Annotated in this window: 54 protein-coding genes and 2 tRNA genes (1 of these 56 only partly in view); 28 read left to right on the top strand and 28 right to left on the bottom strand. The window is 67.0% G+C overall.

Annotated features, from left to right (window positions below; translation table 11 throughout):
• Positions 1-568, top strand: partial view of a homogentisate 1,2-dioxygenase gene (gene hmgA / locus ACM0PY_RS09795; protein WP_032957134.1) — the 3' portion only. Its footprint begins 731 nt before the window's first position; 568 of the gene's 1,299 nt are visible here — the last part of the coding sequence; its start codon lies beyond the left edge, outside the window; it ends in the stop codon at positions 566-568.
• Positions 569-652: 84 nt separating this feature from the next.
• Here the strand turns inward: hmgA and ACM0PY_RS09790 are convergent, their stop codons facing one another.
• Positions 653-1,192: a hypothetical protein gene (locus ACM0PY_RS09790; RefSeq protein ID WP_180883803.1), complete on the bottom strand. Its 540-nt coding sequence runs from the start codon at positions 1,190-1,192 to the stop codon at positions 653-655.
• Between the two features lie 125 nt (positions 1,193-1,317).
• On the opposite strand from ACM0PY_RS09790, the gene ACM0PY_RS09785 reads away from it, so the two are divergent.
• Together ACM0PY_RS09785 and ACM0PY_RS09780 are read left to right on the top strand one after the other, a co-directional pair.
• On the top strand, positions 1,318-1,974 hold the full coding sequence (locus ACM0PY_RS09785) for a hypothetical protein (protein ID WP_053497705.1): 657 nt from the start codon (positions 1,318-1,320) through the stop codon (positions 1,972-1,974).
• 72 nt (positions 1,975-2,046) lie between these two features.
• Positions 2,047-3,012, top strand: coding sequence for a sodium:calcium antiporter (locus ACM0PY_RS09780; RefSeq protein WP_180883805.1), 966 nt, complete (start codon positions 2,047-2,049; stop codon positions 3,010-3,012).
• A 47-nt stretch (positions 3,013-3,059) separates the two neighbouring features.
• Here the strand turns inward: ACM0PY_RS09780 and ACM0PY_RS09775 are convergent, their stop codons facing one another.
• The 8 genes from ACM0PY_RS09775 to ACM0PY_RS09740 form a co-directional block, all read right to left on the bottom strand.
• Positions 3,060-3,449, bottom strand: a complete 390-nt coding sequence (locus ACM0PY_RS09775; RefSeq protein ID WP_005419868.1) for a Na+/H+ antiporter subunit G — start codon at positions 3,447-3,449, stop codon at positions 3,060-3,062.
• Entirely contained in the window at positions 3,446-3,730 is a 285-nt protein-coding gene (locus ACM0PY_RS09770; RefSeq protein ID WP_005411334.1) for a K+/H+ antiporter subunit F, read from the bottom strand. Before ACM0PY_RS09770 ends, ACM0PY_RS09775 begins: the two co-directional genes overlap by 4 nt.
• The gene (locus ACM0PY_RS09765; RefSeq protein WP_111202306.1) at positions 3,727-4,233 is read right to left on the bottom strand and encodes a Na+/H+ antiporter subunit E; all 507 of its coding nucleotides are present in this window, start codon (positions 4,231-4,233) and stop codon (positions 3,727-3,729) included. Before ACM0PY_RS09765 ends, ACM0PY_RS09770 begins: the two co-directional genes overlap by 4 nt.
• On the bottom strand, positions 4,230-5,765 hold the full coding sequence (locus ACM0PY_RS09760) for a monovalent cation/H+ antiporter subunit D (RefSeq protein WP_180883807.1): 1,536 nt from the start codon (positions 5,763-5,765) through the stop codon (positions 4,230-4,232). The genes ACM0PY_RS09765 and ACM0PY_RS09760 overlap by 4 nt, the downstream gene beginning before the upstream one ends.
• Positions 5,762-6,154, bottom strand: coding sequence for a Na+/H+ antiporter subunit C (locus ACM0PY_RS09755; protein ID WP_049438879.1), 393 nt, complete (start codon positions 6,152-6,154; stop codon positions 5,762-5,764). The genes ACM0PY_RS09760 and ACM0PY_RS09755 overlap by 4 nt, the downstream gene beginning before the upstream one ends.
• Positions 6,154-8,982, bottom strand: a complete 2,829-nt coding sequence (locus tag ACM0PY_RS09750) for a monovalent cation/H+ antiporter subunit A (RefSeq protein ID WP_180883809.1) — start codon at positions 8,980-8,982, stop codon at positions 6,154-6,156. The genes ACM0PY_RS09755 and ACM0PY_RS09750 overlap by 1 nt, the downstream gene beginning before the upstream one ends.
• A gap of 331 nt (positions 8,983-9,313) precedes the next feature.
• Positions 9,314-9,799 carry an Mpo1 family 2-hydroxy fatty acid dioxygenase gene (locus ACM0PY_RS09745; RefSeq protein ID WP_053497697.1) on the bottom strand — a complete coding sequence of 162 codons (486 nt, stop codon included), beginning with the start codon at positions 9,797-9,799 and terminating at the stop codon, positions 9,314-9,316.
• 199 nt (positions 9,800-9,998) lie between these two features.
• A complete protein-coding gene (locus ACM0PY_RS09740; protein ID WP_061478205.1) occupies positions 9,999-10,925 on the bottom strand; it encodes a phosphoribosylaminoimidazolesuccinocarboxamide synthase in 927 nt (308 codons plus the stop codon).
• A gap of 144 nt (positions 10,926-11,069) precedes the next feature.
• On the opposite strand from ACM0PY_RS09740, the gene ACM0PY_RS09735 reads away from it, so the two are divergent.
• The 5 genes from ACM0PY_RS09735 (at position 11,070) to yegS (ending at position 14,391) form a co-directional block, all read left to right on the top strand.
• Positions 11,070-11,399, top strand: coding sequence for a J domain-containing protein (locus ACM0PY_RS09735; protein WP_065186520.1), 330 nt, complete (start codon positions 11,070-11,072; stop codon positions 11,397-11,399).
• 30 nt (positions 11,400-11,429) lie between these two features.
• Complete coding sequence (rpe, locus tag ACM0PY_RS09730) at positions 11,430-12,107, top strand: ribulose-phosphate 3-epimerase (protein ID WP_134971114.1); 678 nt, start codon at positions 11,430-11,432, stop codon at positions 12,105-12,107.
• A gap of 12 nt (positions 12,108-12,119) precedes the next feature.
• Positions 12,120-12,602, top strand: a complete 483-nt coding sequence (locus ACM0PY_RS09725) for a GNAT family N-acetyltransferase (RefSeq protein ID WP_134971136.1) — start codon at positions 12,120-12,122, stop codon at positions 12,600-12,602.
• Positions 12,603-12,891: 289 nt separating this feature from the next.
• Positions 12,892-13,383, top strand: a complete 492-nt coding sequence (locus ACM0PY_RS09720; RefSeq protein ID WP_134971116.1) for a hypothetical protein — start codon at positions 12,892-12,894, stop codon at positions 13,381-13,383.
• Positions 13,384-13,458: 75 nt separating this feature from the next.
• A complete protein-coding gene (gene yegS / locus ACM0PY_RS09715; protein WP_134971118.1) occupies positions 13,459-14,391 on the top strand; it encodes a lipid kinase YegS in 933 nt (310 codons plus the stop codon).
• Positions 14,392-14,399: 8 nt separating this feature from the next.
• Here the strand turns inward: yegS and ACM0PY_RS09710 are convergent, their stop codons facing one another.
• Positions 14,400-14,927: an ankyrin repeat domain-containing protein gene (locus tag ACM0PY_RS09710; protein ID WP_134971120.1), complete on the bottom strand. Its 528-nt coding sequence runs from the start codon at positions 14,925-14,927 to the stop codon at positions 14,400-14,402.
• On the opposite strand from ACM0PY_RS09710, the gene ACM0PY_RS09705 reads away from it, so the two are divergent.
• From ACM0PY_RS09705 to ACM0PY_RS09675, 7 genes are all read left to right on the top strand, one after another.
• On the top strand, positions 14,911-15,456 hold the full coding sequence (locus ACM0PY_RS09705; protein WP_235646744.1) for an XVIPCD domain-containing protein: 546 nt from the start codon (positions 14,911-14,913) through the stop codon (positions 15,454-15,456). The two genes, ACM0PY_RS09710 and ACM0PY_RS09705, sit on opposite strands and share 17 nt — an antisense overlap.
• 158 nt (positions 15,457-15,614) lie before the next feature.
• Positions 15,615-17,090 (top strand): anthranilate synthase component I, encoded by a 1,476-nt coding sequence (trpE, locus tag ACM0PY_RS09700; RefSeq protein ID WP_065178876.1) that lies wholly within the window; start codon positions 15,615-15,617, stop codon positions 17,088-17,090.
• 67 nt (positions 17,091-17,157) lie between these two features.
• Positions 17,158-17,937 (top strand): SIMPL domain-containing protein, encoded by a 780-nt coding sequence (locus tag ACM0PY_RS09695; RefSeq protein ID WP_134971122.1) that lies wholly within the window; start codon positions 17,158-17,160, stop codon positions 17,935-17,937.
• 2 nt (positions 17,938-17,939) lie between these two features.
• Positions 17,940-18,527, top strand: coding sequence for an anthranilate synthase component II (locus tag ACM0PY_RS09690; RefSeq protein WP_005419831.1), 588 nt, complete (start codon positions 17,940-17,942; stop codon positions 18,525-18,527).
• Between the two features lie 16 nt (positions 18,528-18,543).
• Positions 18,544-19,575: an anthranilate phosphoribosyltransferase gene (gene trpD / locus ACM0PY_RS09685; RefSeq protein WP_049443905.1), complete on the top strand. Its 1,032-nt coding sequence runs from the start codon at positions 18,544-18,546 to the stop codon at positions 19,573-19,575.
• Positions 19,576-19,649: 74 nt separating this feature from the next.
• The gene (gene trpC, locus ACM0PY_RS09680) at positions 19,650-20,444 is read left to right on the top strand and encodes an indole-3-glycerol phosphate synthase TrpC (protein ID WP_005419828.1); all 795 of its coding nucleotides are present in this window, start codon (positions 19,650-19,652) and stop codon (positions 20,442-20,444) included.
• Entirely contained in the window at positions 20,441-21,157 is a 717-nt protein-coding gene (locus ACM0PY_RS09675) for a haloacid dehalogenase-like hydrolase (protein ID WP_005419826.1), read from the top strand. The genes trpC and ACM0PY_RS09675 overlap by 4 nt, the downstream gene beginning before the upstream one ends.
• 97 nt (positions 21,158-21,254) lie before the next feature.
• Here ACM0PY_RS09675 and ACM0PY_RS09670 read toward each other — a convergent pair whose 3' ends face one another.
• Positions 21,255-22,016, bottom strand: coding sequence for a sulfite exporter TauE/SafE family protein (locus ACM0PY_RS09670; protein WP_180883811.1), 762 nt, complete (start codon positions 22,014-22,016; stop codon positions 21,255-21,257).
• 134 nt (positions 22,017-22,150) lie between these two features.
• The gene (gene crp, locus ACM0PY_RS09665) at positions 22,151-22,840 is read right to left on the bottom strand and encodes a cAMP-activated global transcriptional regulator CRP (RefSeq protein WP_010482649.1); all 690 of its coding nucleotides are present in this window, start codon (positions 22,838-22,840) and stop codon (positions 22,151-22,153) included.
• 149 nt (positions 22,841-22,989) lie between these two features.
• On the opposite strand from crp, the gene speD reads away from it, so the two are divergent.
• Positions 22,990-23,784: an adenosylmethionine decarboxylase gene (speD, locus tag ACM0PY_RS09660; RefSeq protein WP_005411315.1), complete on the top strand. Its 795-nt coding sequence runs from the start codon at positions 22,990-22,992 to the stop codon at positions 23,782-23,784.
• A 168-nt stretch (positions 23,785-23,952) separates the two neighbouring features.
• Positions 23,953-24,273, top strand: coding sequence for a DMT family transporter (locus ACM0PY_RS09655; RefSeq protein WP_005419816.1), 321 nt, complete (start codon positions 23,953-23,955; stop codon positions 24,271-24,273).
• An 82-nt stretch (positions 24,274-24,355) separates the two neighbouring features.
• Here the strand turns inward: ACM0PY_RS09655 and coq7 are convergent, their stop codons facing one another.
• Positions 24,356-25,000, bottom strand: a complete 645-nt coding sequence (gene coq7 / locus ACM0PY_RS09650; protein ID WP_072168912.1) for a 2-polyprenyl-3-methyl-6-methoxy-1,4-benzoquinone monooxygenase — start codon at positions 24,998-25,000, stop codon at positions 24,356-24,358.
• A 196-nt stretch (positions 25,001-25,196) separates the two neighbouring features.
• On the opposite strand from coq7, the gene rplM reads away from it, so the two are divergent.
• A complete protein-coding gene (gene rplM, locus ACM0PY_RS09645; RefSeq protein ID WP_005414692.1) occupies positions 25,197-25,625 on the top strand; it encodes a 50S ribosomal protein L13 in 429 nt (142 codons plus the stop codon).
• A gap of 2 nt (positions 25,626-25,627) precedes the next feature.
• On the top strand, positions 25,628-26,020 hold the full coding sequence (rpsI, locus tag ACM0PY_RS09640; RefSeq protein WP_005411311.1) for a 30S ribosomal protein S9: 393 nt from the start codon (positions 25,628-25,630) through the stop codon (positions 26,018-26,020).
• Between the two features lie 327 nt (positions 26,021-26,347).
• On the opposite strand, the gene ACM0PY_RS09635 is transcribed toward rpsI, so the two are convergent.
• Together ACM0PY_RS09635 and ACM0PY_RS09630 are read right to left on the bottom strand one after the other, a co-directional pair.
• Positions 26,348-26,422, bottom strand: a tRNA-Gln gene (locus ACM0PY_RS09635).
• Positions 26,423-26,477: 55 nt separating this feature from the next.
• A tRNA-Met gene (locus ACM0PY_RS09630) sits at positions 26,478-26,554 on the bottom strand.
• Positions 26,555-26,675: 121 nt separating this feature from the next.
• On the opposite strand from ACM0PY_RS09630, the gene ACM0PY_RS09625 reads away from it, so the two are divergent.
• From ACM0PY_RS09625 to bfr, 3 genes are all read left to right on the top strand, one after another.
• Complete coding sequence (locus tag ACM0PY_RS09625) at positions 26,676-27,299, top strand: RNA pyrophosphohydrolase (RefSeq protein WP_005419809.1); 624 nt, start codon at positions 26,676-26,678, stop codon at positions 27,297-27,299.
• A gap of 203 nt (positions 27,300-27,502) precedes the next feature.
• Entirely contained in the window at positions 27,503-27,712 is a 210-nt protein-coding gene (locus tag ACM0PY_RS09620; RefSeq protein ID WP_005411309.1) for a (2Fe-2S)-binding protein, read from the top strand.
• Between the two features lie 142 nt (positions 27,713-27,854).
• A complete protein-coding gene (gene bfr / locus ACM0PY_RS09615) occupies positions 27,855-28,325 on the top strand; it encodes a bacterioferritin (protein ID WP_005419804.1) in 471 nt (156 codons plus the stop codon).
• Between the two features lies 1 nt (position 28,326).
• Here bfr and ACM0PY_RS09610 read toward each other — a convergent pair whose 3' ends face one another.
• The 3 genes from ACM0PY_RS09610 to ACM0PY_RS09600 are packed head-to-tail and all read right to left on the bottom strand — an operon-like array spanning position 28,327 to position 33,114.
• On the bottom strand, positions 28,327-30,561 hold the full coding sequence (locus ACM0PY_RS09610) for an ATP-binding protein (protein ID WP_134971130.1): 2,235 nt from the start codon (positions 30,559-30,561) through the stop codon (positions 28,327-28,329).
• Position 30,562: 1 nt separating this feature from the next.
• Positions 30,563-32,452, bottom strand: a complete 1,890-nt coding sequence (locus ACM0PY_RS09605) for an EAL domain-containing protein (RefSeq protein WP_111201849.1) — start codon at positions 32,450-32,452, stop codon at positions 30,563-30,565.
• A gap of 44 nt (positions 32,453-32,496) precedes the next feature.
• The gene (locus ACM0PY_RS09600; protein WP_005419792.1) at positions 32,497-33,114 is read right to left on the bottom strand and encodes a DUF4126 domain-containing protein; all 618 of its coding nucleotides are present in this window, start codon (positions 33,112-33,114) and stop codon (positions 32,497-32,499) included.
• A 179-nt stretch (positions 33,115-33,293) separates the two neighbouring features.
• On the opposite strand from ACM0PY_RS09600, the gene ACM0PY_RS09595 reads away from it, so the two are divergent.
• From ACM0PY_RS09595 to ampE, 5 genes are all read left to right on the top strand, one after another.
• On the top strand, positions 33,294-34,037 hold the full coding sequence (locus tag ACM0PY_RS09595; RefSeq protein WP_005419791.1) for a DUF6776 family protein: 744 nt from the start codon (positions 33,294-33,296) through the stop codon (positions 34,035-34,037).
• Positions 34,038-34,041: 4 nt separating this feature from the next.
• The gene (locus ACM0PY_RS09590) at positions 34,042-34,506 is read left to right on the top strand and encodes a bactofilin family protein (RefSeq protein ID WP_053497672.1); all 465 of its coding nucleotides are present in this window, start codon (positions 34,042-34,044) and stop codon (positions 34,504-34,506) included.
• Positions 34,507-34,537: 31 nt separating this feature from the next.
• On the top strand, positions 34,538-34,930 hold the full coding sequence (gene erpA / locus ACM0PY_RS09585; protein ID WP_005419789.1) for an iron-sulfur cluster insertion protein ErpA: 393 nt from the start codon (positions 34,538-34,540) through the stop codon (positions 34,928-34,930).
• A 119-nt stretch (positions 34,931-35,049) separates the two neighbouring features.
• Positions 35,050-35,955, top strand: a complete 906-nt coding sequence (nudC, locus tag ACM0PY_RS09580) for an NAD(+) diphosphatase (RefSeq protein WP_111201850.1) — start codon at positions 35,050-35,052, stop codon at positions 35,953-35,955.
• Between the two features lie 146 nt (positions 35,956-36,101).
• Complete coding sequence (gene ampE / locus ACM0PY_RS09575; protein WP_088497349.1) at positions 36,102-36,989, top strand: regulatory signaling modulator protein AmpE; 888 nt, start codon at positions 36,102-36,104, stop codon at positions 36,987-36,989.
• Positions 36,990-37,571: 582 nt separating this feature from the next.
• On the opposite strand, the gene ACM0PY_RS09570 is transcribed toward ampE, so the two are convergent.
• The 10 genes from ACM0PY_RS09570 to ACM0PY_RS09525 form a co-directional block, all read right to left on the bottom strand.
• Entirely contained in the window at positions 37,572-37,997 is a 426-nt protein-coding gene (locus ACM0PY_RS09570) for a DUF2752 domain-containing protein (RefSeq protein WP_005419786.1), read from the bottom strand.
• Between the two features lie 43 nt (positions 37,998-38,040).
• Complete coding sequence (locus ACM0PY_RS09565; protein WP_005419785.1) at positions 38,041-38,319, bottom strand: CD225/dispanin family protein; 279 nt, start codon at positions 38,317-38,319, stop codon at positions 38,041-38,043.
• A gap of 34 nt (positions 38,320-38,353) precedes the next feature.
• Entirely contained in the window at positions 38,354-38,641 is a 288-nt protein-coding gene (locus tag ACM0PY_RS09560; protein ID WP_005419784.1) for a CD225/dispanin family protein, read from the bottom strand.
• A gap of 229 nt (positions 38,642-38,870) precedes the next feature.
• Positions 38,871-40,760 carry an MFS transporter gene (locus ACM0PY_RS09555; RefSeq protein ID WP_414609486.1) on the bottom strand — a complete coding sequence of 630 codons (1,890 nt, stop codon included), beginning with the start codon at positions 40,758-40,760 and terminating at the stop codon, positions 38,871-38,873.
• 98 nt (positions 40,761-40,858) lie between these two features.
• A complete protein-coding gene (locus ACM0PY_RS09550; protein ID WP_111200489.1) occupies positions 40,859-41,653 on the bottom strand; it encodes an SDR family NAD(P)-dependent oxidoreductase in 795 nt (264 codons plus the stop codon).
• 139 nt (positions 41,654-41,792) lie between these two features.
• Complete coding sequence (gene yccS, locus ACM0PY_RS09545; RefSeq protein ID WP_134972477.1) at positions 41,793-43,970, bottom strand: YccS family putative transporter; 2,178 nt, start codon at positions 43,968-43,970, stop codon at positions 41,793-41,795.
• 95 nt (positions 43,971-44,065) lie between these two features.
• Positions 44,066-46,135: a TonB-dependent siderophore receptor gene (locus ACM0PY_RS09540; protein WP_134972478.1), complete on the bottom strand. Its 2,070-nt coding sequence runs from the start codon at positions 46,133-46,135 to the stop codon at positions 44,066-44,068.
• Between the two features lie 286 nt (positions 46,136-46,421).
• Positions 46,422-49,544: an efflux RND transporter permease subunit gene (locus ACM0PY_RS09535; protein ID WP_180883815.1), complete on the bottom strand. Its 3,123-nt coding sequence runs from the start codon at positions 49,542-49,544 to the stop codon at positions 46,422-46,424.
• Between the two features lie 31 nt (positions 49,545-49,575).
• Complete coding sequence (locus tag ACM0PY_RS09530; RefSeq protein WP_072168924.1) at positions 49,576-52,809, bottom strand: efflux RND transporter permease subunit; 3,234 nt, start codon at positions 52,807-52,809, stop codon at positions 49,576-49,578.
• A gap of 74 nt (positions 52,810-52,883) precedes the next feature.
• A complete protein-coding gene (locus ACM0PY_RS09525; RefSeq protein ID WP_069140039.1) occupies positions 52,884-54,128 on the bottom strand; it encodes an efflux RND transporter periplasmic adaptor subunit in 1,245 nt (414 codons plus the stop codon).
• A gap of 186 nt (positions 54,129-54,314) precedes the next feature.
• On the opposite strand from ACM0PY_RS09525, the gene ACM0PY_RS09520 reads away from it, so the two are divergent.
• Positions 54,315-55,634 carry a M20 family metallopeptidase gene (locus tag ACM0PY_RS09520; protein ID WP_006473586.1) on the top strand — a complete coding sequence of 440 codons (1,320 nt, stop codon included), beginning with the start codon at positions 54,315-54,317 and terminating at the stop codon, positions 55,632-55,634.
• Positions 55,635-55,839 lie beyond the last annotated feature (205 nt).

Genomic DNA, 55,839 nt, shown 5'->3' with positions numbered 1-55,839 from the left:
CGCCAAATTCGAGGGCCGCCTGTGGCGTGCGCCGATCGACCATTCGCCGCTGGACGTGGTGGCCTGGCACGGCAACTACGCGCCGTACCGCTACGACCTGCGCCGCTTCAACACCATTGGCTCGATCAGCTACGACCACCCGGATCCGTCGATCTTCCTGGTGCTGCATTCGCCCAGCGACACGCCGGGAACCAGCAACATGGATTTTGCGATCTTCCCGCCGCGCTGGCTGGTGGCGCAGAACACGTTCCGCCCGCCGTGGTTCCACCGCAACATCGCCAGCGAGTTCATGGGCCTGGTGCATGGCGCGTACGACGCCAAGGCCGAAGGCTTCGTGCCGGGCGGCGCATCGCTGCACAACTGCATGAGCGGCCACGGCCCGGACGCACCGACCTTCGACAAGGCGTCCAATGCCGATCTGTCCAAGGCGGACGTGATCAAGGACACGATGGCCTTCATGTTCGAGACCCGCGCGGTGATCCGCCCGACCGCACAGGCCCTGGCCGCCGGCCACCGTCAGGGCGACTACCAGCAGTGCTGGAACGGCCTGCGCAACAACTACCGCTGACCCGAAAAAGGGGACGGAGGGGATTAAGTCGTTTCATGCACACGTGTGCTGATTGCGACTTAATCCCCTCCGTCCCCTTTTTCTTCAGGCCACCTCGGCGAACGCGTCGCAGTGCTCCAACGGCAGCGCTTCCAGCAGGCGTTGGCGTACACGCTGGCAATAGCCTTCCGAAGTCAGCCCGGGCAGCATCCGCATCGCCGAGTGCAGCACCTGCAGTACTTCACTTTCGGCGCGTGCCTGCTGCAGGTCGCGGAACAGCGCCGCCGCCTGCGGGTGGCGCTGCATTTCCAGGATGCCCAGCACATAGATGCGCGCAGCCACCAGCGAGCGGCGGCGTTCGACCGCTGTGGCCGCGGCTGCGGCAGGTGTTGCGGGCTGCGGCGCTACCGTGGCTGCCGGCGGCGGTGGCGGGGCTGCGGCACCGGTACCGGTACCGGTGCTCAGGTAGCCGGCCTGCACCAGCTGGATGACCATCGCGGGCGCATCCTGGCCGAGCAGGCCGGTAAGGTCGGTGATGCTGCGTTGGCCGTCGCACAGGATCAGCAACCGGCGCTGGCGCATGTCCAGCGGCGCGCGATGGGCCTGCAGCGCGGTTCGGGCGAGTTCGGTCTTGCGCGGTTGCATGGAAGGGACAGCCAGGTCGGTGCACGCCGAGCCTGAACGAGGGCGATGAAACCGCGATGACAATGCAGCATCTGCACGCGCGCTGCGCTAGCGTGCAGCTACCTTCGTGCCAGGGAACCGCACCGATGAAGCACCTCCCGATTGCTGGTCTATTGCTCCTTTCGCTCGCCGCCTGCAGTGGCGGCCCCGACAAGCAGGGCGCCGCCGGCAGCGGCAGCGACACCCCGGCGGAAACCGCCTCGGCGACCGGTCCGGCCCAGTCGACGGATCCTGATCTGGCGGCCCGCCCGGCGAACGACCTCCGCAAGGACAGTCCCGCCCGCCTGGACGGCTTCGCGGGTGCGAAGCTGGGCACCGGCATCGCCGAAGTCCGCAGTGGTTTTGGCACGCCACTGCAGGGGCTGGGCACCGATGCCGCCGGCAAGCCGCTGCCCGCCGACGACGGCAACGACGGCTGCTACTTCCTGCGCCCGCAGGATGCCGAGGACCCGCGGCTGATGATCGAAGGCCGCAAGCTGGTGCGCTACGACGTGCGCAGCGCCGCCATCACTGCACCGGGCGGCGGCAAGGTCGGCATGACCCTGGGCGAGCTGCAGGTGCTGTATCCCGAGCGCGCTGACGTCGGTCCCGACAAGTACGACGAGAAGGCCCAGCACCTGCGCGTGCGGCCGGCGCAGGAGGGCGGGGCAGTGATCGACTTCGCGCTCGGTGCCGATGGCCGGGTGGGGGCCTGGCGGGTCGGGCAGACCCCGCAGGTCGACTATGCGGAAGGCTGTGGCTGATCCTTGATCCACCGCCCAGCCATGCGCTCGGGCCAAGCGTAGAATCGCGCCACCACTGCTGGGGAGTGCTCGATGATCGCCATTGCCATTGCCTGGTTCCTGCTCGGCCTGCTGCTGCTGGCACTGGGCGGGGACTCCATCGTCAAGGCCGTCTCTGGCCTGGCCCAGCGCTTCGGGGCCAGCCCGTTCACTGCCGGGCTGCTGCTGCTCGGCGTGACCACCTCGTTGCCGGAACTGGCGGTCAACGCACGTGCGCTGGCGGTCGGCCAACCGGAGCTGGCACTGGGCAATGCCGTGGGCAGCAGCATCGTCAATCTGGGCTTGACCCTGGCGGTGGCCGCCGTCGCCGCCCCCCTGCTGCTGCGCGCGCGCCTGCAGGCGGTGCTGTGGTGGTCGCTGCTGGCGGCCGGCGTGTTGCTGATCCTGTTCGGCCTGGATGGTCGCCTGGTGCGCTGGGAAGGCGGCGTGCTGGTGGCGGGCTTCATCGTCATGCAGGTGCTGCTGCTGCGCCGCAGCTGCGTCGAGAGCGCCGAGGTGCAGGCAGCCATCGCCGAATCCGCGCTGAGCCGCACCAGCCTGCCGTTGAACGTGCTGCGCGTGCTGATCGCCGCACTGACCCTGTACTGGGGCGCGCGCCTGGTGGTGGGTGCTGCGGCCGACTTCGGTGTCGCACTGGGCTGGACGCCGTTGCTGGTCGGCCTGTTGCCGGTGGCGATCGGCACCGCACTGCCCGAGGTGGCCACCGCCATTGCCGCCTCGCGTCGCGGGCATGGTGACATGGTGCTCGGCCACGTACTGGGTTCCAGCGTGGTCAACCTGCTGCTGGTGATCGGTGCGATGGCGGTGTTGCAGCCGTTGGCCTTGCCGGCCTCGTTCGTGCGCCTGGAACTGCCGGCGCTGTTGGCGTTTGCGCTGGTGCTGTACCCGATGCTGCGCGGCGACCTGAAGATCAGTCGTGGCGAAGGCGGGATCCTGCTGGTCGCGTTCGTAGGCTGGTTCGTGCTGGAGCTGCTGCTGGTCGGCGCACCGGCGCTGTAGAGCCGAGCCCATGCTCGGCTGCTGTTCGTGCCGACCAGCGGTCGGCACTACCGGTTCTGCGTGGTTTCTTCTTCCCGCACCGGTTCCGGCGGCGGCAGCTGCTCCTCGGCGGCCGGCTCGTTGCCCGGCAGGCTGGGGCGGGTTTCCATCAGCAGCGACAACGCGGCCTTGGCCATCATGTGCGCGCTGATCGGTGCGGTGATGAACAGGAACACGGTGATCAACAGCTCGCGTGGCTGCGGGTCCTGGCCGAGGAAGATGTGGTAGCACACCGAGCACACCAGCACGCACCCCACGCCCAGTGTGCTGGCCTTGGTCGGTGCGTGCAGGCGCTTGAAGAAGGTGGACAGCTTCACCAGGCCCAGTGCGCCGACCAGGATGAAGAAGCAGCCGAACAGCAGCAGGATCGACAGGACGATCTGGATCGCGGTGATCATTCGACGATGTCCCGGCGCAGCACGAACTTGCTCAGCACCACGGTGCTGCCGAAGCCGAGCATGGCGATGATCAGCGCCGCCTCGAAGTAGATCGGTGAGTTGAGGTACATGCCGAACAGCATCAGCTCAGCGATCGCGGTCACCGACAGCGTGTCCAGCGCGAGGATGCGGTCGGGCACGGTCGGCCCGCGCAACAGCCGCCAGGTGGCCAGCAGCATCGCCAGGCCGACCACGTGCATGCACACCACCAGGGTGGTCTGGATGACTTCAAAACCGGTCATGGGAAGATCTCCATCAACGGCGCCTCGTAACGGCGCTTGATCGTATCGATCAGGTCCTGCGGGTCCTCCAGGTGCAGCACGTGCACCAGCAGGTACTTGCGGTCGTCGCTGAGCGCGGCCGAGACCGTGCCCGGGGTCAGCGTGATCATGCTGGTCAGCGCAGCGATGCCATGGATGTTGGCGATGTCCAGCGGCAGCCAGATGAAACCGGGGCGGATGTTCTTCTCCGGCCCCAGTACCTGCAGGGCGACACGGATGTTGGACATCAGGATGTCCCACAGGGTCACGCACAGCAGTTTCGGCAACGGGCGCAGGGTACCGATGCGGGCGAACTCGCGGTCCAGGCGTGCGGCGAACAGCGGCACCACCACGCCCAGCAGCAGGCCCAGCACGATCTGGCCAAGGGTGAAGCTGTCGGACATCAGCAGCCAGAACGCCACCACCATGATGCTCAGCATCGGCGACGGAATCAGGCGACGGAACAGGGAGCGCTGGGCGGTCATGGCTGGCGGATCTCCGGTGCAGTCGCACGCAGCTGCTGCACGTACTCGCTGGGGTGCAGCAGCTGCGCGGCGGTGGCGTCGGTGTAGCGCATCAGCGGTGCTGCGGCCAGGGTCATGCCGATGCCGTAGGCCAGCAGGATGCAGGCCGCGTACAGCTCGACCCGGCGCAGCCGCGCCTTGCGCGGTACCGGCGCTTCCGGATCGACCGGCGGCACGCGCCAGAACAGGCGGATGCCTCCCCGGGTCAGGCCCATGATCACCAGCAGGCTGCTGACCAGAACGGCGGTCCAGACCGGGCCGGTGTACTGCGCCGGCATGCCGGCCAGCAGCGCAGCCTTGGCCAGGAAGCCGGACAGCGGCGGCAGGCCGGCCACCGACACCGCGCCGATCAGGAACAACACGGCGGGCGTCTCCTTGCCCGGCATCGGCGCGACCACTTCCTTGCGGTCGCTGGCGCTACCGCGACGGCGGCGGATCAGATCGGCAACCAGGAACAGCGCGGCAGCGACGAAGCTGCTGTGCGGCAGGTAGTACAGGCCAGCCGAGAGCACCTGGGGCGTGCCCACCGAGAAGGCGATGAACAGCGTGGCCGCCGACACGATCACCAGGTAGGAGATCAGCACGCGCAGGCGGGTGGCGGCCAGTGCGCCGAGGCCGCCCAGCACCAGCGTTGCGACGCCGGCCCACAGCAGCCAGTCGCGGCCATAGCCGGCCATCGCGCCGGCATCGTCGCCGAACCACAGCATCTGGATGCGCAGCACCGAGTACAGGCCGACCTTGGTCATGATCGCGAACAGCGCCGCCACCGCCGCCGGTGCGCGCGAATAGGCTTCCGGCAGCCACAGGTACAGCGGCATCAGCGCGGCCTTGGCGCAGAACACCAGCAGCAACAGGCCCATGGTCGCCTTCACCAGGGTCAGCTGTGCCGGCGGTACCTCGGCGATGCGCTGCGACAGCTCGGCCATGTTCAATGAGCCCAGCGAGGCATACAGCAGGCCCAGCGCGACCAGGAACAGGGTCGAGGCGGTGACGTTGAACACCACGTAGTGCAGGCCGATTCGCATGCGCAGGCCGCGGCCACCACTGAGCAGCAGGCCGTAGGAGGCGATCAGCATCACTTCGAAGAACACGAACAGGTTGAAGATGTCGCCGGTCAGGAACGCACCGTTGAGACCGACCAGCTGGAACTGGAACAGCGCAAGGAAGTGCGGCGCGCGGCGGTCCCAGCCCGAGCAGGCGTGCAGCAGGCAGGGAATGGCCAGCAGCAGGGTGGTCAGCAGCATCCACGCCGACAGCCGGTCGGCTACCAGCGCGATGCCCAGCCGCGACGGCCAGTCACCCAGCAGATAGACGTTGATGTCACCGCTGGCCGTGGTGGCAAACAGCAGCCCGACCGCCAGCGCCAGCGCCGACAGCGCGGTCCAGGCCACCGCCCGCTGCACCCTGGGGCCATAGCGGCGGTGTTCGACGAACAGCGACAGCGCCGCACCCAGCAGCGGAATCAGGATCGGCAGGATCACCAGATGGTTCATGCGCGGTCCTCGCCCTGGTGCGGCGGCACACTTCCATCCTGCAGGTCGTCATCCGGCTCGTGGGCATCCACGTGGTCGCTGTGGTTGTCGCTGCGGCTGCGCATGGCCAGCACAATGCTCACCGCGGTCATCGCAAAGGCGATCACGATCGCGGTCAGCACCAGTGCCTGTGGCAGCGGGTCGGTGTAGTTGCCCAGGTGGCTGTCCACGCCTTCCTGCAGCACCGGCGCCTTGCCCAGCACCACGCGGCCGCCGGCGAAGATCAGCAGGTTGGTGGCGTAGGACAGGAAGGTCATGCCGAGGATCACATCGAAGCTGCGCGCACGCAGCAGCAGGTAGATGCCGATGGCGGTCAGCACGCCGATCGCGGTAGCCAGGGCCAGTTCCATCAGTGCATCTCCCCGGTGCGTGCCGAGCGGCGTTGCAGGTCGATCTCACCCTTGCGGGCAGTGCGGGTACGCGACGGCTTGATCGTGCCCATCATCGACAGCATCAGCATGGCGCCGCCGAACACCACCAGATAGACGCCGATGTCAAAACCGATCGCGCTGGCCAGCGGTACGTCGCCGATCAGCGGCAGGTGCAGGTCGAGATGGCCGCTGGTCAGGAACGGCACGCCGAACAGCATCGACGCGCTGCCGCTGAGCAGGGCGATCAGCAGGCCCATGCCGATGCAGCGGATGTAGTCGAAGCCGAAGCGAGACTCCACCGATGCAGTGCCCTGGATCACGTACTGGATCAGCAGCGGCACTGCCAATACCAGGCCGGCGATGAAGCCGCCACCCGGTGCGTTGTGCCCGCGCAGGAACAGGAAGATCGACACGGTCAGGGTCAGCGGGAACATGATCTGCGCCAGATCGGCCGGCACCGGCAGCTTGATCGGCGGGCCGGGCATGATCTGCTCCGGCGCCATCCGCGTACGCCGCAGCAGCGCATGCACCACCAGCGCGGCGATGCCGAACACGGTGATCTCGCCGAAGGTATCGAAGCCGCGGAAGTCGACCAGGATCACGTTGACCACGTTCTGGCCGTAGGCCTCGGGCAACGCGCGGGCGAGCAGCTCGCCGGCCATGGTGTTCGGCGGCAGGGTCATCGCCGAATAGGCCAGCGCGCCAAGCCCGGCACCGGCGATGATCGCGATCACCGCGTCGCGGCGCTTGCGCCAGCGCGGCCGCTCCGGGCCGGACTGCGCAGGCAGGTAGTTCATGCCCAGCAGCATCAGCACCAGCGTCACCATCTCCACCAGCAGCTGGGTGAGGGCCAGGTCGGGCGCGGACAGGAACACGAAGGTCAGCGCCACCATCAGGCCGACGCCGCCGACCAGCAGCACCGCCAGCAGGCGCTGCTTGTAGATGCGCAGGGTGGCGACCGCGCAGGCCATCATCACCAGCCACAGGGCCCAGCCCAGCAGCGGAATCGGCTGCGGCGCGGTCCAGTTCGGCGAGGCTGGGTTGGCCACGAACGGCGCAGCGGCAACCACGATCGCCACCAGCACCAGGCCCAGCAGCATGCGCTGCAGGCTGCCATTGGCGATGCCGCTGGTCAGGCGCATGGCCAGCGCGGACACGGCGTCCAGCTGGGCGTGGAACACATTGCGGCCCGTGCTGACATTGGTCACGGCATGCAGGTTGATCAGCCTGCGCAGGCCGAAGTACAGCGCCACGCCACCGACCACGCCGATCGCGCTCATCGCTAGCGGCAGGTTGAAGCCGTGCCACACCGCCAGGCTGTATTCGGGCATGGCGGTGCCGAGGATCGAGGCCGCAGCGGCGTGCAGCACCGGCGCGACGGTCAGTGCGGGTGCCACGCCCACCGCCACACAGATCACCACCAGCAGCTCCACCGGCACCTTCATCCAGCGCGGCGGCTCGTGGGGCACGCGGTCCAGGTCGTGCGGGCCAGCGCCGAAGAAGGTGTCGTGCACGAAGCGCAGGCTGTACGCCACGCCGAACACGCCTGCCAGCAACGCAGCGATCGACACCGCCGTGCGCATGATGCCCGGGCCGCCGGCCGTAATCGCTTCGGCGAACAGCATTTCCTTGGACAGGAAGCCGTTGAGCAGCGGGATCCCGGCCATCGCCAGCGAGGCGATGATCGCCAGCGCGCTGGTGAACGGCATCAGCCTGCGCAGCCCCCCCAGCTTGCGCATGTCGCGGGTGCCGGTTTCGTGGTCGATGATGCCGGCGGCCATGAACAGCGAGGCCTTGAAGGTGGCGTGGTTGAGGATGTGGAACACGCCGGCGACCACCGCCATCGGCGTGGACAGGCCGAACAGCAGGGTGATCAGGCCCAGGTGGGAAATGGTCGAGTACGCCAGCAGGCCCTTCAGGTCGTGCTGGAAGATCGCGTTCCAGGCCCCGATCAACAGGGTGATCGCGCCGATGCCGCTGACCGTGTAGAAGAACAGGTCGCTGCCGGCCAGCGCCGGATGCAGCCGCGCCAGCAGGAACACGCCGGCCTTCACCATGGTGGCCGAGTGCAGGTAGGCCGAGACCGGGGTCGGCGCCGCCATCGCGTGCGGCAGCCAGAAGTGGAACGGGAACTGCGCGCTCTTGGTGAAGATGCCGGCCAGCACCAGGAACAGGGCGTACGGATACAGCGTGCTGGCGCGGATCTGCTCGCCGGCGGCCAGCACCACATCCAGGTCGAAGCTGCCGACGATACGGCCGATCAACAGCACGCCACCGAGCAGGGCCAGGCCGCCGCCGCCGGTGATCACCAGCGCCATGCGCGCGCCTTCGCGTGCGTCCTGGCGGTGCGACCAGAAGCCGATCAGCAGGAACGAGCTGATGCTGGTCATTTCCCAGAAGATCATCAGCAACAGCAGGTTGCCCGACAGCACCATCCCCAGCATCGCGCCCATGAACAGCAGCAGGTAGCAGTAGAAGCGGTGCGCGTTGTCCTGCTGGCTGAGGTAGTAGCGCGCATACAGCACCACCAGGGCGCCGATGCCCAGCACCAGCCCGGCGAACATCCAGGCCAGCCCGTCCAGGCGCAGGGTGAAGTCCAGGCCGATCTGTGGAAGCCAGGGGACCAGGGTGCGGACCACCTGGCCATCGAGCACCGCCGGGGTCAGCCAGCCGAGGATGGCCAGCCCGCCCAACGGCGCCAGTGCCGCCAGCCAGGCAGCAGTCGAGCGCGAACTACGGGGGAAGGCCGCAACAGCCGCTGCCATCAGGAACGGCAGGGCCAGCAGCAGGGGCAGGCTGGAGAGCATGCAGGGAATCCATGATTCACGAGCAGGTCAGGGAGAATAACAGGCTGCGAAATGTCGCCGAAACCCATCAAACAGCGATCAATTGCATGTAACGTTCGCTGATTCATTTTTTCTGCGGCGCAACCTCACGTTCCTGCGGTCCCTCCCGGTTGCCTTCGGGGGACACCCTACGCCCACGCAGGGAGACCGCAGGCCCTGTCGCACAGGGGCTGCCGTCAACGGACGGGAGGCGGGGAGCGGGTCACCGGCGCAGGCTGGCAGGGCCGCCGTGGAGTGTGGGTGATGGAATTCGCCCGTTCAGGAAACGACGGCCGCTGTCGGCCGCCGGCGATCAGTAGCGCCAGTCGAGCTTGCGATAGAACTTGGCCATCACCCAGGCCGGGCCGATCAGCAGGTAGGTCAGGTCGGTCAGGAAGCTGGGCTTGCGACCCTCGAACGTGTGGCCGATGAACTGCGCGATCCAGGCCACCACGAACACGCCCACCGCCAGCCAGCGCAGCGCATGCAGGCCGATCTCGGCCTCCAGCAGGCGGCACAGGCAGCCGAATACGAAGAACTGGACGAGCATGCCGATGCCCAAGGGGCGCGACAGCTTGTTGTAGAAGCACCAGGCGCTGAACATCGCGAACGCCGACCAGATGCCGTACTGGAACCAGGTGATCAGCGGCGGCAGGCACCACAGCAGGGCCACCACCGACCACAGGATCGCCGGCACCGCCACCACGTGGATGCGCTGGTTGATCACGTTGCGGTGGTCGTCGGAGTAGCTGGCGAAATAGCGGTCGATCGGCCGCGCAAGCTCGGTGGATGTCTGCATGCTGCGTCGCTTCCTCGGACAACGGTAGTGCCGGCCGCTGGCCGGCAAACCAGAGCATAGCCGAGTTCGCGACGTCGCCGGCCAGCGGCCGGCACTACCAGGACCAGGCCATGCCTCGCTGCAGGTTCACCGAAGCGCCGGCCAGCGGCCGGCACTACCGAACGCGCCCCCAGCCTTTCCGGCCAGGGGCGCAGGCGGATCAGTCGACGCTGATCCCGGCCAGGCGCTGCAGCGCCTCGGCGTACTTGGCGCGGGTGCGCTCGATGATGTCGGCCGGGATGTTCGGACCCGGGGCGGTCTTGCCCCAGTCCAGCGTCTCCAGGTAATCGCGCACGAACTGCTTGTCGTAGCTCGGCGGGCTGGTGCCCACTTCGTACTCGTCGGCCGGCCAGTAACGCGAGGAATCCGGCGTCAGCATCTCGTCCATGATGTACAGCCGGCCATCGGCGTCGGTACCGAACTCGAACTTGGTGTCGGCCAGGAGGATGCCGCGCTCGCGGGCGTAATCGGCGGCGAACTTGTAGATGCGCAGGGTGGCGTCGCGCACCCGCTCGGCCAGTTCCGCACCGACCTGCTTCACCATCGCGTCGAAATCGATGTTCTCGTCATGGTCGCCGACCGCGGCCTTGGTCGAGGGTGTGAAGATCGGCTCGGGCAGCTGTTCGGCCTGGCGCAGGCCGTCGGGCAGGTCGATGCCGCTGACCTTGCCGGTGCGCTGGTAATCCTTCCAGCCGCTGCCGATCAGGTAGCCGCGGGCGATCGCTTCCACCGGCACCGGCTTCAGCTTGCGGGTGACCACCGCGCGCTTGGCGTACAGCGCCGGGTCCACGCCTTCGGGCAGCACGCTGGCCACGTCGATGCCGGTCAGGTGGTTGGGCATCAGGTGCGCGGTCTTGGCGAACCAGAAGTTGGAGACCTGGCAGAGCATCTCGCCCTTGCCCGGGATCGGGTCGGGCAGGACCACGTCGAACGCCGACAGGCGATCGGTGGCGACCATCAGCAGGTAGTCGCCCGGCGGGGTTCCGGCTGGCAGCCGCTCGCGCGGGATATCGAACACATCACGCACCTTGCCGCGATGGCGCAAGGGCAGGCCGGGGAGATCGGATTGCAACAGCGTGGTTGGCACGGGCACTCCTGGGGCGTTGTCGATACGGCTGCTGCCCAACGGACCCGGCGGGCCCGCTGACCAGCGGGCGGCCTAGTGTAAAGCCGTCCGGGCCCGCTGTGACGTAAAATGAGCGTCCATTTCGTCGGACCACCCCGGAGCGCCATGCGCTGGTACGGAAAACTGCTCGGATTCATCGCCGGCGCCCTGCTGTTCCGGCCCAATCCGCTGTTCGGCGCGGTGGTCGGCCTGCTGATTGGCCACGCCTTCGATTCGGACTGGTTCCGCCTGAACAAGGAGAACCCGTACCGGGAGCTGGGGCTGACCTCCGAGGCCACCGATGCCGAGATCGAGCGCGCCTACCGCAAGCTGATCTCGCAGTACCACCCCGACAGGCTTGGCGGCGCCGCCCCCGAGCTGCAGCAGCAGGCCGAGCAGAAGTCGCGGCGGATCAATGCCGCCTACGACCGCATCAAGACCCTGCGCAAGCGCTGACCCACTTTCCCCTCGTTGCAAGGCCCGGCCATGTCCCACTGCCTCATCGCCCCCTCCATCCTGTCCGCCAACTTCGCCCGCCTCGGCGAGGAAGTCGACAATGTCCTCGCTGCCGGTGCGGACTGGGTCCACTTCGACGTGATGGACAACCACTACGTGCCGAACCTGACCATCGGCCCGATGGTCTGCCAGGCCCTGCGCAAGCACGGCGTCACCGCGCCGATCGACGTGCATCTGATGGTCGAGCCGGTGGACCGCATCATCCCGGACTTCGCCGAGGCCGGTGCCACCTACATCAGCTTCCACCCGGAGGCCAGCCGCCACGTGCACCGCACCATCCAGCTGATCCGCTCACTGGGCTGCAAGCCGGGCATCGTGCTCAATCCGGCCACCCCGGTGGACATCCTCGACTGGGTGCTGGATGACCTGGACCTGGTGCTGCTGATGTCGGTCAACCCGGGCTTCGGCGGCCAGGCCTTCATCCCCTCGGCGCTGGACAAGCTGAAGGTGGTGCGCAAGATGATCGATGCCAGCGGCAAGGACATCCGCCTGGAGATCGACGGTGGCGTGAAGGCCGACAACATCGGTGAGATCGCTGCCGCCGGCGCCGACACCTTCGTTGCCGGTTCGGCCATCTTCAACGCCAAGACCAGCTACCAGGACGTGATCGCGCAGATGCGCGCGAACGTCGCTGCGGCACGGGGCTGAGCCATGAGTACGGTGGCCGTGTTGAACATCCGCCCGGCCACCGTGGCCGATGCTGGCCTGATCCTGCATTTCATCCGCGAGCTGGCGATCTACGAGAAGGCCGAGCATTCGGTGCAGACCGATGAGATCGGCATCGCCGAGAGCCTGTTCGGCGCCGACGCCACCGCCCGCGCGCTGATCTGCGAGGCCGACGGCGAGGCCATCGGCTATGCGGTGTACTTCTACAACTACTCCACCTGGCTGGGCCGCAAGGGCATCTACCTGGAAGACCTGTACGTCAGCCAGGAAAAGCGCGGTGCCGGTGCCGGCAAAGCGTTGCTGAAGTACATCGCACGCCAGGCCGTGGCCGAGGGTTGCGGCCGTTTCGAATGGTCGGTGCTGGACTGGAATACCCCGGCCATCGAGTTCTACACCGCCGCCGGTGCCACGCCGCAGGACGAGTGGACCGTGTACCGGCTGCAGGGCCGGGCGCTGCACGATTTCGCCAACGGGTGAGGCGTAGGGCAGCCACGCATGGCGTGGCTCTACCGGGTCCACACCTCAACCGGTTGTGGTGGGTGCGAACCGCAACCCGGTGGGTGCGGTTCGCACTGCCTGTGCACCCCCAAAAAAAAAGCCGCGCCAATCCGCGGCGCGGCTTTGCTGCATGCGTGGGAGGCTGATCCTGCCTCCATCCATCATCCCTGCTATGGCCTTCCATTCTCCGGGCCATCGGTGACAGCCTGATGACAGGGTGTCGCCAATGCCCCTGCGGCGAGCCGTGCACGGGCACTAGAATGGAGCGATGGAAAATGATGCGGATGTTGTTGCGCTGCTTGAATCCTGGTTTCAGTTTGCGGCAGAAGATGCACTGGTCATCGACCCTGGCTGCATCACTGCGGAGGCACGAGGGAATCTCTGCGCGTTCTCCCCACCGCCAGACACCTTTCTGGACGTTGCACCAGTCGTAGCCTTCGTTCACCGGGTTGCCGCGTACCGCGCCGCGCAGGTCGCAGGCCACGCCATGACGTTCTACTGCTGGCACGACGCCATGGTGCGCCAGCTGCGCCTCAGCCTGGTGTCTTCCCAGCACGGGCATCTGCCATTCGGCTGCCACCATGTGGCAACGACGGATGTCCGCAGCATTGTGCAGGCCATCGTGGTCGACGATTGGAACAACCCTCGATGCCTGTGTCTTGAAGACCGCGATGGCATCGACGCAGCCGGTGCCAACGCAGACGGCCCGATGTACACCGAGGAGCGGCCCTTGAGGGTCGCGGTCATCCCGCTCGGCTGAACGGCTTCACCGGCTTCACCAGACCCGACATCGGGCGCTGCTAGCCTTGGGCGTCCCCCCTCCCGGAAGCACTGCATGACCACCCCGCGCTGGCGCATGATCCTCAACGGCAAATCCGCAGGCGATGACGACCTGCGCAGTGCCGTCGGCCATTGGCGGCAGCAGGGCGTACAGCTGGAAGTGCGGGTGACCTGGGAAGAGGGCGACGCTGAGCGTTACGTGGCCGAAGCCATCGACCATGGCGTGGACGTGATCGTGGCCGCCGGCGGCGATGGCACGCTCAGCGCCGTGGCCGAAACCCTGGCCCATCGCGATGAACCGGCCGAGGCGCTGCCCTCGCTGGCGCTGGTGCCGATGGGCACGGCCAATGATTTCGCCACTTCCGCCGGTATTTCCACCGAACCCCAGCAGGCCTTTGCATTGATCGGGCAGGCCTCCGCGCGCGCTGTGGACCTGCTGCGCGTGGACGCCGACGGGCGGACCTGGTGGTGCGCCAACCTGGCCAGCGGCGGCTTCGGTACCCAGGTGACCGTGGAAACTGATGCAGGCCTGAAGAAGATGCTGGGCGGGCTGGCTTATGTCATCACCGGCATCGCCAAGCTGGGCCGCATCGAGCCGATCACCGCGCGCCTGACCGGTCCGGATTTCGCCTGGGAAGGCGGGTTCATCGCCCTGGGCATCGGCAACGGCCGCCAGGCCGGCGGTGGCCAGCAGCTGTGCCCGCAGGCGCTGATCGATGACGGCCTGCTGGACCTCACCGTGGTACCCGAACTGGACGGCGAGGTCGCCGCAACCCTGGGCCAGATGCTGACCGGTGGCAAGGAGGCGGCATTGGAGCGCGTGGCGAACCGCGCACAGCTGCCGTGGCTGCAGATCGACGCGCCGCAGGCACTGACGTTGAACCTGGACGGCGAGCCGGTGCAGGCGCAGCGTTTCCGCATCGACTGCGTTGCGGGCCGGGTGCGCATGCACCTGCCGGCGGATTGCGAGCTGCTCTCCGCCCGCTGAGGCGCGGGCTACAGCAGGGGGATGTCTTCTTCCCTGCTCGGGAACTTGAAGGCCTCGCGCTTCCTGCGGATGTGTTCGGGCATCGGCGGGCGCGGGATGTTGCGGTCAGCCAACCACTGTTGGCACTTCTTCTGCCAGGGCAGGTTGTCGGGCGTGGTGATTTCCCAGTAGATGTCTTCGACCATCAGTTGACGCGCAGTCTTGCCCGATCCCTCCTGTACAGGCTGGGAGATGGTGGGATCTGCGCCGTGCTCCAGCAACCAGTAGGCGTAGTCGAACCCACCTCTTCCTGTGTACCAGCTCAGGACGGTGTCGCTCCCGAGGCTCCTTAAGTTGGATTCGTTTACATCGGCCCCGTTTTCGACCAGAACCTGCACGTTCTTCCACTGATTTCCGCTGAGAAACGCCTGCAGCAGCAACGTCTCATTGTTGATGTTGCGAGTATTGGGATCACCACCGTGTTTCAGTAAGAGATCGAGATAGCGCGGGTCGTCCATTTTCGCCGCGTAGACCATCGCGTTGTCGAAGTTGATCAACTGCCCGTTCATCTGCCTGGACTCGCGGGCGTTGGGGTCTGCACCGCTGATCGGGCAGCAGGCGAGCATCGCGCCCGCCGCTGACGGCCGACAGGCCGGCAGCACCACGGAGCCTGGCAAACCTGCGATCGGCATCGATCATCCTGCCCACGCCGGCAATAGCCTGTTCCTCGGCGCCCAGGCCGGCGTCCACGCCCTGGACCGCGCCCACAACCGCGTGCCCGACCTGCAGAGCGACCAGCTGGCCGGTGCGCTGGCCGCCCAAGCCAACCGCGAAGGCCTGCAGTCCATCTCCCATGTGGTTCTCAGTGACGACCGCGCCCGGGTGTTCGCTGTCGACACCGCCGACCTCAATGCCCCGCACCGACGCCATGCCCATGTCGAGGTGGCCCAGGGCATGGCCCAGCCGCTGGCCGTGAGCACGGCCCAGGTCGACGCCCTCAACGCCGGCCGCGCCGCCGCCCTGGACGCCGGGCTGGCCCAGCAGCAGGTGGAGGAGTCGCAGGAGCAGGCGCGACGCATGGGGTAGCGAGGGCGGGGTTCCCCTCCCGCCGATCCTGCGATACAGTCAAAGGGTGTCCAGCCTGACGACCCCGCATACTCTTTCTTCCGCACGCCGTTGGTGGCGATGGTGGCCCGTTGCCGTCGTCCGCCCCCATAACGCTGTGTCCCGGAAGGAAAGTCGTCTTGAACTCGCACGCTCAGTTTCAGCAGCAGGCCGCTGAAGGCCACACCCACATTCCCGTCGTCCGCGAAGTGCTGTCCGACCTGGACACGCCGCTTTCGGTCTATCTGAAGCTCGCCGACGGCCCCAATACCTACCTGTTTGAATCCGTCGAAGGCGGCGAGCGCTTTGGTCGTTACTCGATCATCGGCCTGCCGGCGCGCCGCGTGTATGCCTTCCACGGCCACACGCTGACCGTGCGCGAAGACGGCCAGGTGGTGGACACCCGCGAGGTAGCCGATCCCTTCGCCGAAGTCGAGGCGCTGCGCAGCGCCCACTCGGTGCCCAAGCTGGAAGGCCTGCCGGGCTTCACCGGCGGCCTGGTCGGCTGGTTCGGCTTCGAATGCATCGGCTACATCGAGCCGCGCCTGGCCCCGCCGGCTGGCCGTGATGAGCTGGGCACGCCGGACATCCTGCTGCTGGACTCCAACGAGCTGGCGGTATTCGACAATCTCAAGGGCCGGCTGTACCTGATCGTGCACGCCGACCCGCGTGTCGACGGTGCCTTCGAACAGGCGCAGGCGCGCCTGGATGCCCTGACTGCGAAGCTGCGTGCACCGGGCGCCGGTTATCCGGCACCGCTCAACAGCGACGTGCTGGACGAATCGGATTTCGTCTCCGGCTTCACCCGCGAAGGCTTCGTCGATGCGGTCCAGCGCAGCAAGGAATACATCCGCGCCGGTGACATCTTCCAGGTGGTGCTCAGCCAGCGCCTGAGCGTGCCGTTCAAGGCGCGCCCGGTGGATGTGTACCGCGCGCTGCGCGCGTTGAATCCCTCGCCGTACATGTATTTCCTCGATGTCGGCGACCTGCAGGTGGTCGGTTCCTCGCCGGAAATCCTGGTGCGTTTGCAGGATGGCGAAGTGACCGTGCGCCCGATCGCCGGCACCCGCCCGCGTGGCGCCACGCCCGAGCTGGACCTGGCGCTGGAAGCCGAGCTGCTGGCCGATCCGAAGGAACGTGCCGAGCACCTGATGCTGATCGACCTCGGCCGCAACGATGCCGGGCGCGTCTCCAGGGCCGGTACCGTGGAAGTGGGCGAGCAGTTCGTGATCGAACGCTACAGCCATGTCATGCACATCGTCAGCGAAGTGACCGGCCAACTGCAGCCGGGCCTGAGCTATGCCGACGTGCTGCGCGCCACGTTCCCGGCCGGCACCGTCAGCGGCGCGCCAAAGATCCGCGCGCTGGAAGTGATCCGCGAACTGGAACCGATCAAGCGCAATGTCTACGCCGGCAGCATCGGCTACATCGGCTGGCACGGCGATGCCGATACCGCGATCGCGATCCGCACTGCGGTCATCAAGGATGGCCGCCTGTACGTGCAGGCCGGCGCCGGCATCGTCTACGACTCGGACCCGGACAAGGAATGGGACGAGACGATGAACAAGGGCCGTGCGCTGTTCCGCGCCGTCGCCCAGGCCGCCAAGGGCCTGTGACGCTCCCCGTGCCGTGGCCTGCGCCGCGGCATCTTCCGCTGTTCCCATTGAAGACAAGGAGTACCGCATGAAGCTGCTGAGCGCATTGCTGTGGTCGTCGCTGCTGGCCACGATGGCCCCGTCTGCGTGGGCGCAGGCCAACACCATCCCCTCGCAGCCGCACCTGCTGGTGAAGGGGCAGGGTACCCGCACGGTGACGCCCGACCGCTTCGGCCTGCAGTTGAACATCGAAGAGACCGACATGGACGCCGACGCCGCGCGGCGCCGCGTGCAGGGCAACGTGGCCCGCGTGCTGGCGCTGTTCAAGCAGCACAAGGCGGTGGAGGGCAGCGTGCGTGCGGACAACCTGCGGATCGGCCCGGCGACGCGCTATGAGCAGAACCGGCAGGTCTTCATCGGCACCCGCGTGTCGCGCCAGCTGCGCGCCAGCTTCGCCAGCGTGAAGGCGATGCAGGATGTGCTGGGTGCGTTGAAGGCCGACGAGAACGTACAGGTCAGCAGCCTGGCGCCAACCTATTCGGGTGAAGTGGCGCTGCGCCGCGAACTCAAGGGTGAGGCGGCGGCCCAGACCCGCGAGTCCGCGCAGGGCCTGGCCAAGGCCTACGGCACCCGGCTGCGCGGCCTGTACAGCATTTCCGACGTAGCGCCGAACTTTGCTTATGGCATCCAGGCCGGCAGTTGGCCGAGCAGTGGGGATCTGGTGACGCCGCCTTCGCCGCCCGCGCCCGAGGCACCGATGAACAGCATCGAGACCACGGGCTCCCGCCTGCCCGAGTCGGTCGAAGCCGGCCCCATCACCTACACCGAAAACGTGTACGCCATTTTCCTGATAAGCGACGGAACCTGACCATGTTGTGGATGATCGACAACTACGACAGCTTCACCTACAACCTCGTGCAGTACCTGCAGACGCTGGGCGCCGAGGTGAAGGTGGTGCGCAACGATGCGATGAGCGTGGACGAGATCGCCGCGCAGAAACCCGAGCGCATCGTCATCTCGCCCGGCCCGTGCACGCCCAACGAAGCGGGCGTGTCGCTGGAGCTGATCCAGCGGCTGGGCCCGACCACGCCGATCCTCGGCGTATGCCTGGGCCATCAGGGCATCGGCCAGGTCTACGGCGGCACCGTGATCCGCGCCGGCAACATCATGCACGGCAAGACCTCGCCGATCCGCCATGAAGGCAAGGGCGTGTTCGCCGGCCTGCCGGACCGCTACCAGGCCACCCGCTACCACTCGCTGGTGGTGGACAAGAACAGCCTGCCGGACTGCCTGGAAGTGACCGCATGGACCGAGAACGAGGACGGCTCGATCGAAGAGATCATGGGCCTGCGCCACCGCCAGTTCCCGGTGGAAGGCGTGCAGTTCCACCCCGAGTCCATCCTCACCGAACACGGCCACGCCCTGCTGCGCAATTTCCTGCAGCGCCCGGCGGCCTGATCCAAGGAGCATTCCCATGAGCTTCTCCCCCCAGGAAGCCCTGCAACGCACCATCGAGCACCGCGAAATCTTTTTCGACGAGATGGTCGACCTGATGCGGCAGATCATGCGCGGTGATGTCTCGCCGATGATGACCGCCGCCATCCTCACCGGCCTGCGGGTGAAGAAGGAAACCATCGACGAGATCGCCGCCGCCGCCACGGTCATGCGCGAATTCGCGCTGGCGGTGCCGGTGGCCGACAGCACCCACCTGGTCGACATCGTCGGCACCGGTGGCGATGGCTCGCACACCTTCAACATCTCCACCTGCGCGATGTTCGTTGCGGCTGCGGCCGGTGCGCGCGTGGCCAAGCATGGCAACCGCAGCGTGTCGTCCAAGTCCGGCAGCGCCGATGCGGTCGAGGCGCTGGGCGCGGCCATCGAGCTGCAGCCAGCGCAGGTGGCCGCTGCCATCGAGCAGACCGGCATCGGCTTCATGTTCGCGCCGATCCATCATCCGTCGATGAAGGTCGTCGCGCCGGTCCGCCGCGAGATGGGGGTGCGCACCATCTTCAACATCCTCGGTCCGCTGACCAACCCCGCCAGCGCGCCGTCGGTGCTGATGGGCGTGTTCCATCCTGATCTGGTGGGTATCCAGGCGCGCGTGCTGCGCGAGCTGGGCACCGAGCGCGCCATGGTGGTCTGGGGCCGCGACAACATGGATGAGATCTCGCTCGGCGCCGGCACCCTGGTGGGCGAGTTGCGCGACGGCAAGGTGCGCGAGTACGAGATCCACCCGGAGGACTTCGGCATCGCCATGTCGGCCAGCCGTAACCTGCGCGTGGACAGCCCGGAGCAGTCCATCCAGATGCTGCGCGCGGTGCTGGACAACGAGCCCGGCCCGGCGCTGGACATCGTCGCGCTCAATGCCGGCGCCGCGCTGTACGTGGCCGGCGTGGCCAGCGACATCGGTGATGGCCTGGCCCGCGCCCGCGCTGCCATCGCCAATGGCAGCGCCCGCCAGCGCCTGCAGCAGTATGTGGAGACCACCCGCGCGCTGGTTGCCTGAGCGCGCGGTTCAGCCTGACCCCGTCGATGGCCGATAATGGCCGTCCTCAGCGCCCCCGCACCGAATCGAAGACGATGAGCGACATCCTGCAGACGATCCTGGCCCGCAAGGCCGAAGAAGTGGCCCAGCGCCGCGCCCAGCGCCCGCTCGAGGAGCTGCAGGCCGCCGTGGCCAGCGCCCCGCCGGTACGTGGCTTCGTACGCGCGTTGCAGGCGGCCGTGGCCAACGGCGACCCGGCGGTGATTGCCGAGGTGAAGAAGGCCAGCCCGTCCAAGGGCGTCATCCGCCCCGATTTCCGGCCGGCCGATATCGCGGTCAGCTACGAGTTCGGTGGTGCCAGCTGCCTGTCGGTGCTGACCGACGTGGACTTCTTCCAGGGCGCCGATACCTACCTGCAGCAGGCCCGTGAAGCCTGCACGCTGCCGGTGCTGCGCAAGGACTTCGTGATCGACGCCTACCAGGTGTACGAGGCGCGCGTGCTGGGCGCCGACTGCATCCTGCTGATCGTCGCCGCGCTGGACGACACCCAGCTGGCCACGCTGTCCGAACTGGCGTTGTCGCTGGGCATGGACGTGCTGGTGGAAGTGCACGACATCGACGAGCTGGAGCGTGCCCTGCAGGTGCCGGCGCCGATGATCGGCATCAACAACCGCAACCTGCGCACCTTCGAGGTGTCGCTGCAGACCACGCTGGACATGCAGCAGGCGGTGCCGCGTGACCGCCTGCTGGTCACCGAGAGCGGCATCCTCGGCCCGCAGGACGTGGCGCTGATGCGCGATGCAGGCATCCATGCCTTCCTGGTCGGCGAGGCCTTCATGCGCGTGGAAGAGCCGGGCGAGGGCCTGCGTCAGCTATTCTTCGCAACATGACAACGCACTATCCGACGCCGCGCGAGGATGCGCCGCTGGTGGTCTTCGACTTCGACCACACCCTCTACGACGGCGATTCGGGTACCCACCTGTTCGCCTCGCTGATCAAGCGCAACCCGTTGCGCATGCTGGCGGCGCTGCTGGTCACGCCGATTGCCGGGCCGATGGTGGCGATGCTGCCGACCCGTCGCGCGGGCATCTCGGTCTATGTGTGGATCGGCAGCTTCGGCCTGCACCGTGCGCGCGATTTCAACAAGGTGATCGACGCCTACGTGCTGCGCAACCAGGCGCAGATGCGCGCCAAGCTGCTGCCGCAGGCGCTGGAGGTGTTCGCCGCGCACCGCGCCAAAGGCGATCGCGTGGTGGTTGCCACCGGCGCGCCGCCGGAGCTGGCCCGCGCGATCCTGGCCTTCGTCGCCCATCAGGACGTACCGGTGATCGGCACCGAGGTCGGCCCGCGGCTGGGCGGCGTCGGTCCCACCCGTCACTGCCACAACGAAGAGAAGATGCGCATGCTGCGCGAGCGCGGCTATGGCGACATCGATATCGCCTATTCCGACAGCACCGCCGACCTGCCGCTGCTGCTGGCGGCCAAGGCGCCGGTGGTGGTGAACCCGAAACCGGGGCGGGTGGCGTTCTTCCGCCGCGTGCTGCCGGCCGGCACCCGCATCCTCAACTGGGGATGCGTGGATCGCGGCGGCGACAAGGCCTGACCCGCGCCTGTTGTAGAGCCGAGCCATGCTCGGCTGCTCTTCGTTGCGGGATCCGTGCGTCCTCAGCCGAGCATGGCTCGGCTCTACAGGGGATGCTTCAGCGGAAGAGGTGCCCGTACACCGCATGCCCGATCTGGAACAGGCTGATGCCCAGTACCAGCACGCCCACGGCCACCAGCACCCAGCGCTCCTTCACCCGCTTGACCAGGATCGCCGCCACCGGAGCGGCCATCATGCCGCCGATCAGCAGGCCGGCAACGATCTGCAGATGCTGCACGCCCATCGACAACAGGAAGGTCGCTGACACCGTCAACGTGACCACGAACTCGGCTGCGTTGACTGTTCCGATGGTGGTGCGCGCCTGGCCGCCGCGGGCGAGCAGGGTGGACGTCGCGATCGGCCCCCAGCCACCGCCGCCGCTGGCGTCGAGCAGGCCGGCGAAGAAGCCCAGCACCGGCACCCGGCGTATCTCGCCCTTGGGCATCCAGCGCCCAGCGGCGCGGGCCAGGATGAGGATCGCCAGCACCAGCAGGTACAGGTAGATCAGTGGCCGGATGATCTCGCCCGGGACCTGCGTGAGCACGTACGCGCCCATGGCACCGCCCACTGCGCCGGGCAGGGCCAGGCGCAGGAACAGGCGTTTATCGACATTTCCGGCTGCGAGGTGCGACACCCCCGAGGCGCCCGTGGTGAACACTTCAGCGGTGTGGATGCTGGCGCTGACCTGCGCCGGGGGCAGGCCCATGCTCAACATCACCGACGAGGACACCAGGCCGAACGCCATGCCCAATGCACCGTCCACCAGCTGTGCGCCGAGGCCGATGAGAATGAACCACCAGAATTCGCTGCTCAGCTCCATGTACCGAGCCTAGCCCAGCGGGCCGCGCAGGGGCCGTGTAGAGCCGAGCCCTTGCGCGGCTGCCTTTGACGTACCGCAGCCGAGCGTCGGCTCGGCTCTACAGGATGGCTCGGCAGCGTTGGGTTGCCTTGCAATCAACGGGTGCCGTACAGCACCACGGTCTTGCCGCGGGCATGCAGCAGGCCGTCGGTCTGCAGCTTCTTCAACACGCGGCCGGCCATTTCGCGCGAGCAGCCGACCAGTCGCGCCAGTTCCTGTCGCGAGACGCGCAGCTGGCTGCCCTGCGGGTGGCTCATCGCCTCCGGTTCCTGCGCCAGGTCGTGCAGGGTGCGCACGATCCGGTCGGTAACGTCCAGGAATGCCAGGCGGCTGGCCTTGCGGCTGGTGTCGAGCAGGCGCTTGGAAATCTGCTGGCCCAGCGCATACAGCAGGCGCGGGGCATCGGCCGACAGCGGGCCGAGGAACAGCTGATGCAGGCGCTCGTAGCTGATTTCAGCCAGCTCGCAGGCGGTACGGGTCCGCAGGATCACCTCGCGGCGGTCCGATTCGACGAACAGGCCCATCTCGCCGACGAACTCGCCGGCACCGAAGTAGCCCAGCACAAGCTCGCGATCGTCATCTTCCTCGGCCATGATCGAAACCGAGCCGCTGATGACGTAATACAGGGTTCCCGCCGGGTCTCCGGGCCGGAAGACGTCGGTACGGGTGGGATATCGCCGCCTGTGGCTGTGCGCCAGGAAACGATCGATTGTGGCGATATCCAGGGCCAGTGGACTGCTAGCTAGGCGCACGGTTGACACGATAGGAGCGCTCCCTCTGCGCATGAACGGATTCACGGGGTCGATAGCGGAGCTTAACCAGCGCAATTGTTAAGGGCAAACAGTGTGCCAGAACTCTTGCGTCTTCACGTTCCCCCCGGGGGCAGTTTGCCCCATAATTCCCCCTTTCCCTTCTTACACAGGAATCGACCGCCGTGGTCAAGCCGTTGCCTCGCCTGAGGCTGCAGGGTTTCAACAACCTCACCAAGGCGCTGAGCTTCAACATCTATGACGTGTGTTACGCGCGCACCGAAGAGGAGCGTCAGCGTTACATTGAATACATCGATGAAGAGTACAACGCCGACAGGCTGACTCAGATCTTGACCGATGTCGCCGAGATCATCGGCGCCAACATCCTGAACGTGGCCCGCCAGGACTACGATCCGCAGGGTGCCTCGGTGACCATCCTGATCTCCGAAGAACCGGTGATCGACAAGAAGCTGGCCGGCAAGGAGCTGATCTCCGACGCCGTGGTCGCGCACATGGACAAGAGCCACATCACGGTCCATACCTACCCGGAAACCCATCCGCAGGAAGGTATCGCCACGTTCCGCGCGGACATCGACGTGGCCACCTGTGGCGTCATTTCCCCGCTGAAGGCCCTGAACTACCTGATCGAGAGCCTCGAGTCGGACATCGTGATCATGGACTACCGCGTCCGTGGCTTCACCCGCGATGTGAAGGGCAAGAAGCACTTCATCGACCACAAGATCAACTCGATCCAGAACTTCCTGGCCAAGAACATCAAGTCGCGTTACGAGATGTTCGACGTCAACGTCTACCAGGAGAACATCTTCCACACGAAGATGCACCTGAAGGACTTCGACCTGGACCAGTACCTGTTCGAGGAAAAGGCCAAGAACCTGTCGTTCAAGGAACGCATGAAGATCGAAGCGCTGCTCAAGCGCGAGATCGAAGAGCTGTTCCACGGCCGGAACCTGTCCGAGTAAGCCCCATGTGCGATGCCCGCAGGCATCGCCACCCAGGCGGGACGACCCGCCCCGTGGAACCAGTGCCCCGCACACGTTACAGTTCCACGGTGATGTACCGACCCACGGCCCGGTGTGAAAACACCGGGCCGTTTCGTTTTTCTCAAGAAAGGTAAGGAGCCCCCACCCATGCCCTGGATCTACCTGCTGCTGGCCGGCCTGTTCGAGATCGGTTTCGCCCTCGGAATGAAGTACTCCGAAGGCTTCAGCAAACCCCTGCCCACCGTTGCCACGGTGGTATCGGCCCTGATCAGCCTGTACCTGATGAGCCAGGCGATGAAGAGCATCCCGGTCGGCACCGCCTATGCGATCTGGACCGGCATCGGTGCCATGGGCGTGGCTGTGCTCGGCATCTACCTGTTCAATGACAGTGCGTCGCCGGCCCGCCTGGCCTGCGTGGGCCTGATCGTGGCCGGCGTGATCGGCTTGAAGCTGGTGTCGCCCAACTGATGGATGGCCCGACCAACGGTCGGGCCCCACCGTCGCCCCCCGCACCTCCTGATAGGCCCGCACCGTTGGTGCGGGCGACCCTTCAAATGCGGTAGGCGATGGTCTTCATCACCCTGGAGGCCAGCGCCATCACGCCCGGGATCGGGAACGGCAGGCGGCGTGCGCCGGCCTGCTCGGCGTGCTCCGCATGGCGGGCTTCGTCTTCCTTCATCACCTGGATGACCGCACGGCTGCGCAGGTCGCCTGCCGGCAGATCGACCAGGTGCTCGTCCAGATGGGCTTCCACCTGGCGCTCGGTTTCGACCACGAAACCGAGGTTCCAGCCGTCGCCGCGCAGCCCGGCCAGGGTGCCGATGGTGTAGCTGCCGGCGTACCACAACGGGTTGAACAGGCTCGGGCGGCTGCCCAGCTCGCCCAGCCGGGTGGCGCACCACGCCAGGTGGTCGGTCTCTTCCTGGGCCGCTTCCAGCAGGTGTTCACGCGTGGCAGGGTCACGGGCCACGGCGGCTTGGCCGAAATACAGGCCCTGTGCGCAGACTTCGCCGACGTGGTTGATCCGCATCAGCCCGGCCGCATGGCGGCGTTCAGCGTTGTCCATGCCCGGCTCGCTGGTGTCCGCGGCCGGGTAGGGGCGGGCCGCCGGCGGGTTGCCGAACACCGTGTCCAAGGCGCGCTGCGCTTCGGTCAGCAGGTGGTCCAGCGGTGTGGTCTGGCGGAGCACGGTCATGGCGGCACGCGGTGGGACGGAAGACCCCTCGATTCTCCCCCGGCTCCGGCCCCCTGCCAACCCGGGACATGACCGGCTTGCACCGGGAGCTTGACCCGCGTACAATCCCGCCTCTTACGCTTCACCTTTCACAACGCGTGGCAGAGTTCCGGCGAGCCGTTCGCCGCAATGAGCCCGACCTAACATAGAGTTCTTCATGAGCACTTTCACTGCCAAGAACGAGACCGTCCAGCGCGACTGGTACCTCGTCGACGCCGAGGGCAAGACCCTGGGCCGTCTCGCCACCGAGCTGGCCCGCCGTCTGCGTGGCAAGCACAAGCCGGTCTACACCCCGCACGTTGATACCGGCGACTACCTGGTCGTCATCAATGCAGAAAAGATTGCCGTCACCGGCAAGAAGCTGCAGGACAAGATGTATCACCGTTTCACCGGTTACATCGGCAACCTGAAGACCGAGTCCCTGGCCCAGGCGCTGGAGCGCCACCCGGAGCGCGTGATCGAGATCGCCGTCAAGGGCATGCTGCCGAAGGGCCCGCTGGGTCGCCAGATGTACCGCAAGCTCAAGGTCTACGCCGGCACTGAGCATCCGCACGCCGCACAGCAGCCGCAGGTTCTGGATATCTAATCATGGCTATCACTCAAAACTACGGCACTGGCCGCCGCAAGTCCTCCACCGCTCGCGTGTTCCTGCGCAAGGGTTCGGGCAACATCACCGTCAACGGTCGTCCGCTGGACGAGTTCTTTGGTCGTGAGACCGCGCGCATGATCGTGCGCCAGCCGCTCGAGCTGACCAAGAACACCGAAAGCTTTGACATCCTGGTCACCGCCGCTGGCGGCGGCACCACCGGCCAGGCCGGTGCGATCCGTCTGGGCATCGCCCGTGCTCTGGTCGAGTACGACGAAACCCTGAAGTCCGAGCTGCGCAAGGCTGGCTTCATGACCCGTGACGCCCGTGAAGTCGAGCGTAAGAAGGTTGGTCTGCACAAGGCCCGCCGCGCCACCCAGTTCTCCAAGCGCTGATCTACCGCGCCTGGTTGGGCTCCTTCGGGAGCCCGCTGGATGGGAAAGCAAAAGCCCGGCTTCGGCCGGGCTTTTGTCGTTTCGGGGGGATGCATTTCCGGGTTGCCGGCCAGCGGCCGGCACTACCCATGGTTTCGCATCTCGGAAGGGGTGGGGTCAGAGCCCTTTCCTTGGGAAAAGGATCCGACCCCGGACCCCTCTCTGGAGGAGAGCCCCCTTGATGTTCAAGGGGGCGCGCCGACAGGCGCGGGGATAAGGTGGGGATGCGCGACCAAAACAAAAAAGAAAAAAGCCTGATCTTTCGATCAGGCTTTTTTCTTTTTTGTTTGGCTGCCCCGGATGGATTCGAACCACCGAATGCCTGAGTCAGAGTCAGGTGCCTTACCGCTTGGCGACGGGGCAAAACGTGCAACTATTCTCTCACTTTTCACACTGAAAAACAACTTGATTTTCAATGTGGTGGCTATGGGTGGACTCGAACCACCGACCCCAGCATTATGAGTGCTGTGCTCTAACCGGCTGAGCTACATAGCCTTGGTGAGCCCGCTATTCTGCGGATGTGTATCGGCCCTGTCAACACTTTTGTGCCGTGCTTGTGGGCCGACAGAGGGCATGGGATAGTCCCGACCAGTAGATTTTCTTAGGAGTCCGCATCGTGATCGATCCGGACGGCTATCGACCGAACGTCGGCATCGTGCTGATGCGGCAGGACGGCCAGGTGTTCTGGGCACGACGCGTGCGCCGGGACGGCTGGCAGTTCCCGCAGGGTGGCATGAACACCGACGAGACGCCTGTCGAGGCCATGTATCGTGAACTGCAGGAAGAGACCGGCCTGCTGCCTGAGCACGTGGAAGTGCTCGGGGCGACGCCCGGCTGGCTGCGCTACAAGCTGCCGGCACGGGCCATCCGCCGCAATGAGCGGCAGGTCTGCATCGGGCAGAAGCAGGTCTGGTTCCTGCTGCGCCTGACCGGCGATGAATCGCATGTGCAGCTGGACCATACCGACTCGCCCGAGTTCGACCACTGGCGGTGGGTGGACTTCTGGTACCCGGTGGAGCACGTGGTGATGTTCAAGCGTGGCGTCTATGCGCGCGCGCTGCGACACCTGGCGCCGTTGGCGCGTGGGGTGGCCGGCCAGGGCGTCAGCGCCATGCCCAAGAGTGCCGCCGAGGCCTGGATGCCGGGCCACGCAGCCGGCCACGACAGGCCCCGGAAGCGCACGCCCAAGCGCGGCGGCTACTGGCCGCGCAAGGCCAAGGGGGAGTCCGGGGCGGTTTGAATGGGAGGCCACGCAGGCTGTGGGCCGATCCGTCACAACGCGTCCCCGCCGGCTGTTTCCAGCAGGACCTGGCTGCCCGCCGGGCCGGTCAATCCGACTCTGAACGGTATCGAGAATGGTTCAGTTCTCTGATTGACAACCATTCTCGTTTCCATTGGAATACGCAACAGGCCGCTTCTGGCCTGTCAGCCCGGTCCCCGCCTGTGTACGTCTGCATCTGCAACGGAGTTACCGACCACCAGATCCGCGAAGCCGCCAGCCATGGCGTCAGCACGGTGGCGGAACTGACCATGCGTACCGGTTGCGGTGCCACCTGCGGTTCGTGCCTGGACATGGCCGGCGACCTGCTGGCAAAGGCACGCGCGACGCACGATCTGCCGCTGCCGGTATTGGGCCTCGCCCAGGTCGCCTGATCGTTTCCTCGCGGCCTGTTGACGCCGCGCTTTCGCGTCCTTCACCAGCAACCGCGCAGGCCAATGCGCACGATTCGCGTTCCTTCACCACCGCACGCAAGGCGTTACAGTGCCTGCGTTTTCAGCGTGCAGGAGCATCCCCATGAAGGGCGACACCAAGGTCATCGAATTCCTCAACAAGGTCCTCTACAACGAGCTGACCGCGATCAACCAGTACTTCCTGCACGCCAAGATGCTGAAGAATTGGGGCATCAAGGAACTGGCCGAACACGAGTACAAGGAATCGATCGACGAAATGAAGCATGCCGACATGCTCGCCGACCGCATCCTGTTCCTCGAAGGCCTGCCGAACTTCCAGGCGCTGGGCAAGCTGCGCATCGGCGAGAACCCGACCGAAATCCTGCAGTGCGACCTGTCGCTGGAACGCGATGGCGTGGTCACCCTGCGCGAGGCGGTGGCCTATTCCGATTCGGTCGGCGACTATGTCAGCCGCCAGCTGTTCGTGAAGATCCTCGACTCGGAGGAAGAGCACATCGACTGGCTGGAAACCCAGCTCGACCTTATCGAGCGCATCGGCGAGCCGAAGTACCTGCTGAGCAAGCTGGAAGAGTGAATCAGCGGTCCTGGCCGGCGCGATGCTGTGCCAGGTAGCCCGTCAGTGCAACGCGCGCCCGGGCGAATTCCGCAACCAGCAGCGCCACCGCTACTGCGGGGCGCTGCAGGCTGCCACTACGGGTCTCGTGCTCGATCCGCTGCGCGATCGCCGACAGCGACAACGCCCCCACGTTCGCGCTTGATGATTTCAGGCTGTGCGCGACGGCCTGCATGCGCGGTTCATCGCTGTTCCGCGCGGCCAGCTGCAACTGCTGCACCATCGCCGGCGCATCTTCAAGAAATACCGTGACGATCTGGGTGGCAGCATCGCCGATCACCGCATGCAGTTCATCCAGCACATCGCGGTCGAGCACCGGTTGTGGTGCTGGCGCCACCTGCTTTTCCGGATTCGGTAGAGCCGCGCCATGCTCGGCTGATGGCGTGCGACTGCAATTGGCCGTCAGGCGAGCATCACCCGGCTCCACAGAAGGCCGTGCAGGTGCCGCGGCTTTACCGCCACCCCAGCGCTGCAGCAGCGCATGCAGCGTTGCGCGCGCGATCGGCTTGGACAGGTAATCGTCCATGCCGGCCTGCAGGCAGCGCTCGCGGTCGCCGGCCATCGCATTGGCGGTCATCGCGATGATCGGCAGTCGCGCACGCCCGGTTTCCGCTTCTTCGGCGCGCCAGCGGTGCGTGGCGGCGTAGCCGTCCAGCACCGGCATCTGGCAATCCATCAGCACGATGTCCAGCCCGCCTTCGCGAAGGGCGGCCAGGGCCTGTTCGCCATCGGCGGCGTTGCGCACCTCGCACTGGAACACCCGCAGCAGCTGCTCGGCCACCATCCGGTTCACCGTATTGTCCTCCACCACCAGCACGCGCAGATGCAGCGGCGGCAGCGTGGCAGTCGGTTGCTCGTGTTCCGCGCTGGCCAGCAGCGCAGCGGGGCGGGCAGAGGCGACCGGTGCCGCCAGCAGTGCATGCAGGGCGGCGTCGTCGAAGTGGGAGGGCAGCTGGCGCTGGCGGGGGCGTCGCGCAATCGCATCCTCCTGCAGCCACAGTACCTGCAGTGCGTCGTCGTCGCCGCGTTCCCCCAGTGCGAGCTGCAGCGTGGCCTCGCCGTTCCGGCGTGCGCGCGCATCGACCAGCAGCCAGGCGGGTGCCGGTTTTCCGGGCCGCGCCGGAGCGCGCAGGCGCTCGACCACGCTGTCCAGTTGCGCCAGCACCTGCACCTGCAGTCCATGGTGGGCAGCGATGCGCTCGATGCGTGCCTGCAGCGTTGCATCGGCACTGAACAGCAGCAGCGGTGCCGGCGCGCGCGTCATCGCCGGCAGGTCGCCAGGAACCTTCAGCAGCGGGATCTCGAACCAGAACGTAGCACCCTGGCCGGGCGTGGACTGCACACCAATACGCCCGTGCATCAGGTCGATGATGCGCTTGCAGATGGCCAGGCCCAGGCCGGTGCCGCCGTAGATGCGCGTGGTGGATGCGTCGGCCTGGCTGAAAGACTGGAACAGGCGTGCCTGCAGCGCGTCGTCGATGCCGATGCCGGTATCGATGATCTCGAAGCGCAGCTGGTGCTGCGCGGCACCTTCGCCCAGGCGCAGCACACGCAGCTGCACCTGGCCGCGGGCGGTGAACTTGATCGCATTGGCCAGCAGGTTGCTCAGCACCTGGCGCAGGCGCACCGGGTCGCCGCGCACCGGCAGGCGCACCGATGGATCCAGCTGCAGGCCCAGTGCCAGGCCCTTGGCGTCGGCGGCGCGCTGCATCAGCTGCACCACGCCGTCGAGCAGATCGCGGAGGTTGAAGCTGGTGATTTCCAGCTCCAGCGCCTGTGCTTCCAGCCGGGAGTAGTCGAGGATGTCGTCGACGATGCGCAGCAGCTGCTGCGAGCTGGCCGAGGCGGTGGCCAGCATCTGCCGCTGGTCCTCGCCCAGTGGCCCGCGTGCGATCAGCTCCAGCATCGGCAGGATGCCATTGAGCGGGGTGCGGATCTCGTGGCTCATCGTGGCCAGAAACTCGCCCTTGGCAAGCACGGCCGCCTCGGCGGCCTGCTTGGCCTGCAGCAGCTGTTGTTCCAGCTGGCCCTGGCGTTCAGTGGTATGGCGTAGCTGGTCCCGTTCAGCGGCCAGCGCGCCGTGCGTGCGCTGCAGCTGCGCCAGCGCACGGTCGCGCGCACGAAGCCGCAGGCCCAGCACCATCAGCGCGATGGTGGCCGCGGCGAGGGCAACCAGCAGCACGCCCCACAGCGGCACGTCAGAGCACCGCGTTGTGGAAGTCGAAGTTCAGGTCGCTGCCGGCCGACTGCACCATGTTGCCCTGGATGTAGTCGACGCCGCCAACCCACATCGCCGCCGCAGCCTGCGGATCCTCGATCTGCTGGCCGATGATCTGCAGCCCGGCGGCATGGGCCTGATCGATCGCCTTGCGCAGCTCCTCGCGCGTGGCCGGATTGGCGTGGCTGCTGGAAAAGCGCGCAGCCATGCGCACGAACGACAGCGGCAGCTGGTTCAGCAGGGCATCGGCCTCGCCGCTGGGTTCGAACTGGCTCAGGCAGAAGCGCACCCCGGCACTGGCCATGCGCTGGCAGAACTGCTGCAGCGGCACGGTGTGGATCAGTGCGTCCGGCAGGCGCACGTCGATCACCAGTGCACTGCCCGGCAGGTCGCGCTGCTGCAGTGATTCCAGCAGCCAGTCGGCGAAGGCGTCGCGCTGCAGGGTGCGCAGCGACTGCGAGACGAACAGGTTCAGTGGCTGCGTCGCGTGGCGGTACAGGTCCAGCAGCCCCAGCGCGTGGTCCATCACCTGCTGATCGAGATCGGCGATGCGGCCTGCGGCTTCCGCGGCCGGGATTACCTGCCCGGCCGCCAGCACGGTGCCGTCGGCCTGGCGAAGGCGCAACAGTAACTGGTACTGCGCGGTGTTGCCGCCGGCAACAGCGACGATCGGCTGATAGGCCAGTTCCAGCTGTCCTTCCAGCAGCGCCAGGTGTTCCTGTTCGGTGACTGCCTGCCGGTGCACATGGCCGGCCACCCCGGCGCTGAGCAGGCGCGCCTGCAGGGTGGTGCGCTCGACGGCTTCCAACGCACTGTTGGCATCGTCGAAGCCCGGTGACAGCGGTGCGTAGCCAACTACGCCGCGCAGGTGCACGGATTCGTCGTCGCGGATCACGAAGGCACGTGCCGACAGCTGCTCGCGCAGGCTGGCAGCGATGCTGTCAAGGGCGTCCTCGTCGGCGCTGCGGGCCAGCAGCAGGAAGCTGTTGTCGTTCAGGCGTGCCAGCAGGTGCGGATGGCCGGCTTCGGCCAGGCGCTGCCCGGCCTGCACCATCAGCCGTTCAAACGCGGCATAGCCATAGCGTTCGCGCAGGCCCAGCGCGCTGGCCACTTCGATGAAGAACACGCCGCCCTGATCGCGGTGGGCGAGTGCGGTGTTGAGCTGCTGCAGCACGTGGTGGCGCGTCGGCAGGCCGGTTTCCGGATTGCTGGTGGCCGGTGCGCCGGTGGCGCCGGGGAGGGTGGCGGCCTGGGCTCGTGCGCGGCGGATGCGGTTGGCCACCGCTGCGATCAGGTGGCGGGGCCGGATCGGCTTGCTCAGGTAGTCGTCCGCGCCGCTGTCGAGGACTTCGAACTGGCGCTCCGGATCCGGATCACCGCTGAGGAACACGATCGGAAGCAGCTGCAGGCCGGGCTGCTGGCGGATCAGCGCGGTCAGGCGCATGCCGTCCAGGCCGGGCAGATGAAGATCCATCAGGATCAGGTCGGGGCGGTGCTCCTTGATGGCCTGCAGCGCGGCATCGGCATCGTTGTGGACGATCGCCTGCATGCCGGCGCCGTGCAGCACGCTCTGCGCGAACAGGGCCTGCGCGCGATCGTCTTCAACGATCAGCACGCGGTAGGGCGAGTCCGATGGCGACGGGGCCAGATCGTTGTTGCCGGCGTCGGCCAGTGCGACCGGGCCGGGCAGCGGCGGCGGCGCGCTGTTGGCCGGCGTGGACGCATCGGCCGCGACAGGGGATGGGGGCGCCGCCATCGGTGGGTCCACGGCCGGAGGTGCCGTCTCGGGGGCCCAGCGTTGCCAATGGTCGGCCGGAGGGGTTTCAGCGCGTCCCGGGCGGGCGCCCGCGGGGGATTCGTTTGCGGCCATCGGTGCTCCTGGTGTTCGCGTCCATTATGCGACAAGCCCGGCGCTCAGCCGGTACCGGTGTGCCCTGGCGGTGCTGCCGATGCACCGCGCGCCAGCCAGCGCACACCCTTCCACAGGGCGCGCCAGACCAGCCACACCAGCAGCGCACCGGCCAGGCTGCAGGCCAGCACCACGATCAGCGCGATCCACGGGTGTGCCAGGGCGAGGGCCAGGCCACCGATCACGACGGTGTCTTCGGCCGCAGAGGCGACCCAGTTGCTGGCCGGTTCCGGCGAGGTGTTGAGCAGGGCGCGGGTACCGGCCTTCAGGCCATGGCTGGCCAGGGCGACGCCGGCACCGGCGGCGAGCGCACCGGTGCCCAGCTGGCCATCCGGCGACAGCGTGGCCGCCGCAAGGAATGCGCCGGCGGGTACGCGCGCGAGCGTCTGCACCAGGTCCCACACCGAATCCACGCCAGGGATCTTGTCGGCGAAGAACTCGGCCACCGCCAGCGCCGCCGAGGTGCCCAGCACCCACCATGATTCGGTGGCCTGCAGGGCGGGGGGCAGATCGACCCAGCCAAGCAGCCCGGCCAGGCCGACACCGAACACGGTGAGGTAGACGCGGATACCGGCCAGCCAGGCCAGCAGGATGCCGATCACGAACAGGTGGGCTTCGGTCATGGCGATGCTCCGGCGACGGAACTGTGCAGGGGGCCACACTATCGACGATGGCGTGCCTGAACGCCACCGACCGTGGCCGGCCGCTGCGCAGGAAACCCACCCGTCCTGTCATACACTAGCCCGTCGTTTGCCACAGGGGCCGTACCGGTGTCGCCCTTGCGATACCCCGGAAACCACCCATGACCAACCGTCCTCCCATGCGCGTGCAGGTCCGCCTGCCCGGCGCGCCGCAACCGCCTGCCGACCGTCGCCGCCTGCTGGTGATCGGCGGCATCTGGCTGCTCAGCCTGGTGCTGGCGGTGCTTGGCGGCTGCTGGATGGCCACCCCGCGCGATGCCCAGGGCCAGCGCCTGCAGGCCGCCGAAAAGCGTGCCGAGGCGCTGCAGGCGCAGCTGACCGAGCTGCGACAGAAGCAGGCCACGCTGGAAGCCTCCGACCGCATCAGCCGTGCCGCCAATACCGAGGTGCAGTCCTCGTTGGCCGAGCGCGATGAGGAAATCGCCGGGCTGCGCGCCGATGTTGCCTTCTATGAGCGGCTGGTCGGCTCGACCAGCCAGCGCAAGGGCCTGAACACCCATTCGATCGAGTTCAGCCCGGAAGCGGCCGGCACCTGGCAGTACACCGCCGTGCTGACCCAGAACCTCAACCGTGGGGCCATCAGCCAGGGGCAGATGCGCTTCACCGTGGAAGGCGTGAAGAACGGCAAGCTGGCCACGATCAGCTGGGATGATCTGCACCAGCGCAGCAAGGTGCCGGGACAGGACTACTCGTTCCGGTACTTCCAGCAGCTCACCGGCAGCGTGATGCTGCCGGCTGACTTCACCCCGCAACGCGTGCGGGTGACATTGGGGAGTGGTACGGGGGGTACCACCCAGGTATTCGACTGGAAACAGGCCGGTGCGCCGGCCAGCAAAGGGGAGTAGGCAGATGTTCGGAAGCAGCAAATCCAACCGTGAAGGCCAGCTGGTGGTGGATGCCCTGATCGGCAACCAGGTGGTGATCCGCGGTGATGTGGAATTCAGTGGGGGCCTGTATGTGGAAGGCCGCATCCACGGCAAGGTGATCGCCGCCGAAGGCGCCAGTGGTGCGACCCTGACGGTTGCCGAGCACGGCGTGATCGAAGGTGAGATCCGGGCCCAGGTGGTGGTCATCAGTGGCCGCCTGGACGGCGATGTACACGCTACCGAGAAGGTCGAGTTGACCCCGAGCGCACGGGTCAATGGCAACGTCCATTACCAGGTGGTGGAGATGAACGCGGGCGCGCAGCTGAACGGCCGCCTGATCCATGCCAGCGCCCCGATGGCAGCCTTGCCGGCGCCGGAAGGCGAAGACGCCCATGATGGCAAGGGCGATACCGCCGCGCGTCGCAAGCTGGCCGAGGCGATGGCTTGAAAGCCGTCGTCGGCACCCCCATGCTGGCAGCATGAGCACGCTAGTCTCCCTGCCCGGCGCCACCCCGGTTGCCGCGCCCGATTACCAATCGCTGGAGCGCCCGCTGAACTTCACCGAGTCGGCGGCCGCCAAGGTCAAATCCCTGATCCAGGAAGAGGGCAACCCCGACCTGGCCCTGCGTGTGTACATCGAGGGAGGCGGCTGTTCGGGCTTCCAGTACGGGTTCGAGTTCGACGAGAACCGTGCCGAGGATGACCTGGCGGTACAGACCAGCGGTGTGACCCTGCTGGTCGATCCGCTGAGCCTGCAGTACCTGATGGGCGCGGAGGTGGATTACACCGAGAGCCTGACGGGTGCCCAGTTCGTGATCCGCAACCCGAACGCAAAGACCACCTGCGGCTGCGGCAGCAGTTTCAGCATGTAAGCAGGGCGCGGGGCCTGTGTCCCGCGCGACAAGGTGTGTGGAGCAAGCTCCACACCCACAGACGGTTTCCGCAAAGCCTGCGGCTTGCCACCTGCATCGATTGGCGGCACGCTTGGCGGATGCCCAATACTCCTTCGCCGCTTTCCGGTTTTGCCTTCGTTGGCGAACCGTTGGAGCGCGCCGATGCCCTGCGCGAAGATGCCGATGCACTGGCGCGCCTGTGGCCGGGCGCGCGCATCCTCGTCCTCGATCACGATGGCAGCGCCTTCACCGGCGATGACGACCAGCCGCTGGCGCTGACCGGCGCCGACGTCGGCGGTGGCCCGGGCGCCGCAGTTTTCCTGGGGCTTCGCGGTGATCAGGCATGGTTCTCGGTCGAAGCCACCCATGTCACCGTGAGCGCGCCACGCCGACTCGATCTGCGCCAGGCTGCATTGTTGTGGCCGATGGCCGATGCCACCGCTTTCAGCTATGCCCGTGGCATGTCCTACTGGCACTCGCGCACCCGCTTCTGCGGCGTATGCGGCGGCGCGGTGGCGTTTGCCCGTGGCGGCTTCGTCGGCCGTTGTGCGCAGTGTTCCACCGAACACTATCCGCGCGTCGATCCGGCGGTGATCGTCGCCGTGGAAAACCAGGGCCGGCTGCTGCTTGGCCGGCAGTCGAACTGGGCCCCGCGCCGTTACTCGGTGCTGGCCGGCTTCGTCGAACCCGGCGAGACCTTCGAGCAGACCGTGGTGCGCGAAGTCCATGAGGAGAGCAAGGTGCGGGTGACCGCCTGCCAGTACCTCGGTTCGCAGCCGTGGCCGTTCCCCGGCGCACTGATGGTCGGCTTCCGTGCACAGGCGCATGACGACCTGCCGACCGTGGATGGCGAGCTGGAAGACGCGCGCTGGTTCAGTGCCGACGAGGTCGGCGCCGCGTTGGCGCGCGATGTGGAGGACGACGGCCAGGGCATCCGCCTGTCGCCACCGATCTCGATTTCGCGGGGCCTGATCGAACACTGGTACCGCCAGCAGCGAGGCTGAGCCGGCGTTTCGGCCGGGCCGGTCGTGGCAGCTGTATTGCCGCCACCTGAACACGGCCCGGGTTACAGTCCGGTTCACCCGCGAGGGCACCGCTGCGACAGGTAAGGTAGCGGCGCCGAGCGTTCTGTTTCGTAGGGAGACCTGCCATGTTCACCACTCTGGCCGCCGTGCTGGTGGCGCTGGCCCTGGGCCACGTTGCCCCGGCCGCTGCCGCCTCGATGCGCCGTTTCGACGGCTTCCGGCGCTGGCTGGGCTGGCTGGATGCGCGTGGTGGCAAGGCCTGGCAGGGACCGGCTGGAGTGGCGCTGGCGCTGCTGCCGCCGCTGCTGCTGATGGGGCTGCTGGCTTGGCTGCTGCGCGGAGTGCTGTTCGGCCTGCCGTCGCTGCTGCTCGGCGTGGCCGTGCTGGCCTGGTGCTGGGGGCCGCGCGACCTGGATCGCGATATCGAAGCCATCATCGATGCTGATGACGCCGCGACGCGGCAGGCAGCCGTGCGCAACCTGCAGGCCGCCGGTGGCAGCCTGCGCGAAGACGTGCCGTCGCTGGTCGAAGCGACCGTGCTCAATGCGCTGCGTCGCTGGTTCGCGGTGCTGTTCTGGTTCCTGCTGCTGGGCCCGGTCGGTGCGCTGGGCTACCGCTTGCTGGCGTTGATGGCGGAAAGCCCGATGCGTGCACGCGTGCCGGTGGAGCCGCTGGCGCTGGCGCAGCGCCTGCTGGGCTGGATCGAGTGGCCGGTAGCGCAGCTGATGGCGTTCTCGATGGCGCTGGTCGGCAACTTCGATACGGCGTGGAAGGCCTGGCGCCAGGCCCATGGCGAACGCCTGGTCGGCACCATCGGGTTCCTGGGCGCGGTGGCGCGGGCCAGCGTCAACGCCGAGCTGCGCGAGGACGCGCACGATTACACCGAGGCGGGGCTGTTGCCGGTGTGGCAGCGGCTGCCGGACCTGCGTGATGCGATGAGCCTGGTGTGGCGGATGCTGCTGCTGTGGCTGGCGATCCTCGCGTTGCTGGTGATTGCAGGCTGGGTGACGTAGTTGTTGTGCAGGGCTTGCAGCCCTGCACCTGCAGAGGCCAACGCCAAAGCCAAAGCGGCTCTGGGTTGCTGACGGTTGGGCGGGGCGGTGTGGGGCTGCAGGACACGCCGTAAACCCCCAAACCGGCCCAGCCGCTGGCGGCTGTGCGTTCGGGCGCTTGCGAAGCAGTGCTTCGCAAGCAAAGCGCCCTCACCCCTGGGGGCTCGATGGCGCCATCCATGGCGCCAACGGTCCTGCGGCCCCACACCGCCCCACCCCCGACAGTTTCCCGGTGACGGTGGGTCAACTGCGACTGCCGGTGGGTGTCGACCTTGGTCGACACGGTAGATCCACGCCATGCGTGGATGCAGAGCGAAGCGATCCGCTTCCGCTTTTGATCTTCTCTTTCTTTTCCGTGGTGGACGCACACGGAAACTGTCCGTGGCCGGGCGGGTGGGCTGCGCAGGGACGTGAGCCGCATGGATGCGGCGACCGAGCTTACATGGACGTACTTGCAGCGTCCCCTGCGCAGTCCACCCGCCCGGCCAATCCCATGACCGACAAACGCCGCCCACCACGAGGGGCTGCGCCGTTGGCTGGAAACTAGACCGGTGCCAGCGCCGTGAACGGTGCCCACGGCAGGTTACGCAGCAGCGCATACCCAGGCAGTACCCAGAGCCAGAACGTGGGATTGGCCAGCACCCGCATCAGCGGGTCCAGCAGGCGCGGACGGATGCCGGCGACGTTCAGCAGCATCAGCAGGAGGAAGGGCAGGCTGATGACCAGCAGCGGGTTCATCGCCATCGCGCCGGGCAGGTCGAAATGGACCAGCGAATACAGGCAGCGGGTGCTGCCACAGCCCGGGCAGTACAGGCCGGTCAGCGCGTACAGCGGGCAGCTCGGCAAGGGATTGCCGGCGACATACGGATTGACGTTGCGCAGCACCAGCGCGGCACCGGCGGCCAGGCCGGTGGCGGCCAGCAGCGGTGCCCAGCGGGCCAGTCGGGATCGGGTGGGCAGTGCGGACATGCAGCAACGGATCCGGCGCAGGCGCCGGATCCGTCCACGCGGATCAGTAGCCGCTGTTGCTCATCGCACCCATGCCGCCGAGAGCGACGATCAGGATGCCGTACAGCACGCCGACCACGACGGCGGCAATGGCCGACCAGATGGCCCACTTCTTGGCCTTGGCCGAGGATTCCTGGGCACCGGCGATGTCGCCAGCGGCCAGCTTGCCGTTGACCTGGGCGGCGTAGACGATCGACACGATGCCGGCCGGCAGGCAGCAGAACAGGGTGCTCAGGATGGCCCAGACCAGATTGTTCGGGACCTGCGGAGTGGCGGTATTCATGGGTTCAAGCTCCTTGATGGGTGGTGGTGGTGAATCATTGGTCGGAAAGAGCGCCCAGTACGGCCAAGCCGCCGAACAGCCCGAACCACAACAGCAACAGGACCGGCAGGGCCACGGCCGAAGCCACCGCCCACCAGCCCGCCTTGCGCGACGCGCTGTAGGCCCCCGGCAGGTCGCCGGCCGCGCGGCGGCCATCGACCTGGGAGGCATAGACGATCGACACCACGCCCAACGGCAGGCAGCAGAACAGCGTCGTCAGGATCGCCCAGACCAGATGGTTGGGGATGTAGACGGGACGGCTGAGCGGTGGCGGTTGATTCAAAGCAAGACTCCATTCCTTGGTGGCCGGCCTTGGTGCATTGGCCGAACCTCCCCCCTGTGGGTGCGTAATCTACCTCAACCTGCGCTGCATGTATGCGTTTACAGTCAGATGATGGCGTGTATGGCCCTTGACTGGGCGCTATTTGACGGGCCTCTGTCATGAGACAGAGGCCGTCATTCCGGGGATTGGGGCTATCGCCTGGAAGCGCTACCGACGGCCGCCGGGCCGATCAGGCGTGATCGCCACGCAGGGCCCGCACCTGCGCCTCCAGCACCGGGGCGCGGGTGGCGTGGCCATCAACGGCCGGTGCCGCCACCACCTCGACCGTGGCGCGGAAACGGCGCGGCACCCGCATGCGGCCGAGGCGGCTGTCGCGGCGACTCCACATGCTCGACCACATGCCGCGCAGCGCCATCGGCACCACCGGCACCGGCCGCCGCTCGAGGATCTTCTCGACGCCGGATTTGAACGGCGCCATCTCGCCGTCGCGGGTCAGCGCACCCTCGGGGAAGATGCAGACCAGTTCGCCTTCGGCCAGCGCAGCGTCGATCTCGTCGAACGCCCGCTGCATCAGTGCCGGGTCTTCGCGCGCACCGGCGATCGGGATTGCCTTGGCGGTCCGGAAGATCCAGCGCATTACCGGGATGTTGAAGATCCTGTAGTACATGACGAAGCGCACCGGACGCGGAATCGTCGCCGACAGGATCAGCGCGTCCATGTAGCTGACGTGGTTGCAGACCAGCAGCGCGGCGCCTTCGTCCGGCACGTTGGCCTCGATGCCGTGCGGGCGCAGCCGGTACAGGGTGCGCACCATCAGCCAGCTGAGGAAGCGCATCAGGAATTCAGGGACGATGGTGAAGATGTAGATCGCCACCAGCGCGTTGGCGATGGCCAGCGCCAGGAACTGCTGCGGAATGGTCCAGTGCAGCAGCGTGTGCGCGGCCAGCGACAGCAACGCCGCAGCGACGATGAGGCCCGAGTTCTGGATGTTCAGTGCGGCGAACACGCGCGACATCTGCGCCTTCGGCGTGCGGCTCTGGATCAGTGCGAACAGCGGCACCACGAAGATGCCGGTGAACAGGCCGATGCCGATCAGGTCGATGACGATGCGGATGCTGCCGGGCTGCTGCAGGAACGGCGCGATGGTCAGCCCGTGCACCGTCGCTTCGCCGCTGCGGGCGAAGTACAGGTCGAGCAGGAACGCGGTCATGCCGAACGCGCCCAGCGGTACTAGGCCGATTTCCACCGTACGCGCTGACAGCTTCTCGCACAGCAGCGAGCCGACGCCGGTGCCCACCGAGAACAGGGCCAGCGCGAAGATGTACAGGGTCGGCTCGCCGCCCAGGTTGGTCACCGCGTAGGCCGGTAGCTGCGAGGTCAGCACGGTGCCAACGAACCAGAACCAGGACACGCCCAGGATCGAGTTGCGCACGGCCTTCTGCTGGCGCGCCATGCGCAGTACCGCCAGCGATTCCGGCAACGGGTTCCAGTTGATCTTCAGGGTCGGGTCGCCTGCATCGACCCTGGGAATCAGGCGCGCGGCGATGTTGCCGCAGATCGCCAGGGCGATGATCGCGCACGCAGCCACCACCGTACCGTGGCTGCCGGCCACGGTGAACACCAGGCCGCCAACGATCATGCCGGAGAGAATCGACATTGAAGTGCCCATCTCGACCAGGCCGTTGCCGCCGGTCAGTTCCTCGGGCCTGAGCACCGACGGCAGCACCGAATACTTCACCGGGCCGAACAGGGTGGACTGCATGCCGGTACAGAACAGCGCGACCAGCAGCACCGGCAGGCTCTGGGTGAGGAAGCCGGTGGCCGCCAGCGACATGATCACGATCTCCATGGTGGTGGTGATCACGATCAGCCGCGATTTTTCCAGTTTGTCGGCGATCTGCCCGGCCAGTGCCGAGAACAGGAAGTACGGCAGGATGAAGATGGCCGGTGCCAACGTGGCGTACAGCCCGAGTTCCTCCTCTGGCACGGCCATGAACAGCAACATGCTGATGATCGCTTGCCGGTACACGTTGTCGTTGAAAGCACCGAGCGCCTGTACCACGAAGAACGGCAGGAAACGGCGCTGGCGGAGCAGGGCAAACTGGTTGTGACCGGACATGGAACCTCCTTGACCGGCGCAGCCTAGCATTCCTGCCCATCCGCTGTGGGTGCGGGCCTGTGGGTGCGGACCGTTGGTCCGCACACCTGCCGTCGGACTCAGACGATATCGTCGACCACGCCGCCATCCACGCGCAGCGCTGCCCCGGAAGTCGCCGAGGCCTGTGGCGAGGCCAGGTACACCACCATGTTGGCCACTTCCTCGACCGTGGCAGTGCGCTGGATCACCGAGGACGGCCGGTGTGCCATCACGAACTCGCGGCCGATCTGCTCCAGCGGCTTGCCGCTGCGCCGGCGCTCATCCTCGAACATCGCCGCGAAGCCATCGGACAGGGTCGGGCCAGGCAGCACCGCGTTGACGGTGACGCCGCTGCCGGCCACGCGCTTGGCCAGGCCGCGCGACAGTGACAGCTGCGCGGTCTTGCTGACCCCGTAATGGATCATGTCGACCGGGATGTTGCGCGCCGATTCGGACGAAATGAACAGCACGCGGCCCCAGCCGGCATCGACCATCGCTGGCAGCAGCGCACGCGACAGGCGTACGCCGGACATCACGTTGGTCTGCCAGTAGCGCTCCCAGGTGGCGTCATCGGTCTGGAAGAAATCCTCTGGGCCGAAGATGCCAGCGTTGTTGACCAGGATGTCGACCCTCGGCAGCCCAGCCAGCAGCGTATCGACACCGGCCGCATCGGAGAGGTCGGCGGCGACACCCAATACGTCGGCTCCCGGCACGGCCGCGAGCAGATGCTGGCGGGCGCGCTCGACGCTGCTGGTGCTGCGGCCATTGACAATGACCCGCGCACCAGCGCTGGCCAGGCCTTGGGCGATAGCCAGGCCGATGCCGGCGGTGGAGGCGGTGACCAGCGCGGTGCGACCACTGAGTTCGATTTTCATGGTGATGATCCAGAGCGGGCGATTGCCCAGTATCCGCGTGGCGGCGTGATCGAACTGCATCGCCCGGTGCAACGCGCCGTTGCACGCGGCGCAGCAGATCCACGCCCTGCGTGGATGGGATGCCCGCAGCGATGACGGATCAGGTCAGGTTGGTTACCGTCTCATTGGCCGCGGCACGCACCTTCGGCAGCATGCGCAGTACCAGCGCCATCTGGGTACGGATCAACTGCAGTTTCGGCGGCATCGCCTCGTCGATCTGCTCCAGCTCGGCAGCCACCGCGCGGTCGGCGTCGTTGTCATCGTCCGCGACCGGTTGCCGCGCGGTCAGCGCCGTCGCCAGCTGCTGAAGTGCCTTGCGCACGCGATCGCCCGCGGCCAGCGCCAGTGGATCGCCTGCGTAGCTGTCCACCTGGTCGCGGTGCGCACCCAGCGCCGACAGATGCCCCAGCAGCGTGTTGGACAGCGCCAGGAAGCGGAAGCCGGCATCCAGGTTGCGGCGCACGTGGCCGGGTTCGCGCAGCATGTTCGACAGTGCGGTGGACAGCGCGGCGTCGGCGTTGTGCATGTCGCGGCGGGCGATGCGGTAGGCCAGGTCGTCGCGCATGCCGCTGCGGTACTGGCCCAGCACCGAATCCAGGTAGCGAGCGGCAGTGTCCAGCACGCGTGCCAGGACGAGATGCAGCTGGCGGCCCTGCCAGTCGGGCAGGATCAGGAACGCTGCCGCCGCTGCGATCGCGCAGCCCAACAGCGTATCGACCATGCGCGGCACGATCAGCACGAAGCCATCGCCGATCAGGTTGAAGCAGGTCAGCGCCATCACGGTGATCGCGGCTGATGCCACCAGGTAGCGGTCGGTGCGGGTGAAGAAGAACAACAGTGCCGACAGCAGTGCGATCAGCAGCTGTACGTGCAGCTGCGGGAACAGCTGCAGCAGTGCCCAGGTCAGCACCAGACCGGCGACGGTGCCGACGATGCGCTGTGCCAGGCGCTGGCGGGTGGCGCCGAAGTTGGGCCGGCACACGAACACGATGGTCAGCAGTACCCATGAACCGTTCTGCGCATTGAACAGCCGGATCGCTGCAAAGCCGGCGATCAGCGCCAGTGCCATGCGCAGGCCATGGCGGAACAGCACCGAGCCGGGCGTGAGCTGCTGGCGGATGCGCACGCCCATCTCGCGCAGGGTATGCGGGTTGCTGTCGCGCAGGCGGGTGTCGACGTTGTCCAGGCTGGCTTCGGAACGTTCGGCATCCAGCAGGCGGCGCTCGATGCTGCGCAGGTTGTGAACCAGCAGGTCCAGCGAGCCGAGCAGGCGCTGCCACTGCGGGCGCTGCTGGTCACGCAGGTAGGCCAGCGCGTCGGCCAGGTCGCGCCCGGCCTGCTGGTTGCTTTCTCCGTATACGAACGGACGACGCAGCCGGATCGCCTCGCCCAGGCGGGCACAGGCCTGGCCCTGCAGATCGAGCAGGCGCTGGCAGCGGTAAAGCACATCGCTGTGGAAGAAGGCGTCCACCAGCGCGCCATATGGGTAGTGCGAGGAACTGGCGCGCTCGTGGAAATCCTGTGCCATGTAATACAGGCGCAGGTACAGGCCGGAGTTCACGCCCGGCCGCCCGGAACGGCCGAAGCGGGCCAGGATCGCGGTCTTGGCCTCGTTCAACGCACCGACCACGCGCCGGTTCTGTTCGGCCAGGTCGAGCTGGCGACGTTGCAGGTCGGCTTCGCGCACCGGCTCGAACAGCGCAGCCTTCAGCTGCAGGTAGCGGCCCAGCTCAACGTACAGCCGCGCCACGCGTTCGCGCACCGGCCGGTTGGCGAACAGCGCAGTCCACAGGATCGACAGCAGCCCGTACCAGGCTGCACCGGCCAGCAGATGGCTGACCGCGTCCAGCGCGCTGTGCAGGTCGCTGGCGCCATGCTGCTCCAAGCCGATCATGGTGTAGATCGCCAGCGTCACCGTGGCCTGGGCAATGGATGCGTAGCGCTCACCGAGCGCGCCAAGCAGGGTCAGGCCGAAGGTGGACAGTGCCAGCGCGCCGATGAAGAACCACGGCCACGGGAACAGCCAGATCACCGAGGCCGCCGCAATGCAGAAGCACAACAGTGACAACACCACGGCCTTGATCCGGCCCCACCAGTTGTCGTCCGTTTCTGCGATGGCGCTTGCGATGATGCCGAGGAACACGCCGGGCAGGGCGGTCAGCGCCTCGAACTGCCAGCACACGGCCACGGCCGCGGTCAGCGCGATGAACACGCGCAGGCCGTAGCTGGCCTTTTCGTGGGCCCACAGTCGGCTGAGGCGGGATTGGCGGGCGGACATGCAGGCTCGGTGGAAGGGTCTTCCACCATTATTGCGGGCCGCGCGTGAAATATGGAGTGCGGACCAACGGTCCGCACCCACGGTGCTGCCGGGCCCTACATGTCGAACCGCACGCTCACAGCGAACGTGCGTGGCAGGCCTGTGCCGGCGTTGGACCAGTACTTCCGGTTGGCCAGGTTCTCGACGCTGGCGCGCACGGTCACCGGATGACCGGAGGCGAGCAGGCGGTAGCCGATGCCTGCATTGACCAGCGTGTAATCGGGCAGCTTCAGGGTGTTGTCGGCGTCGTACCAGACATCGCCGTAGTAGCGCACCGCGGCGTATGTTTCCAGGCCATCCACCCACGGCAGCTGGTAGGTGGCGTGCACGACCCCGCTCCAGCGCGCCGCACCGGCGGTACGGTTGCCCTCCTGTGCAGCGCTGGCCGGGGACAGCCTGTCGTAGGTCGGGTCCAGCCAGGTGACGCCTCCGCCAACCGTGAGGACATCGCTGAGGTGCAGGTCGGCACTGGCCTCGATGCCTTCGTACAGCGTGATGCCGTCCTGCACCAGGCGCTTGCCGGCCGGTGTGAGTTCATCGATGTTGGCGCCACGTTCCAGCCGGAACGCCGCCACGTTCGCGTTCCAGCGCGCGGCCTCGGCCTTCGCGCCGATCTCGTACTGCTTGCTGAGGGTCGGGTCGAGCACATCACCGGCGTTGACGTAGCTGTTGCCTACGCGGCTGCCCGCTTCCAGCGATTCGATGTAGCTGGCGTAGAGGGTGACCGCCTCGCTGGGCTTGAACATCACGGCATAGGTCGGTGTGACCGGATAGGTGTGGTAGCGGCCCTTGGTCTCGTAATCGTTGTAGCGCCAGCCCGCCAGCACCGACCAGCCGCTGCCGAGATCGACGGTATCGCTTGCGAACACGGCCTGCTGCACGGTCTCGTCGCCGCGGGTCATCACCCGTGAACCGACGGCGTCATGGCGGATGGCATGGCGCTGGTACAGGTTGGCGCGGCCGATCAGGCTCCATTCGTAGGGACGGTCCCAGCCCAGCCCGGTCTGGTGACTGATGCCTGCCACCACCTGATGCTGCAGCGGACCGGTGCGGAAGCTGCCCTGCAGCATCGCCTGGGCCAGCCTCCACTCGCTCTTGCCACCCAGTTCATAGACGTTGACGTCATAGTCGCCATTGGGCGAATCGATGTAGGCGAAGATCTTGTTGACGTCATTCCACGAGGTGGTGACGCCGTAACTCAGGCTGGTTTTCCAGTCGCTGTTGATCTGCCAGTCCAAGCGGGTCGACAACAGGCTGGAACGAGTGTCGTAGTAGGTGCCGGGGACACTGTTGCCGGTATTCCCGGCGATCGGTCGCGGCAACGAGGTCAGTCCGCGGAAGTAGTACTGCGGCGATTCCTCGCGCAGGTCGCGTGACTGGAACACGCCGTCGAAGGTCCAGATCAGTGCGTCGCTCAGGCGCGCGTCCAGCGACAGTGCGCCCACCTTGCGATCGACGTGGCCACCATTGAAGGTCTCACCCTTTTCCTCGAAAGCATTGAAGCGATAACCGAACATCTGCTCGTTGCCGAAGCGGCCGCCGACGTCCATCCCGGCACTGACGATGCCCTGCTCGCGCCAGCCCAGCTGGGCGGAGAAGGTGGGCGTATCGGTCGGCTTCTTGGTGATGTAGTTGACGATGCCACCGGGGGCACCGAAACCATAAAGGAATCCACCCGGGCCTTTCAGCAGATCGACCTGTTCCATCACTTCCAGCGGCCACTCGGTACCCCACGAGGAAACCTGCAGGCCATTGACGCGATAGCTGTCGAAGTTCAGGTCGATGCCACGGTTGCGGATCGGCGAACTCCAGCCACTGGCATAGGCGCTGACCTGGGTGGTGACCGAAGGGTCGAGCAGGAACGCTTCGCCCAGCGAGACCACTTGGCGCTGCTCGATCTGCTCGCGGCCCACGGCGGTGATCGCGAACGGGGTATCACGCAGCACGCGATCACCAAGGGCGCCGGTATCGGCGTGGGTGCGTTCGGCTGTGACCTTCACCGCATCCAGATCGGTGGCACTGCGGTTCCGATTGGTGCGCTCGGGTACGGACTGGGCATGCGCGGCACAGGCCAGTGACAGGGAAACGGCAAGCAGGGCCGGGCGGCAGAGTGGGTGCAGGAACATGGTTCAGTCATCCTCGGCGAACGGCCACGCGCCATCCGCCCGCATGGGGGGAAAGGTTGATGGCTGGGATCACGCAGGCTTGCCGGAGAGGGCAGCGGGGCGCCGCGAAGGGGCGCAGGACCATGGCTGGAGGGGAATTGTTCTCTTTTCGTTACAGCACGTCAAACCGGGAGGCGTGCGGACCAACGGTCCGCACCCACCCTCCGCGCCGGTGGTAGTGCCGGCCGCTGGCCGGCAGATTCGCAGTATCGAGAACTCGATCCACGCCATGCGTGGATGGGCTCTACTACGCCCGCTGCGCGCGCTTGAGCAGCTTCGCTTCGCGCCTGCGCGCGCGACGGGCGCGCCAGCGCTCGGCCAGGCAGGAGAAGATCACGTACAGTGCCGGCGTACTGAGCAGGGTCAGGCTCTGCGAGAACAGCAGGCCGCCGATCATCGCGATGCCCAGCGGGCGGCGCAGCTCGGACCCTTCACCCAGGCCGATCGCCAGCGGCACTGCGGCCAGGATCGCGACCATCGTGGTCATCATGATCGGGCGGAAGCGCACGATGCTGGCCTCGCGTGCGGCATCGCGCGGCGCCAGCCCATGCTCGCGCTGCGCCACCAGTGCGAAGTCGATCATCATGATCGCGTTCTTCTTGACGATGCCGATCAGCAGCACCAGCGCGATCATCGAGATCACCGACAGCTCGGTGTTGGTGCCGAACAGGGCCAGCAGCGCACCGACACCCGCCGCCGGCAGCGTGGACAGGATGGTGACCGGGTGGATCAGGCTCTCGTAGAGCATGCCCAGTACCAGGTACACGGTCAGGATTGCGGCGAACACCAGGATCAGCATGTCGCTGGGATCGGAGTTGAAGCCGAAGCCCGCATCGTCGGCCAGGCGGATGTCGCCGGGCATGCGCATGCCGGCCACGGTCGCGTCGATGATCGCCTTGGCCTCGCCCATGCTCACGTTGGGAGCCAGGTTGTAGCTGAGGTCCATCGTCGTGTACTGGTTCTCGTGGGTGATCTGCGATGGGGCCAGGCCAGGCATCTGCGTGGCCACCGCGGTGATCGGCACCATGTCGCCGTTGCGCGCACGCACGTACACCTCATCCAGCGCCGCCGGGGTGGCGGTCTGCGAGGGCAGGGCATTGACCACCACGCTGTACTGGTTGATGTCCGAATAGATGGTGGAGATCTGGCGCTGGCCGAACGCACCATACAGCGCGCCGTCGATGGCGCCCACTGTGATGCCCAGGAGCGCGGCCTTTGCGCGGTCGATCTGGATGTTCTGGCGCAGGCCGGCATTGTCCACGTCGGTCCCGACGTCGCGCAGCTTCGGGTTCTTCTTCAGTTCCGCCTGCAGCTTGGGCAGCCATTCCTGCAGTGCGGCCAGGTCGTTGCCCTGCAGCGAGATGCGGTACTGCGCGCCCTGGCTGGAACCGCCGCCATCGTTGCTGGGCAGGTCCTGGATCGCGCGCAGGCGCAGCTGCAGGTCGGGATAGCGATCGGCCTTGGCGCTGAGGCGCGCCAACGCATGCGCGGTGGTTTCGCGGCGGCCGTCGCTGCGTGATTTCAGCTCGATGTTGAACTGTGCACTGGAGCCCTGGCGGCCGCTGCCCAGGCGTACACCCACCGTCTTCACCGCCGGGTCGGCCATCAGCATGTCGGTGATGCGGCGCTGGCGCGCGACCATGTCCTCGAACGACACGGTGGCACTGGAGTTGGCGCGGCCCCAGATCAGGCCGGTGTCCTGCGGCGGGAACGCGCCCTTCTTCACCGCGCCGAACAGGAAGATGGTGACGCCGATCAGGATCAGCGGCGTCAGCGACAGCAGCAGCGCGTGGCGCAGCGAGAAGTCGAGGAACACGGTGTAGATGCGCAGCATGCGCTCGTGGCCGGCGTCCAGCCAGCGGCCGAAACGCGACGGCGGCGCGCTGTGGTCGTGCGCGCTGAGGAAGCGGCTGCACAGCGCCGGGGTCAACGTCAGCGAGACGATCATCGAGACCACGATGGCCGCCACCAGGGTGACGGTGAACTCGCGGAAGAACGCGCCCATCATGCCGCTGGCGAACAGCAGCGGGATGAACACCGCCACCAGCGAGGCGGTGATCGAGACGATGGTGAAGCCGATCTCGCGCGCACCGGTCAACGCCGCCTGCATGCGCGGCATGCCTTCGTCGAGGTGGCGCATGATGTTCTCGATCACCACGATCGCATCGTCGACCACGAAGCCGATCGCGATCACCAGCGCCAGCAGGCTCAGGTTGTTCAGGGTGAAGCCCATCACGTACATCACCAGCGCGGCGCCGGCCAGCGACAGCGGCACGGTCACCGCCGCGATCAGGGTGGGTGCCAGCCGGCGCAGGAACAGCGCCATGGTCAGCACCACCATTGCCAGGCTGATCAGCAGGGTGACCTGCACTTCATGCAGCGACGAACGGATGGTCGGCGTACGGTCGAAGTACGGCGTCATCGTGGTGCCCGGCTGCAGGTAGTCGCGCAGGGTCGGGATCTGCGCCTTGACCCGGTCCACGGTCTCCACGATGTTGGCGCCGGCACGGGTGAACACGTACATCACCACCGCCGGCTTGTGGTCGAACCACGCCGCCTGGTAGGCATCCTGCTGGCCGTCGTAGACGTTGGCGATGTCCTTCAGCCGGATCACCCGGCCGTCGCCCTGGGTCTTGACCACCAGGTCGGCGAAGTCGGCGGCGCGCGCCACCGAGTCGTTGGCGATGATCGCCGTGGTGGTGTTGCCATCGCTGAGGAAGCCGGTGGGCGAGGTCACGTTGGCCGCGCGCACTGCGTTGCGCAGGTCATCGGCGGTCAGGCCCAACGCGTTCATCAGGCGCAGGTTGACGTCCACGCGCACCGCTGGCGTCGACGCGCCAGCGATGTCGACCGAGGCGACGCCGCTGATCTGGCGGATGCGCTGCGCCAGCAGCGAGTCGGCCACGTTGTAGAGCTCGTCGGCCGACTGCGTCTGCGAGGTCAGCGCGATGGCGATCACCGGGTCGTCGTTCGGATTCGCCTTCTGGTACATCGGCGAGCCCATGCCCGAGGGCAGGTCGGCCTGAGCCGAGTTGATCGCCGTTTGTACATCCAGTGCCGCCGAATCGATGTTGTGGCCGCTCTGGAAGATCATGAACACCAGCGAGCTGCCTTCCGAGCTCGACGAGCGCATGCGATCGATGCCCGGCAGCTGGCCGAGATGGCGTTCCAGCGGCGCGGTGACCGTCGAGGCCATGGTCGCCGCGTCGGCGCCGGACTGGCTGGCATGCACGAAGATCACCGGGATCTCGATGTTCGGCAGCGCCGATACGCCCAGGCGCAGGTAGCAGATCAGGCCGACCATGAACAAGCCGATGGCCAGCAGTGCGGTGCCGATCGGGCGGCGGATGAAGGGGCCGGACAGGTTCATCGTGCGGCCCCCCACGGCAGCGGGGCGTGGATCATGCCTGCGGCTCCTGCAGCGAACCGTCGCGCAGCGCACGCTGTTCGCGGCGGCGCGCCAGCCACTCGGAGAAGCGCTCCATGTACAGGTAGATCACCGGCGTGGTGTACAGGGTCACCAACTGCGACAGCAGCAGGCCGCCAACGATGGCGATACCCAGCGGGCGGCGCAGCTCCGAACCGATGCCGGTGCCCAGCGCCAGCGGCAGCGCGCCGAGCATGGCCGCGGCGGTGGTCATCATGATCGGGCGGAAGCGCAGCAGGCAGGCGCGGCGGATCGCTTCGTGCGCGTTGGCGCCGGCGCGGCGGGCTTCGATGGCGAAGTCGACCATCATGATGCCGTTCTTCTTGACGATGCCGATCAGCAGCACGATGCCGACGATGCCATCCACCGACAGGCTCAGCCCGCACAGCATCAGCGCCAGCAGCGCGCCGACACCGGCCGGCGGCAGCGTGGAGATGATCGTGATCGGGTGGATGTAGCTCTCGTAGAGCACGCCCAGCACGATGTAGATCACCACCAGCGAGGCCAGCAGCAGCCACACCACATCGGTCTGGCTGCCGGTGAACTCGGCGGCCTTGCCGATGAACTCGGCATGCAGGTGTGCCGGCATGTCCAGGCTGTCCTTGGTCTCCTGGATCGCACGCACCGCTTCGGACAGCGAATAGCCCGGCGCCACGTTGAACGACACGGTCACCGCCGGCAGCTGCTGCTGGTGGCTGACCACCAGCGGGGCGCTGCTGACCTTGCCTTCGGCCAGCGCCGACAGCGGGATGATGTTGCCGGCGCCGACGGTGATGCCGGTGTTCTGCGCGCCGATGCCGGTGGCGGTGGACGAGTTGGAGGAGGTGACCTGGCCGAAGCTGGTGGCATTGGTGCCGGTCAATGCGCCGGCGCCGTTGGAGGCGACCGCCAGCTGTTCCATCAGCGCGGTGCTGGTGCGGAACTCCGGTGCCACTTCCAGCACCACACGATACTGGTTGAGCTCGGTGAAGATGGTCGAGATCTGGCGCTGGCCGAACGCATCGTAGAGCGTGTCGTCGATGGTCTGCATCGGCACGCCCAGCACGCTGGCCTTGTCGCGGTCGATGTTCAGCTCCAGGGCGCGGCCCTGGTTGGACAGGTTGTTGTCGACGTCGGCCAGTTCCGGGCGCTTGCGCAGCGCTTCGGTCAGGCGCGTGGCCTGGGTCGCCACCGTCGCCGAATCCACGTCCGACAGCGAGTACTGGTACTCGGTGGCGGCCACGCGGGTATCCAGGGTCACGTCCTGTACCGGCTTCAGGTACAGCGCCACGCCCGGAATGCCCGCCACCGCCTTCTGCAGGCGCGGCAGGATCTCATCCAGGCCATCGCGCTCGCCGCGTTCCTTCAACACGATCGACAGCTGGCCCTGGTTGAGCGTGGGATTCATGCTGCCCGCGCCAATGAAGGCCGACACGCCGGTCACATCCGGGTCCTGGCGCAGCGCTTCGGCCACCTGCCTGGTGCGCTGCTCCATCTGCGGGAAGGCGATGTTCTGGTCGGCCTGCACCACGCCGGTGATCAGGCCGGTGTCCTGTTCGGGCAGCAGGCCCTTGGGGATCAGCACGTACAGCAGCACGGTCAGCACCAGCGCGCCACCGGCCACGGCCAGGGTCAGGCGCTGGTGGCCCAGCACCCAGTCCAGGCTGTGCTCGTAGAGGCCGACGGTGCGCGTCCACAGGTTCTGCTTGCCGGCCGCTGCCGCGCGCTCATGCGCGTCCTCGCCCTCGGGCAGGGCGTCGGGCTTGAGCAGGTAGGCGCACATCATCGGGGTGAGCGTCAGCGAGATCAGCATCGACAGCACCACGGCGATGCTCAGCACCCACGCGAACTCGTGGAACAGGCGGCCGGTGACGCCGGGCATCAGCAGCAGCGGCAGGAACACCGCCACCAGCGAGACGGTCAGCGACAGCACGGTGAAGCCGATCTGGCGTGCGCCGATCTCGGCCGCTTCCTTGCCGCTCTTGCCCTGCTCGATGTAGCGCACGATGTTCTCGATCATCACGATCGCATCGTCGACCACGAAGCCGGTGGCCACCACCAGCGCCATCAGCGAGAGGTTGTCCAGCGACATGCCGGCGAAGGCCATCACCGCGAAGGTACCGGCCAGCGAGAGCGGTACTGCCACCGACGGGATGATCGTGGCCCACAGGCGGCGCAGGAACACGAAGATCACCGCCACCACCAGGCCGATGGTGAGGATCAGGGTGAACTGCACCTCATGCACCGAGGCGCGGATGGTCTCGGTGCGATCGTTGAAGATTTCCAGGTGCACGTCGGCCGGCAGCACGCCCTGCAGCTGCGGCAGGATCGCGCGGATGCGCTCGACGGTCTGCACGATGTTGGCACCGGGCTGGCGGCGCACTTCCAGCAGCACCGCCGGCTTGCCATCGGCCCAGGCGGCCAACTGGTCGTTCTCCACGCCATCGATCACCTCGGCCACGTCCGACAGCCGCACCGGGCGGCCGTTCTTGTAGCTGATGATGGTGTCGCGGTACTCGGCGGCGCTGGCCAGCTGGTCGTTGGTGCCGATGCTGTAGGACTGGGTCTTGCCGTTCAACGAACCCTTTGGCGCGTTGACGTTGGCCTGGGTCAGCGCGCTGCGCAGCTGTTCCAGGGTCAGCCCCATGTTCGACAGCTGCGCCGGATTGACCTGGATGCGCACGGCGGGCCGCACGTTGCCGGCAATCGAGACCAGGCCCACGCCCTGCACCTGCGACAGGCGCTGGGCCAGGATGGAATCGGCGTAGTTGTTGACGTCGCGCAGCGGGCGCGTGTCAGAGGTCAGCTTCAGGGTGACGATGGCCGCGTCGGCCGGATTCACCCGGTTGTAGACCGGCTGGTAGGGCAGCGATGAGGGCAGGGTGGCTTGACGGATCGCCGCCTGCACGTCCTGCGCGGCGATGTCGATGTCGCGGTCCATCGAGAACTGCAGGATGATCGTCGACAAGCCGGCCGACGAGTCCGACGTCATCAGTTCCAGCCCGGAGATCTGCCCGAACTGGCGCTCCAGCGGGGTGGTGACCAGCGAGGCCATGGTGGTGGCATTGGCGCCGGGGTACTGGGTGGTGACCACCAGGCTGGGCGCATCGATTTCCGGCAGCGCCGACACCGGCAGCTTGCGGTAACCGAGGATGCCCAGCAGCAACAGGCCCGCCATCAACAGCGAGGTAGCGATCGGGCGGCGGATGAAGATCGTCGAAAAGCCCACGGACTGATCCTTGCTGGCACTTCAATGTCGGCCCCGGCAGGTCCGCCGGCGCGAGGGAGAACCGTGGCCTGCGCTCAGCGCGGGCCACCACCGCGACGGCCACCGCCGCCCGCGTTCTTCTGTTCGGCCGCCTTCAGTTCGGCCTCGGTCGGCGCGGCCGGGGTCTCGCCCGGCTTCAGCGCGGTGACCTTGCTGCCCGGCTTCAGGCGGAACTGGCCTTCGCTGACCACCCGCTCGCCACCCTTGAGGCCTTCGGCGATCTGCACCTGGCTGTCGCCCACTTCCACGCCGCTGCGCACGGTCTGCATCTTCACCGTGTTGTCGCCCTGCACGACATAGACGTACTCGCCGTCCGGGCCACGCAGCACCGCCTGGGTCGGAATGACCACGCCGCCGCCGATGGTGCGCAGCTGCATGCGCACGTTGACGAACTGGCCCGGCCACAGGCCGTTGTCGGTGTTGTCGAATACGGCGCGCGCCTTGAACGTGCCGCTGTCGGCACTGATCAGGTTGTCGACCACATCGAGCTTGCCGTCGCCGGACAGCACATGCGAATCGGCGCGGTCCAGCGCCGCCACCGGCACCGTGCCGGCGGCCTGCGCCTGGCGCACATCGCCGAGCTGGCGCTCGGGCAGGTTGAACAGCACGTGGATCGGATGGATCTGGGTCAGCGTGACCAGCGCGGTACCGGCGCTGACCACGTTGCCGGCGTCGACCGCACGGATGCCGGCGATGCCTGAGATCGGCGCGGTGACCCGGGTGTACTGCAGCTGCACCTGCGCCGAGCGCATGCTGGCCTCGTTGGCGGCCACGGCGCTTTCGTACTGTGCCACTTGGTTTCGCTGTGTATCCAGATCGGTCTTGGCGACGTACTGGCGATACTCCGGCGCGTTCGAGCGCTGGTAGTTGGAGCGCGCGGTGGCCAGCAGGGCCTCGTTCTGGCGCTTGGCTGCCGCGGCCTGGTCGTAGCTGGCCTGGGCGGTGCGCGGATCGATCACCGCCAGCACATCACCCTGCTTCACTTCCTGGCCTTCACGGAAATTCAGGCTCATCAGCTGGCCGCCGACCTGCGGGCTGACAGTGACGGTGTTCATCGCGGTCACCGTACCCAGCGCGCTGGCATACACCGGCACGTCCTGGCGCGTGGCCTCCACCACGGTCACCGGCACTGGACCGGCATTCGGATCTTCGCCGCCCTGGCGCGCGCCCGCAGCAGGTTTTCCAGCCTTGTCCTTGCCCCCGCCGATGACGCGCAGGCCGACCACGGCCAGCACCAGGATCGCCACGACCAGCAGCACGATCTTCCAAACACGTGACATTACGAGGACTCCGAGAGGGCTGGACCGGACGGGACGCCGGGACAATGCGCAAAGCATACCTGTGCCACATCACGTTTCCTGCATGACGGATGGGACGGGCGCTAAGACCGGATGCGGCGCCGGAGGTTCCCGTGGCGCCGGTGTTGCCCTACATTCAGCTGGAACCCTCTTGCTGTGGAGATTGCGATGCGCCGTTCGCTGCTGCTGTCCGCCCTGCTGCTGGCCCTGCCGGCGCTTGCCCATGCCCAGGACGGGCAACGCCCGGAAGTGACCGCCGCCGCGCAGCGGCTGCAGGCCCGGGTGGTCGAATGGCGCCGTGATTTCCACCAGCACCCGGAGCTGTCCAACCGCGAGGCGCGCACCTCGGCCGAGGTCGCCAAGCGCCTGCGTGCGATGGGCCTGAAGCCGAAGACCGGCATCGCCCACCACGGCGTGGTGGCGATCATCGAAGGCGGCAAGCCGGGTCCGAAGATCGCGTTGCGCGCGGACATGGACGCGCTGCCGGTGACCGAGCAGACCGGCCTGCCGTTCGCCTCCAAGGCCACCGACCAGTACCGCGGGCAGACCGTGGGCGTGATGCATGCCTGTGGCCACGACGCGCACACCGCGACGCTGCTGGGCGTGGCCGAAGCGCTGGTATCAATGAAGAAGGACCTGCCGGGCCAGGTGATGCTGATCTTCCAGCCGGCCGAGGAAGGCGCGCCGCCGCCGGAAGAGGGCGGTGCGGCACTCATGCTGAAGGAAGGGCTGTTTGCCGATTTCAAGCCGGAGGCCGTGTTCGGCCTGCATGTGTTCTCCAGCGTGCAGGCCGGCCAGATCGCGGTGCGCGGCGGCCCATTGATGGCCGCCTCGGATCGCTTCGGGATCAAGGTGATCGGTCGCCAGACGCATGGCTCGGCACCGTGGAACGGTGTTGACCCGATCGTCGCCACCGCCGATCTGGTCGGCACCGCACAGACCATCGTCAGCCGCCGCGCCAACCTGTCCAAGCAACCGGCGGTGCTGACCTTCGGCGCGATCAACGGCGGCATCCGCTACAACATCATTCCCGATGAAGTGGAGATGGTCGGCACCATTCGCACCTTCGACGAAGGCATGCGCCAGCAGATCTTTGCCGACCTGCGCAACGTGGCCGAGCACACGGCCGCCGCGCACGGTGCGAAGGCGGTGACCGACATCTACGAATCGGAGGGCAACCCGGCCACGGTGAACGACCCGGCGCTGACCGCGAAGATGCTGCCGAGCCTGCAGGCGGTGGTGGGCAAGGACAACGTGTACGAGCCGCCGCTGCAGATGGGCGCGGAGGATTTCTCGCTGTACGCGAAGGAAGTGCCGGGCATGTTCTTCTTCGTCGGCTCCACCAGCGTGGGCATCGACCCAGCGACGGCGCCGGCGAATCATTCGCCGAAGTTCCTGCTGGATGAGAAGGCGCTGGATGTGGGATTGAGGGCGTTGCTGCAGGTGAGCCTGGATTACCTGCACGGTGCCGGCACTCCTGCTGGCTGAGGGTTTCCGGCAGGGCTTGCAGCCCTGCACCCGCCGAGACCAAAGCCACGTCAACGGCAAAAGCTGGTTCCCTGAGGGATGGCGGGGTGGGTCCGGTGGCAGGGGACGCTGCAAGTACGTCCATGTAAGCTCGGTCGCCGCATCCATGCGGCTCACGCCCCCAGCCAACCCACCCTCCCGGCCACGGACAGTTTCCTGCACCACC

Source organism: Stenotrophomonas sp. BR163 (assembly GCF_047520985.2).
In the GTDB taxonomy this organism is placed as follows: domain Bacteria; phylum Pseudomonadota; class Gammaproteobacteria; order Xanthomonadales; family Xanthomonadaceae; genus Stenotrophomonas; species Stenotrophomonas sepilia.
Note: the sequence above shows the minus strand (reverse complement) of the source record. Positions and strands in the feature narration are given on the sequence as shown.

Bases quoted from the DNA above. Each gene is read 5' to 3' on its own strand.
- ACM0PY_RS09790 (WP_180883803.1), bottom strand. From the start codon at position 1,192: ATGCAACCGCGCAAGACCGAACTCGCCCGAACCGCGCTGCAGGCCCAT.
- ACM0PY_RS09785 (WP_053497705.1), top strand. From the start codon at position 1,318: ATGAAGCACCTCCCGATTGCTGGTCTATTGCTCCTTTCGCTCGCCGCC.
- ACM0PY_RS09780 (WP_180883805.1), top strand. From the start codon at position 2,047: ATGATCGCCATTGCCATTGCCTGGTTCCTGCTCGGCCTGCTGCTGCTG.
- ACM0PY_RS09775 (WP_005419868.1), bottom strand. From the start codon at position 3,449: ATGATCACCGCGATCCAGATCGTCCTGTCGATCCTGCTGCTGTTCGGC.
- ACM0PY_RS09770 (WP_005411334.1), bottom strand. From the start codon at position 3,730: ATGACCGGTTTTGAAGTCATCCAGACCACCCTGGTGGTGTGCATGCAC.
- ACM0PY_RS09765 (WP_111202306.1), bottom strand. From the start codon at position 4,233: ATGACCGCCCAGCGCTCCCTGTTCCGTCGCCTGATTCCGTCGCCGATG.
- ACM0PY_RS09760 (WP_180883807.1), bottom strand. From the start codon at position 5,765: ATGAACCATCTGGTGATCCTGCCGATCCTGATTCCGCTGCTGGGTGCG.
- ACM0PY_RS09755 (WP_049438879.1), bottom strand. From the start codon at position 6,154: ATGGAACTGGCCCTGGCTACCGCGATCGGCGTGCTGACCGCCATCGGC.
- ACM0PY_RS09750 (WP_180883809.1), bottom strand. From the start codon at position 8,982: ATGCTCTCCAGCCTGCCCCTGCTGCTGGCCCTGCCGTTCCTGATGGCA.
- ACM0PY_RS09745 (WP_053497697.1), bottom strand. From the start codon at position 9,799: ATGCAGACATCCACCGAGCTTGCGCGGCCGATCGACCGCTATTTCGCC.
- ACM0PY_RS09735 (WP_065186520.1), top strand. From the start codon at position 11,070: ATGCGCTGGTACGGAAAACTGCTCGGATTCATCGCCGGCGCCCTGCTG.
- rpe (WP_134971114.1), top strand. From the start codon at position 11,430: ATGTCCCACTGCCTCATCGCCCCCTCCATCCTGTCCGCCAACTTCGCC.
- ACM0PY_RS09720 (WP_134971116.1), top strand. From the start codon at position 12,892: ATGGAAAATGATGCGGATGTTGTTGCGCTGCTTGAATCCTGGTTTCAG.
- yegS (WP_134971118.1), top strand. From the start codon at position 13,459: ATGACCACCCCGCGCTGGCGCATGATCCTCAACGGCAAATCCGCAGGC.
- ACM0PY_RS09695 (WP_134971122.1), top strand. From the start codon at position 17,158: ATGAAGCTGCTGAGCGCATTGCTGTGGTCGTCGCTGCTGGCCACGATG.
- ACM0PY_RS09690 (WP_005419831.1), top strand. From the start codon at position 17,940: ATGTTGTGGATGATCGACAACTACGACAGCTTCACCTACAACCTCGTG.
- trpD (WP_049443905.1), top strand. From the start codon at position 18,544: ATGAGCTTCTCCCCCCAGGAAGCCCTGCAACGCACCATCGAGCACCGC.
- trpC (WP_005419828.1), top strand. From the start codon at position 19,650: ATGAGCGACATCCTGCAGACGATCCTGGCCCGCAAGGCCGAAGAAGTG.
- ACM0PY_RS09675 (WP_005419826.1), top strand. From the start codon at position 20,441: ATGACAACGCACTATCCGACGCCGCGCGAGGATGCGCCGCTGGTGGTC.
- ACM0PY_RS09670 (WP_180883811.1), bottom strand. From the start codon at position 22,016: ATGGAGCTGAGCAGCGAATTCTGGTGGTTCATTCTCATCGGCCTCGGC.
- crp (WP_010482649.1), bottom strand. From the start codon at position 22,840: ATGCGCAGAGGGAGCGCTCCTATCGTGTCAACCGTGCGCCTAGCTAGC.
- ACM0PY_RS09655 (WP_005419816.1), top strand. From the start codon at position 23,953: ATGCCCTGGATCTACCTGCTGCTGGCCGGCCTGTTCGAGATCGGTTTC.
- coq7 (WP_072168912.1), bottom strand. From the start codon at position 25,000: ATGACCGTGCTCCGCCAGACCACACCGCTGGACCACCTGCTGACCGAA.
- rplM (WP_005414692.1), top strand. From the start codon at position 25,197: ATGAGCACTTTCACTGCCAAGAACGAGACCGTCCAGCGCGACTGGTAC.
- rpsI (WP_005411311.1), top strand. From the start codon at position 25,628: ATGGCTATCACTCAAAACTACGGCACTGGCCGCCGCAAGTCCTCCACC.
- bfr (WP_005419804.1), top strand. From the start codon at position 27,855: ATGAAGGGCGACACCAAGGTCATCGAATTCCTCAACAAGGTCCTCTAC.
- ACM0PY_RS09605 (WP_111201849.1), bottom strand. From the start codon at position 32,452: ATGGCCGCAAACGAATCCCCCGCGGGCGCCCGCCCGGGACGCGCTGAA.
- ACM0PY_RS09600 (WP_005419792.1), bottom strand. From the start codon at position 33,114: ATGACCGAAGCCCACCTGTTCGTGATCGGCATCCTGCTGGCCTGGCTG.
- ACM0PY_RS09595 (WP_005419791.1), top strand. From the start codon at position 33,294: ATGACCAACCGTCCTCCCATGCGCGTGCAGGTCCGCCTGCCCGGCGCG.
- ACM0PY_RS09590 (WP_053497672.1), top strand. From the start codon at position 34,042: ATGTTCGGAAGCAGCAAATCCAACCGTGAAGGCCAGCTGGTGGTGGAT.
- erpA (WP_005419789.1), top strand. From the start codon at position 34,538: ATGAGCACGCTAGTCTCCCTGCCCGGCGCCACCCCGGTTGCCGCGCCC.
- nudC (WP_111201850.1), top strand. From the start codon at position 35,050: ATGCCCAATACTCCTTCGCCGCTTTCCGGTTTTGCCTTCGTTGGCGAA.
- ampE (WP_088497349.1), top strand. From the start codon at position 36,102: ATGTTCACCACTCTGGCCGCCGTGCTGGTGGCGCTGGCCCTGGGCCAC.
- ACM0PY_RS09570 (WP_005419786.1), bottom strand. From the start codon at position 37,997: ATGTCCGCACTGCCCACCCGATCCCGACTGGCCCGCTGGGCACCGCTG.
- ACM0PY_RS09565 (WP_005419785.1), bottom strand. From the start codon at position 38,319: ATGAATACCGCCACTCCGCAGGTCCCGAACAATCTGGTCTGGGCCATC.
- ACM0PY_RS09555 (WP_414609486.1), bottom strand. From the start codon at position 40,760: ATGTCCGGTCACAACCAGTTTGCCCTGCTCCGCCAGCGCCGTTTCCTG.
- ACM0PY_RS09550 (WP_111200489.1), bottom strand. From the start codon at position 41,653: ATGAAAATCGAACTCAGTGGTCGCACCGCGCTGGTCACCGCCTCCACC.
- yccS (WP_134972477.1), bottom strand. From the start codon at position 43,970: ATGTCCGCCCGCCAATCCCGCCTCAGCCGACTGTGGGCCCACGAAAAG.
- ACM0PY_RS09540 (WP_134972478.1), bottom strand. From the start codon at position 46,135: ATGTTCCTGCACCCACTCTGCCGCCCGGCCCTGCTTGCCGTTTCCCTG.
- ACM0PY_RS09535 (WP_180883815.1), bottom strand. From the start codon at position 49,544: ATGAACCTGTCCGGCCCCTTCATCCGCCGCCCGATCGGCACCGCACTG.
- ACM0PY_RS09525 (WP_069140039.1), bottom strand. From the start codon at position 54,128: ATGTCACGTGTTTGGAAGATCGTGCTGCTGGTCGTGGCGATCCTGGTG.
- ACM0PY_RS09520 (WP_006473586.1), top strand. From the start codon at position 54,315: ATGCGCCGTTCGCTGCTGCTGTCCGCCCTGCTGCTGGCCCTGCCGGCG.